Source organism: Nocardia macrotermitis (assembly GCF_009604405.1).
GTDB lineage: Bacteria > Actinomycetota > Actinomycetes > Mycobacteriales > Mycobacteriaceae > Nocardia > Nocardia macrotermitis.
This window is the reverse complement of sequence record NZ_WEGK01000005.1, coordinates 172,333-230,003: the sequence shown is the minus strand read 5'-3', so window position 1 is coordinate 230,003 and position 57,671 is coordinate 172,333. Positions and strand designations below refer to the sequence as shown.

Here is a 57,671-nt window from a genome sequence, read left to right as displayed (position 1 = left end):
GGCACCGTGAATCCGCCGATCGAACCACCCTCGGTCACTGACGCATCGCCAGCAGCTGGTTCAGCCGGATACATTGCGCCACAACCGATCAGCAGCCAGGAAACCTCACACTCCAGCGCCAACCGTCGGGCAACGACGATGCCGACAGCCACTTCGAATGGTGCAGCGAATACCCCCGGCGACCAGCGATCGGTCAGCGTCACATCGGCGCGGTCCGCACTTACCGAGAGCACGAACGCATCAGCCGTTGCACCGGCGGCGGCCGAAATGATCACGCCAGGCGCGGGCGTCGCACAGCACCACCGGGCAGACGCGATGAATGCGATCACCTCGCACACAACACCGAACGCCTCCGCCGCGTCGTTCGGGCAACACCACCCGGGCACCGCGATGCAAATGACCAACTCGGCAGGGACGCCGAACACCTCAATGATCGCGCCAGGGGCGGGTGTCGCACAGCACCACCAGGCAGACGCGCCGAATGCGATCACCTTCCACACAACACCGAACGCCTCCGCCGCGTTGATCAGGCAATATCACCCGGTCAGCGCGATGCAGGTGACCAACTCGGCCGGAACGCCGAGCACCTCGAGCATGCTCGTCACGCAGCACCACCCGGTCAGCACGACGAATGCGGTGGCGGCGGCCAGCATGTCGGACTCATTCGGAATGCCGCACTCGGCGAGTCCGGTGACGGCGCTCGGAGCGATGATGGCCGGCGGCTGGATGGGGATGTGTGCGGGGGACTGTTGTGGGATGGGTGGGATGCATGCTTGCGTGTTCATTCTGACCGCGCTCGTGTTGTTGCTCGGGTTGGCGTTGGTGGGGCGGGTCGGTGGGGATGCGGGGGCGGGGACGCGGGCGGTGCGGGGGTGGGTGGTGCGGGATGCGCGGCCGCCGCCTCGGATGACGCTCACACTGGCCGAATTGTCGATTCTGCGGATCTGACGGTCCGCCGTGTCGGCGCGGAATCGCCACGCGGACACGGGTTCTCCGGATCAGAAATTTCCGACACTCGCAATTCTCCAGGAGTACAACCATGTTCACTTCACGTGCACGAATCACCTTGGCCGGTACCGGAATCGCCGTCGCGCTGCTCGTCGCGGGCTGTAGCAGCGATTCGGGAAGTTCGGCCTCCGGAACGACCCACGAGATGGCCGATATGCCGGGCATGAGCCCCAGCAGCACGAGTTCGGCCGCGGCCACGCGCACCGATTTCAACGCCGCCGATGTGACCTTCCTGCAGATGATGTATCCGCATCACGCGCAGGCGGTCGAGATGGCGAAGCTGGTGCCGAGCCGGTCGCAGAATCAGCAGCTCATCGCGCTGGCCTCGAAGATCGAGGCGGCACAGGCACCCGAGATGACGAAATTCGCCGAGCTGCTGCACAGCTTCGGCAAACCGGCTCCGTCGGCCACCATGGATCACCCGATGGGCGGGGTGATGTCGCAGGATCAGATGACCGCGTTGCGGCAGGCGTCGGGCGCGGCCTTCGACAAGATGTGGCTGCAGATGATGATCGAACACCACCAGGGCGCGGTCACCATGTCGAACACCGAACTGTCCGGCGGCAGCAATGCCGAGGTCAAGGCGCTGGCACAGGGCATCGTCACCGCCCAGCAGGCGGAGATCCAGCAGATGCGGGGTATGACGCAGAGCTGATCGGGTACTCGAAGGAAGGTCCCCCGGAACCGGGACCTCCGTTCGGGTTCGCTCGTGCCCGCCTCAACCGGGCACGAGCGGCTCGATCAACTGCCGATGACGGCGTTCATGATGGTTCCGGCGCTGGTGGCCACACCACCGCCGATCATCGCGCCCGCGATCATCTTCGGCGACTCGAGACCGCCGCCACTCCACTTCTCCCAGGCGAACCGGCCACCGCCGTAGGTGATCGCCGTGACGCCGGACAGCAGTACGAACCAGGTGAAATACCGGACCATCTTGAGTAGCTTGTCCGCCGCCGGCGGTGTCTCCGGAGTGGGATTGCCGACCTGGGCAAGCACAGTCGTGTACATCTCGTGTGCGGCGAGAACCATGCTCACGTTCGTTGTCCTCTCGGGATGCTGAGGAGATGCTGGTGTGACCACCCGCCCGAATGTCGCTCAGAAGCGGCGGGAGCATGCAGGTAGAACTCGTCGATCTCCACCATTGAACCGCATTTGCCGGCCTCCGCGCACGCGGACACACCAAATCGCCCGGCAGGCAGGCCGAAACGCTGCCACCGACCCCCGCCGACCGACAGCTGATGTTTCACATCTAACCGTCGCCTCGACGGTTCGCGAGGACCCGGCCCGATTCGCCGATCAGCGTGTCGCCGCCGCGGCACGGAACCTCTCCTCGCACACCACGAATGGGAGAGGCGGCCTCCGGCGTTGTGCCGCCGGAAGCGTATGCAATCGACCGAGCGAATGCGGTACCGATCCCGCGCGAGTGGTCAGCTTCCGGTCAGCCGGGTGGCGTCCGGGTGCTGACCTGCCCTATCCACTTGCGGGACAAGGGGTTCGGATCGGATCGGCCGACCGGTGAGCAGCCGGGCGGAGAGCCGGGCCATGGTGCGGTGCCCCCGGGACGCCCGTCGGCTCGCCGCGACGGACCGCACCGTGCGCGTCCCGCTCGGAGCCGGAATATCCGCGAGACGATCGGCGATCCAGTCGAGCATGGTGGGAATTGCGATGAACTGCAACAGAAAATGCGTACTGAACCGATCACGCAGGTACTCCACCCGCGCGCCCGCGCCGACGTAACGCTCGACCAGCGCGTCGATATCCGCGACGGCGATGATCTCGTCGTTGACCCCCTGCACGATGAGCAGCGGCATCGTCGGCGCCACCACCCCGGGCCGGATGTCCGTGATGATCCGCCGCATCTCCGGCAGCCCCAGCAGCGTGTCGACATCGAGATCGGAATATCTGCCGACATCCCGCCGCGCCAACCGGGCGAGCAACGGAAGTGTCACTCCCACTTCGGCTTTCGCGAGCATATCCAGATATCGCGGGCGAACCCGCAGCTGCGCGATCGGCTCCAGCGTCGGATAGGTGCGCCGCAATCCGGCCAGGAAGACCATCGCGAATCCGGCGAACAGCGTCCCGTTCAATCGCACGAACGCCGAGCCGGGATCACCGACCGGAGATCCGGCCACCGCGCCGACGATCGCCAGCTCCGGTGCGTATCGAGCGGCCACCTCCGCGGCCCAGACCGTCGCCAGCCCACCACCCGAATACCCCCACAGCGCCACGGGCGTATCCGCGTCGAGCCCGAGCGACCCGAAGGCCAGCGCGGCCCGAATCCCGTCCAGCGCACGGTATCCCGGCTCCCGAGGCGCACCGAACCGCCCGCCGGGCCCGCCGTGGTCGGGTACCGACACCGCCCACCCGCGCGCCAGCGCCGCGGCGATCAGCGGCACCTCCAACTGCGGAATCGCCCCGAGCGCCCGCGCGCCCCGGCGCAACGCGTACGACGGAAAGCACTGCGGCGCAAGAGCATCGATCGCACACTGGAACGAAATCAGCGGACGCCGCCCGTCCGGCACGGCCCCGCGCGGCAGCAGCACGGTGGTCACCGACGCCTCCGGCACGCCGTTCAGATCGGAGGTGCGATACAGCAGCTGCCACGCCGAAACCCGCAGCGGCACAACGCCGAACACGGCCAACTCGACCACCCGGCTGCGCAGCAGCTCCCCCGGAGCCCGATGTTCGAATCCGGCCGGCGGCCGGTAGAACGGATCCTGATCGGGCCGCAACGGCCGAAACCCTCGCACAACCGACCTCCATCACCGACGAACCGCCGCTCGAATGTACACATCGACTTCCCGACCGGACCACTGCGGCCCGAAATCCACCCCACACCGAACTTCCCGAATCGGACAGCAATCACACAGCACCCACAGCAGCCGGGCCGCACAACCCCGACAGAACGTCAATACAACCCTAGATCAGGCCTTTAGGCCCTAGACGCCCCGGAAATCAACTCCCCGAACGTATAGGAAAATTGTTAGCCAAAAGGTAGCCTTTCGGACGACAGGGCGGTCCCCGCCCCGTCGAGTGGAAGTGCGCCTGGTACACGGCGGGGAAGCAGGTATTCATGGCTACGAACGGACAGCTCCGCGCGGCACTGGCGATTCTGCACGCCGATACCGACGCCGTCGAGGAGCAGGTGTGGCAACGGACGATGACCGGCGTGGACAGCACCGGGGTCGAACACGCCATGCTGGCGGGGCTGCTGTACCGGGTGGTCGGCGCGGAACTGCGGGATTCCCTGGCTGGTGCGCCCGACGTCGGCAGCCTGGAGGATCGTGCCCGCGCCGCCGGTCCCAGCGCCGTCACCGTGCGGGGCGAGGACCTCTACGGTCAGGCGCACTTCGAGGCGTACTGGCTGACCGACCGCATCGCCGAACTCTACGGCGAACTCGATTCGGCCCCGCCCCCGCTGGCCGCCGCGGCCTACACCGCCGAGGTCACCCGCACCCTGCTGCGCATCCATCGCGATCTGCTGGAGAAGCCGGGAACCGGTGCGGCACACCCGGGTTGGGAGAGCATCCTGGATCAGCTCGAACGCGCCCGCGCCCTGGCCCGCGCGGCGCACGCGGCCGGTGAGACGATTCCCCAGCGCAACCTGGGCCGCCCGCCGGTCTTCCAGGAGTTCCCCGCCGCCCGATAACGCACGGCGGCAGGGACTTTCACTCCAGGGTCATCGATAAACCTTGCGCAACAACGAATGCCGCACACCATAGGTGAAATACAGCCCGAACCCGACGATCATCCAGATCACGAAGCGCAACCAGGTCTCCACCGACAGATTCAACATCAGCCAGATGCAGGCCAGCACAGCCAGAATCGGAATCACCGGAACCAGCGGCACCCGGAATCCGCGCGGCAGTTCCGGCCGGGTGCGACGCAGGATCAGCACGCCGATCGAGACCAGCACGAAGGCGAACAGCGTGCCGATGTTGACCATCTCCTCGAGCGTGCCGAACTGCACGAAACCGGCCAGCACCGCGCAGATCACGCCGACGATCACGGTGATCCGCACCGGCGTGCCCTTGCTGCCGGTGCGCGCCAGGCCGCGCGGCAGCAGCCCGTCCCGCGCCATCGCGTAGAGCACGCGGGTCTGTCCGAGGAACAGCACCATCACCACGGTGGTCAGGCCCGCCAGCGCGCCGATCGAGATGACGTTCTTCGCCCAGGTCACCCCGTGCACCGCGAAGGCCGTGGCCAGGGTCGCGTCCTTCGCGGCCAGATCGGTGTAGGGCACCATGCCGGTGAGCACCAGCGAGACCACCACGTACAGCACGGTCACGATCGCCAGCGAGCCGAGAATGCCGCGCGGCACGTTGCGTTGCGGATCCTTGGTCTCCTCCGCGGTCGTGGCGACCACGTCGAATCCGATGAACGCGAAGAACACCAGACTCGCCGCGGCCAGCAGCCCGTACCAACCGAATTCGCTGTTCCCGGCCCCGGTCAGCCAGGAGAACAGCGTCTGGTGGATACCCGATCCGGCGCTGCCCGGCTTGGCGGGCGGAATGAACGGGGTCAGATTCGACGCCTTGAAATACCGCAGCCCCACCACGACCACCACCGCGATGACGGCGAGTTTGATCGCCACCGCCACGGCCGACACCCGCGATGACACCTTCGTGCCGATCGCCAGCAGCACCGTGAGCACCGCGATCAACAGCACCGCGCCCCAGTCGAAGGACACCGACCCGAAATGCGCGATCGGGCTGTGCGACCCCATCACCTGCCCCAGATACTGCGACCAGCCCTTGGCCACCACGGAGACGGCGAGCGCGAATTCCAGGATCAGATCCCAGCCGATGATCCACGCGGCCAGCTCGCCGAACGTCGCATAGGAGAACGTGTAGGCGCTACCCGCGACCGGGACCGTCGAGGCGAATTCCGCGTAGCACAGCGCGGTCAGCCCGCAGGCGATCGCGGCGAAGACGAAGGCCAGCGATACCGACGGCCCGGCGACGCCGCCCGCGGTCTGCGCGGTGAGGGTGAAGATGCCCGCGCCGACCACCACGGCCACGCCGAAGATGGTCAGATCCCAGGCCGTGAGGTCCTTGCGCAGCTTGGAGTCCGGTTCGTCGGTGTCGCGGATCGATTGTTCGACCGATTTGGTGCGGATCAACGCCGCCCAGCGCCCGGCCGGTGTGCTCGAGGTCGCCCGCTGTCCCGGCGCCGGCCGGTCCTGCTCACCGCGGATACCCAACGTCACTCCTCCCTCGGCGCCGCCGACGCGACGCGCTCACTCCCGGCTCGAACTCAGTTGAGCATATGTGACCTGGGTCTCCATACTGCCGCCATGATGGGGAATCAGCATGAAACCTCGCCCGCCAACTCGCGCAATGCCCGGCCCGGTGCGGATGCCGCCCATTGCAGATGCCCCAGAAAATAGCTGCGATAAGCGATTTCGGCGTTTTCGCGATTCGGGCGGGGCAGGACCGAGCGGAAATAATCGATCTCGGAGAGTTCGTAATGGATGTGGACGAGCGGAAGGATTTCGGGCAGCGCCGCGCGTTCGCGGGCGGTGAGCGGGCGAATTTCACGATAGGCCCGCAGGAATGCGGCGAGTTGCGCGGTGTGCACGCGGACCGGTTCGCCGCGCCCGGGGGCCAGCCAGTCGATCGCGAAACGTTCGATCGCGGTGGCGATGTCGAAGACCGCCGTGGTGCGGTCGGCGAGGCCGAAGTCGAGTACCGCGGTGATCTCGTCGCCGTGCCACAGCAGGTTGGTGCCGTGCCAATCATTGTGTGTCCACAGCGGTTTCAGGCCCGAGAGGTCGATCGCGCCGGGGGCGTGGGCAGCGCGCAGATCCGCGCGCCAGTCTCGTTCGGCCAGGAATTCCGCGAGTGCGGGGCGGGCGGCGAGATGACGTTCGACCGCCGCTACCGGATCCGCGCAGAGCGTCGAACACAACGGCCGCAGCGGGCGGGCGGGCGCATCGTAACCCTCGGCGGCACAATGTATTCGGGCCAGCATCGCACCGGACGCGGCGGCGTGCGCATCCGAGAGATACGGCGACCAGGAGAACGCGTCCCGGTACCGATCTTCTCCCGCGCCCGGGAGCTGGAATTCATAGCTGAACTCCGCACCCGAGTACGACCACACCTCGGGAACCGGGATCTCCTGCGCCCGAAGATGATCCATGAACGCATGTTCCTCGGCGAGCGCGCCGGCATCCCGCAGCCCCACCGGAACGCGCTTGACCACCTGCTCCGAACCATCGGCGCATCGGACCAGCGCGGTCGTGGACAACGGACGCGGACTACGCCATTCGATATCTACGGCCGGGAAACAACGCGAATCATGTTCCCGCAGAACATCATTGATCTCCCCGATGGTCAGCGGCGGCCAGTCGGGCTCGGCGGTCGGGGAGGTCCCCATCCCGAAGACCCGATGATCGTCACCCTCACGCACGGGTCAGGCGGCGTTCGGCGAACACCAGCACACCGGTGGCCAGGCCCGCGACGACGAAGGAGAACAGCGACGCCGAGGACCACCAGCCCGGATGTACGCCCAGCGCGTCCTGCACATGCGTCCACAGCCGGGCCCACCAGACGATCGAACCGGGATTGAGCAGTTGGTACACCGCGAAACCCAGCGCCCACGGCAGCAGCATCAACGGCCGGGCCGGGGCGTCGTCGTCGAGGTTCCAGCCGCGCCGCCCGCGTCCGAAGAAGTAGTCCACCACCAGCACCGCGGACAGCGGCACGAACACCGACCCGATCAGCAGCAGGAAATTCGAGAATCCGGTGAAGTCGTGCACGCCCAACGCCAGCACGGTCGCCAGCGCGCCGACCGCGCCCGCGAGAATCCGGCGGTCCACCCGGGGCAGCAGATTCTGTAGCGACATCGCCGTGGAGTAGACGTTCGCGAAGGACTGATCCAATTCGCGCAACACCAGCACCGCGAAGAAGACCCACCCCGCCGCGACGCCCAGGAAGGTGTCGAAGATCCGATCCGGATTGCCGCCCACCTGGATCAACGCGACCACGCCCAGCAGATAGCACCAGGTCTGCGCCACCGAATATCCCAGCATCGCCGCCCCCGACGCCGCGCGGGCCGACCGCGCGTGCCGGGTGTAGTCCGCGGCCAGCGGGACGAACGACACCGCCACCGCCAACGCGGTGTCCACCCCGGGGAAGAATCCGCTCCACGACGTCCCGTGCACCGTCGGCAGCGGATTGCGCAACAGCTGCACGGTGCAGTACAGCATCGAAATCGCCACTGCCACAGTCACATACCGACGCAGAATATGCAGCACCCGCAACGGCCAGATCGACATCGCGGTACACAGCACACCCGCCGCGACGATGACCGGCGCGTGCGCGACCCGTCCGTGGGTCAGCGCCAGCACGCCACCCGCGATCACCGTCAGTTCGTACACACCCCAGCCGACGCACTGCACGATATTGGCGACGGTCGGCAGATAGGACAGCCGCGTCCCGAACAGTCCGCGGAAATTCGCCATCGCCGGTGCGCCCGTGCGCGCCCCGACCGCCCCGGCCGCGACGACCATCGCGGTGCCCAGCACGGTCCCCAGAATCGTCGCGAGCAGCGCACCCAACAGCGGCAACTGCGGATGCCCGGCGGGCTGCAATACGTACACCGCCCCGGTGAACCCGATGAGGCTCACCCCGAGATTGGCCCAGAAGGCCGTCTGATCGGCGAAGGACAGGCTGCGCGGCGGCTCGGTCGTCAGCACCAACGGCGCTTCATCGGTCCGTCGCCGTGGTCGGATGATCGTCATAGCGTTTTCGATGCTACGGCCGCGCGCCTTCGTCCGGGGACCCTACGTCGGACGGTCGGGGTCGGGCCATCGATCCGACCGGGGTTCGGTGGGGGCGGTGGGCAGCAGGTAACCTCTTACCGGATGGTTAGTGTCACGGCCTCCGCGCGTCCGCAGCCCGCCACCCGCCGCATGAGGCGTGTCGCCTGGCTGGCTCCGCCGACCCTGCTCACCGTTTCGGTGCTGTGGCTGGCCCATCCCTCGTGGCCGCTGACGCCGATCAGTCGCGGATTCATCGATCTGCAGGTGTACCGGCTCGGGGTGCAGGCCGCGATGCACGGCGTCGACATGTACGGGTCGCTGCCCAAGACCACGCTGGACATCAGCCTGCCGTTCATCTATCCGCCGTTCGCGGCGATCGCGCTGGGCCCGTTCGCGCTGCTGCCGTGGGATGCCGCGCACATCAGTTTCTTCGTCGTCTCGACGCTCGCGATGACGATCACGATCTATCTGGCCGCGCGCCGCCTGTGGGGTTATCGCGGCACCGAGACGGTGCTGTGGGCGGCGGCCTGCGCGGCCCCGCTGGGCATGCTGCTCGAACCGATCCACTCGACGCTGGACTTCGGTCAGGTCAACCTGATCCTGATGGTGCTGGTCGCCGCGGACTGCCTGACCGAGAATCCGAAGTGGAAGCGCGGCATCGGCGTCGGTCTCGCGGCCGCGATCAAACTCACCCCCGCCGCGTTCGTGCTGTACTTCCTGGTCCGCCGCGACTACAAGGCCGCCATCACCGCCGCGGTCACCGGTGCGGTGGCCAGTGCGCTGGCCTTCGCGGCGATGCCGCAGGAGTCGATGCGGTACTGGTTCGGCGGTATGGGCAACGTGTCCGGGCTGAGCGGTTCGGCGTTCCACACCAATCAGTCGATCCAGGGTGTGCTGGCGCGGCTCCAGGTTCCCGAACCCGCCTTCACCGGTCTGTGGCTGGCGCTGAGTCTGGTGCTGTTGGTCCTGGTCGTCGCCGCCATGCGCCGCGCGATCGACAATCCGCCGCTGGCGATGTCGTTCAACGCCGTGTTCACGCTGCTGGTCTCCCCCATCTCCTGGTCCCACCACTGGGTCTGGATCGCGCCCGCGCTGCTCGCCGCCGTCGGCGCGGCCACCAAGCTTCCGCTCCGCACCGCGCTGATCTGGTACGCGGTGACGCTGGCCACCGCCACCATCTTCGTCATCGGCCCGCAGAACCAACTCCCCGGCGACAACAACCGCGAATTCGCCTGGACCGCTTGGCAACACATCTACGGCGACACCTACGTCTGGCTGAGCGTGCTGCTCGTCGCGTGGTACGTCCTGGTCACACCCCGTAACCCCGAACCGCTGCTGCCCCCGTCGATCCGCAACCTGCGTTCCCGCGCCGCCGCGGAGGCCTGAGCCGAATACCGTCCTGCGACACGGCCTTCGGATCGGCCGAGCCGAACATGTCACACCCTTTCGGTATGGTCCCGGTCAACCGAGAGATGAGGACGGTATGAGTACGCCGGGGTTTGCGCCGAATACGCTTGACGACGAAGGCTTTCCGCTCTGGATCAGCGGGTTGGAGCACGACGATCCCAATCACTGTGTGCACGTGGTGAAGGGGTTGGAACCGGCCGAGGCGCTGGAGGCGCTCGGCGCGAAGTCGCGGCTGTTCCGGCCGTGCGAGCTACCGGATCACAAGCCGGAGCGGATGTCCCTGCCGCAGGCGGCGCTCGGTGCGGCGATGGGTGACGCGTCGGCGGCGCTGCTGGCGGGGCGGATCGGCGAATGGACCTTCGTCTACGACGATTTCGGCGCCACCGACGAGGTGGCGGCGCTGTCCGCCGACGGGCGGGTCGCGGCCATGAGCTACTTCTCCATCAACGCCGATGCCAGCCTGCTGTACTGCGTCGACGGCGAGGAGGTCCTCTGGGTCAACGTCGACGACCTGGTCCTCGAGACCGACCTCCCCGAGATGCCGCCCGAGTTGCGCGCCGCGTTCGAGGCGGCGGGCACCGTCCCCGCCGATTACCTCGAGCCCGGCGAGGCCGATTTCGCCGTCTGCATGCGCGCGATCAGCGCCCTCGCGGGCGTCTACACCCTCGACGACCTACGCCGAATCCCTTTGCTGGTAACGCCTTTCGGATGATCCGAACATCCCCGCCCCGGCCGACTCACGCCGCCGGACCTCGGTTTCGGCGGTGCTCATGATTCCCACCGAATCGGCGGGTGAGTCGCGATCACCGGCGCAGTTCAAGTTCCGTTCGGAAACTGATCACCCGCCCACAACCTCGCCCTGGCAGCTTGGCGACGTGCACGCTGTGGCGAAGACGGAATCGGGTCGGATGGTCGAGCGGTTTCATCGCGCCTGCGAGCTGGTGGTCGCGCGGCTGCCGTTCGGGCTGAATACCGTTGTGGCACCGACACTTCTGGGGTTCGGGGTGATCAACAGCGCGACGTTCGGGCTCGATCTGCTGCTGTTGACGGTGATGCGCAGCGGGTTCGGCTGGCCGGTGCCGGTCGCGGTGACCGTGGCGTACGCGTGCGCGTTCGGGGTGAGTTACGTCCTGAACCGGACGCTGAACTTCCGCTCGCATTCGGCGGTGGGGCCGCAGCTCGCGGTGTACATCGCCGTCGTCGTGGTGAACTATCTGGCCTTCATCCTCGGCATATCGGCGGGACTGTCGCTGCTCGGCGTCGAATATCATCTGGCCCGCCTCGTCTCGGGGGCCTGCGAGGCGGCGTTCATGTACTGCGCGATGCGGTGGGTGGTGTTCCGGCGGCCGGGGTGACGCCGGTCAGAGCTGTGCGGCCGCCGCGCGCAATATCTCGCGGGAGTGGTCGGGGGTTTCGGCCTGGAGGCTGACCCGCTCCATGACGCGACGGTAGTCCTCCACGTCGTCCGGACGGTCCATGTACAGCGAACTGGCCAGCTGCTCGGTGTAGACCATGTCGGGTAGCTCGGGCTCGGCGAAACGCAGGATGGTGAACGAACCGCCCAGCGCCGCGTGCCCGCCCGCGGAGAACGGCAGCACCTGGATGGTGACGTGTGTGTGGTCGCACATGTACAGCAGATGTTCGAGCTGGGCGCGCAGTACGTTCGCGCCGCCGACCGGTCGGTGCAGCACCGATTCGTCCACGATCGCCCACAGCGTGGGGCCACTCTCGCGCTCGAGCAGCTCCTGACGACGTTTGCGCAGCTCCACCCGACGTCCCGTCTCGGCGTTCGTATGTCCGAGCGCGACCACCGCACGGGCGTACGCCTCGGTCTGCAACAGCCCCGGCACCAGCTGCGCCTCGTAGGTCCGGATCGACAACGCCGCGTGTTCGAGCCCGAGATACGTCTCGAACCAGGCGGGCATCAGATCGCTGTAGCGATGCCACCACCCGGGCTGGTTGGCCCGGCGCACCACCTCGAGGAAGGACTGCACCTCGGCGTCCTCGAACACCCCGTACATGGCCAGCAGATCCCGGACGTCACGTTCCTTGAAACTCGTACGCCCCAGTTCGAGCCTGCTGATCTTGGCGTGCGAACCACGGATGTGCGCGCCGGCCCGCCCCGCGTCGATACCGGCCGCGAGACGGAGCTTGCGTAGTTGTCCCCCGACCATGATCCGCAGTGCGACCGGGCCACGTTCGGCGACGATATGGTCCAAGCCCGAGATCCGGAAGAACTCTGCGGCCATGAATCTGCTCCGATTGGTCGAAGGTCCCGGCGATGGCGTGGCAGCACCCCACCGGTCGTGTAGAGCACCGCGTCGGGTGTCCATGTTATAGCCCGGCGAGGTGGGGAGTCGAATCCCGGTCGAACCCCTCACCGTCCCAAGAGATGTCATGTCGGCGAAACCGGACGAACTCCACGAGGAGAGCATCGTGCGATATTCGGACACCGAATTCGTTGCGGCACTGCATCTTCCGGACTCATATCGGCAATTGCGCTGCGCCTTGCGGGATTTCGATCCGAAACCCCGACCATCGTCCTCGACGATTCCGACCTCGTTCCGAACGACTCGGATCGCGGTCCGCGGACGACCCGATTCGCCCCGGCGGAACCGGGACGCGTGCCCCTCCCGCAACGCGGGAGCGCACCCCCGCAACCGAAAAAATCGAGTGACTCGACCGGCCGACGCTGGAATACTTTCGCGCGACCGATGAGTTGAGGGAATCGACCCCGTCCGTACTCATGTGGCTCCGAGAGCACCCGCCGGATCTCCGGCATCGGGCCACCCGTCGTTCAACGCCCGATAGTCGCTCCGGAGGTAACCCGATGTCCGCCCAACTAGACGTTCGTCCAACGAAACGGCGGACGCCGGTCGTGATCCGGCTCCTGGTCCTGGCGACCTTCGTGGTGATCCTGAACGAGACCATCATGATCAACGCGATCCCGCGCCTGATGACCGATCTGCACGTCACCGAGATCGCCGCGCAGTGGGTGTCCACGGCGTTCATGCTGGCCATGGCCGCGATCATTCCGGTGACCGGCTGGTTCCTGCAGCGGGTCAGCACTCGCCGCGCCTACGCGATCGCGATGAGCGTGTTCCTGGCCGGGACCGCGATCGCGGCGGTCTCGCCGTCCTTCGCATTCCTGCTGGTCGGACGCGTCGTCCAGGCGGGCGGCACGGCGGTGATGATGCCGCTGCTGATGACCACACTGATGACGGTGGTGGACGAACGCGATCGCGGCCGGGTCATGGGCAACGTCACCCTGGCCATCTCGGTAGCGCCGGCCATGGGTCCGGTCATCTCCGGTCTGGTGTTGCAGATCGCTTCCTGGCGTTGGCTTTTCGTGCTGGTGCTGCCGATCGCGGCGGGCGTGGCGTGGTTCGGGCTGCGGAATCTGGAGAACATCGGCGAACCGGAGACCGGCTCGATCGACTGGCTCAGCGTGGTGCTCGCGGCATTGGGATTCGGCGGTCTGGTGTACGGGCTGAGCCTGTTCGGCCAGGGCAGCGTGGTGGAGCCGGTGTCGATCGTGGTCGCCGGAATCGCGTTGATCGGCGCCTTCGTCTGGCGGCAGATCATGTTGCAGCGCAATGGAACTCCGCTGCTGGATCTGCGCACGCTGACGCACGGCGCGTACACCAAGGGCCTGATCCTGATGTCGATCGCATTCCTGGCGATGCTCGGCGCGACCATGCTGCTGCCGCTGTACCTGCAGAACCTGCGGCATCTGAGCCCGCTCGAAACCGGTCTGCTGGTGATGCCCGGCGGCCTGGCGATGGGCCTGCTCGGACCGACCATCGGGCGGGTGTTCGACCGATTCGGCGGGCGCATCCTGGTGATTCCCGGTTCGATCGGCATCACCGCCGCGCTGGCCGGGCTGACGCAGCTGTCGCTGAGCACGCCGTACTGGATCCTGCTGGCGCTGCACATCCTGCTGATGTTGTCGCTGGCCGCGGCCTTCACGCCGGTGTTCACGCTGAGCCTGGGCGCGCTGCCGGAACATCTGTACTCGCACGGCAGTTCCATGCTCGGCACCTTGCAGCAGGTCGCGGCCGCATTCGGTACCGCACTGGTGATCACGGTGATGTCCAGTCGCGCGACCTCGCTGATCGCGCACGGCACCGACCCGATCGCGGCGAATCTGAACGGGTTGCAGTGGGCGTTCGTCGTGTCGGCCGGGTTGTCGGTGCTGGTGATCGTCACGGCCGTGCTGCTGCCGAACCGGTCCGGTAATACTCCACTGGAGGAGTTGGCCGAATCCGATTCCCCCACAACGGAACTGGTCGACGACTGATCCGAGCCACAGAATATCGCCGAGGGGCGCGAGATTGTCTCGCGCCCCTCGGCATTCGCATCCGGGGAATCAGTTCATAGAAATTACATTCTCCAAATAAGAGAATCCTGCTCTATGCTGATCGGGTGTCCGTTTCAGACGTCGAACCGGGTTCGACCATCCCCGAACTACTTCGACGTTGCGTGCGGGCGGTCGGACCCGAACCGTACGTCGTGACCACGGACGATCGCCTCACCTACGCCGAGGCCGATCGACGTTCCGCCGCTATCGCGCGGCGGCTGCTGCACAAGGGCATCGGTAAGGGCGCGCGGATCGGACTGTTCTTCACCAACGGTCCCGAATGGGTGACATGGTGGCTCGCGATCGGCCGCATCGGCGCGGTGGCGGTGCCGCTGAGCACCATGTACGCACCGGCCGAGATCCGGAAGGTGTTGCGGCTGGCGGATATTCAGCTGCTCGTCGCGCCGGGCCGCATCCTGTCCACCGATACCGCCGAGACGTTCGAAAAGGCGCTGCCCGGACTCGCCACCGCGACGGCGGGCGTGCTGCAACTGCCCGACACGCCGTATCTGCGGGAAATCGTCCTGACCGACGACCCGGCCCGCACCTGGGCGACCCGCTGGAGCGACGACCTGCCCGCGGTGTCGCCGGAGATCCTCGCCGCGGTCGAGCACGAGGTCTCACCGGCGGATCCCGCGATCATGATCCACACCTCCGGATCCACCGCCGACCCCAAGGGCGTCCTGCACACGCACGGGACGCTGGTCCGGCAGACGAGTACCTGGCCCGCGGCGATCCGGCACGTCACCGGGGTGGCGGGCACGCCGCGCATCCTGTGCGCGATGCCGATGTTCTGGATCGGCGGTGTGCTGGCCGCGACGGGCGCGCTGCACGAACCGGTCACCCTGCTGGTCCTGCCGCGCCTGGAACCCGGCGCCGGACTGGATCTCATCGAACGCGAACGCGCCGCCGGGGTGATCGGCTGGCCCGCGTTCACCCAGCGCCTGCGCGAGCACCCCACCTTCGCCGACCGCGACCTGTCCAGCGCGCCCATGCTGCGCGACGGACCGCTCGACATCGCGATGGCCGGTGTGCCGGAACAGTTTCCGGTACACCGCAGCCTGACCGAGACCGCGGGCAGCTTCGCGTACACCGAGATCCGCGTCGTCACAGCGGACGGCGCCGAGGCGACCGACGGCAGCGTCGGCGAACTGCTCATCCGCGGCCCCGGCGTCATGAGCGGCTACAACAAACGCGAACGCGCCGAGGTCTTCGACCCCGACGGCTGGTACCACACCGGCGACCTGGTCTACCGCGTCACCGACGACCCGCGCCTGTTCTACGTCGGCCGCACCAGCGAACTGATCAAATCGGCGGGCGCGAACGTCTCCCCGCGCGAAGTGGAAGCCGTCGTCGAATCCTTCGACGACGTCCGCCAATGCATAGTGCTGGGCATCGAGGACCCCACCCGCGGCGAACAGGTCTGCGCCGTCGTCATCCCGGCCACCCCCGACATCGACCCGCACTCCCTACCCACCCGCACCCGCGCACAACTCTCCGCCTACAAGGTCCCGACCCGCTGGTTCGTCACCACGAGCGACCGAATCCCCACCCTGCCATCGGGCAAACTCGACCGTCGCCGGCTACGCACCCTGATCCTCGAGGACGCCCTCACCTGAGTTGTCCGGACCGCGCAACCCTCATCCCCGATTCAGCGATCGTGGTACTTGGGTACCGTGGTTCCCGGAGGTGGAGCATGACCGCATCAGGTACCGACGCATCCAAACGGCCAGCGCCCCTGACGATCGATCCGGCGACCGATGAGATACGCCGCGGCATGGTCGAATCGACGACGGTCCTCGACGGATCGCTCACCGCCAGCGTTGCCATGCTGACCGGTCTATCTCCTGAACGCATCGAGGAACTCGGGGGCGTCGGCGACTGGGCATGAGGCGATGGGTTCCTCCCATGGGAGGAGCCCAGCCTCGTTTTTCCTTCTGCCGGAGGATACGTTGCCGCACAGCACTTTTCGATAATCGATTCGTGAAATACAGACTCGCTCGAAACGGTGATCACAAGAATTCGATGCGACTCCGCGTCCTGGCGGGGGCGGCCGTCACGGTCGCGGTGCTGCCTTCGGCGGGAGTCGCGCAGGCGATGGTGAACGGGACTCCGGTGACCGATCCGAGTACCGCACAATGGGTCGCGACCATCGATCCGATCGGCACGGGCTCGCTGTTCGACACCGCGGGATGTGGTGGGGCGCTGGTGAGTTCGGATCGGGTCGTCACCGCGGGACATTGCGTGGACGAGTTGGATCCGTATCGGATGCGGATCCACATCAACGCTCGGACCCTGTCCCGGGACCCGGGCATCGTGCGCGGGGTGCGAGGCATCGTCGTCGCGCCGGGGTATACGGCCGTGCCCACTCCTGGGGACGCCGATCCGAACGACGCCAGCGGGCGTGACGACCTGGCGGTGATCCTGCTGGACCGCCCCGTCGACGGCGTACCCGTGTTGCCGATCGCGTCGAGCCGCCCCGCCCCGGGTACGCCGATTTCGGTTTTCGCGCACGGCAATACGGGCAAGGCGGTCTCGTTCGAAGATCCCGCCTACCGCGACGACACACTGCATCGCGGCAACCTCACGGTCATATCCCACGCCGATTGCGCCGCGGCCACCCCGGCGACGATCGACGAGCGGTCCGTGCTGTGCGCCCAGGACACCGTGACGCACCGCGTCGGCGGCTGCTGGCGGGACAGTGGCAGTCCCGCGGTGCACTATGTGCGGGGGCGGCCGGAGCTGGTGGGGCTGTTCAGTTTCGGTGGCGAAACCGCGGGTAAGGAGTGCGCTCCGACATTCGAGGGCCTCGCCGATCCGACCGCATTCCGGGACTGGATCCTCGGACCGCTGAGTGCCCACGAACCGTATCCCACCGGCGAGCCCGTCGTCCGAAAGACGAGCGGATCCCTGCATTGCGTTCCACCGCAATGGGATTCGGTGCGCGGACGACCGCCGACGAGCAGTTCGGTCGACTGGTCGACCCTCACCTGGATGGGTTCGCTGCCGGTCCTGACGCCGATCCCGGGCGCCACCAGCGCGGATCTCCCGGACCACGGGAAGGGCGAGGTGGTGTGCGCCGTCACCGCGGCCAACTCCGGCGGAACCATCCGAACCTGGTCCAGCGGTGTGCATCTCGCGGGCTGACGCGATTCGTCATCCGGAGGGGAGATGATGATTGCCATGCACCGCACTGTGCCTCGCACCGATCTCGTTCTGGGGATCGTCGCGTTGCTGTTCACCGGGCTGTCCTGGACGCTCGCGGCGATGTCGATACGCGACCACGCGATCGAATACCTGTGTCTGGCAGTGTTTTCCACCGGTGTCGCGGCGGCGGTCCCCGTGCGACGCACCCGGCCGGTCACGTCGTTCGCGATCACCTGTGTGATGTTCGGCGCGATGGCGGTCACCGCGCAGCTCTCACCGGTTTATCTGAGCGTCGAGCCGATTCTGCTCTTCGCGCCGATCTCGCTGCTGGCGGTCACCGAGTACGCGCGATCCTGGTGGTGGGGGCCGGTCGGGCTGGTGATCGGCATTGTGGTGAGCCTCGGGAGTCCCGCCGTCAGGATGGAGCATTTCGCCTGGTCGGTGACGTATCACGTGGTGGTGCTCGCGGCCGAGTATCTGTGGGGTAGCCGCAGGCGCGCGGTCCGCGCCGCACACGAGCGTGACCTGGCGGCGGCGCGCGGCAACGAACGCGCTCGCATCGCGGCCGAACTGCACGACGTCCTGGGGCATACGTTGGTCGCGGTGCGGGCGCAGGCCGGGGCCGGGCTGGTGATCGCCGAACGTCGCGGTGAGTCGACGGCCGAGGTGTTGCGCACGGTCGCCGAGATCACCAAGGATGCGCTCGGCGACGTCCGTCATCTGGTCGGGCTGCTGCGTGACGGACACGACGGGACCGCGTCCGCCGATTCGTTCGCCGACCTGCGCGACACCGTGCGGCGGGCCCGCGCCGCCGGGGTCACCGTCGAGGAGGAATTGCCCTCCGACGTGGAACTCGTTGTCTGGCAACAGACCTGGCCCGCGCCGATCCGGCTGGCGGTGCTGCGCGTGGTGCGCGAGGCGGTCACCAATGTCATCAAACACGCCGGGCCCGGGGCGAGCATGCGGGTGCGGATCGGCCGGGAATCCGGGAACTGTGTGGTGGTCATCGAAAACACCGGCGTCGTCCCGCGCAACCTCGGCGCGGGCCGCGGCCTGGCCGGACTGCGCGAACGAATGTCGTCGGTCGGCGGCACTCTGGAGGTCGTCCCCACCGAGTCCGGGGTCCGCTTGGCCGCCCGGATTCCGACGCGGACACCGGACGGTTATCCATAAGTCAGATGCTCGGGTTTCCTTGGCGCACTTCACCTGTCAGATGCTCGAGTCTCCCTGGTGCACTTCACCTGTCAGATGCTCGAGTCTCCCTGGTGCACTTCACCTGTCAGATGCTCGAGTCTCCCTGGTGCACTTCACCTGTCAGATGCGCGAGTTTCCTTGGCGCACTTCATATTCAGATTCGAGCAGTACGCAAACGGCAGCAGTTCGATTCAGGCCCGACACAATTCCGCCCGGCCGACAGCGCCGCACTTCCACTGAGCGCAGAACGCGATCAACGCACCAGTCCGGCGGCATGCGCGAGCACCACGAGGGCAACTCGATCACGACAGCCGAGCTTGGTCAGCAGGTTGCGCACATGCGTTTTGACCGTCGTCTCGGCAATACAAAGCCGTTCGGCCACTTCGGAATTCGTATGCCCGATCGCGATCAGCCCGAGCACATCCAGTTCACGAGGACTCAGCCCGGACAAGGTCCGATGCGCCCCGGCGGGCGGCTGGTCAGGAGTGGCGCCGCCGCGTCGATAGGCGTCGAACAGGTGCGTGGTGGCCGTCGGAGAGATCACCGCGCCACCCGCGTGCACCGCGCGAATAGCCGCCGGAAGTTCATGCGGCTCACAGTCTTTGAGCAGAAACCCAGCAGCTCCAGCCGAAACCGCCTCCACCACATAAGAATCCACATTGAAGGTCGTCAGCACGATAACCCGCGGACGCGGGCCCGCCCGAACGATCTCCCGAGTCGCGGCAACCCCGTCCATCTCCGGCATCCGAATGTCCAACAGCAGCACATCCACCGGCTGTTCCCGGCACAGCCGCACCGCATCCCGCCCGGTCCGCCCACCGGTCAGCACCCGAAAATCCGGCTCATCGGCCAACAGCATCTCGAACGCCGAGGCAACCAGCGGCTGATCATCCACCACCGCAACATTGATCGGACCCACGCCGCCCCCTGACACCTCGGCCGAACATCCGCGCCGATCACCAATTGTGCCCGCCAGGATAGCGCCGACATACGGCCCACGGTGACGTCCCCGAACATCCGGAAGCATGACGAGGTACGGCATGGCCAGTGGTTTGCATTGGGGCCGAACGCTTTTCCCAACTCCCGAGCCGAATCACGCCTGGAGTCATCAAGGCCCGAACGGTCGGCAACCACGACGAATCTCCCTTGAACAGTCCGCGCGGAACAACCGTATGCAACACTGACGCGGTGCAGCCCAAACGCAGAATCCACTTCGTGGGCAGCTTGCCCGCACAGTTGGACAGTCCAGGCAAGGCAATGGCGTTCGCAGTCGACACGGCCGGTGAATTCCTGGACGGCGTGGTTCCCGGCGGCGAAGCGGATCCGTATCGCGCCCAGTGGTATATCAGGCCCATCATCGACCGGCTCGACGACATCCCGGCGCTGGAGCCCGTGCGTCGCGGTGACTGGTCGACGCTACGTTCCCGCAACACCTTTCGGCTTCGGAAAGGCCGCTCGCTGGCCGAGGCCGATCTCGACTCCGCGCTCGGCTACGCGGCAGAGACCGAGCACGCCGTCGAGGCGCTGACCGAGATGCGCCTGACCGATCCCGGACTTCGCTTGCAGGTGGGCATTCCGACGCCCTTCGTCATCGGTTTCATCGCCTTCGAGGCACGGATGCTGGTGTGGCGTCGCGGTTCGGCCCGCGGCGGCGAGCGAGCCTTCCCGTATTACCGGCCGATCGTCGACGCCACCGTCAGGGAGATCGTCCGAATCCACGAGGCGTTGGGCGACAACGCCGTATTCCAACTCGAACTGGCCGCGGAGACGCTCCTGTGCGCGCGGACGCCCGCGCCCGTGCGGCAGCGCCTCGCCACCGCGGCGGGCCGGGCGATCGCACGCCTGGTGACCCGCACACCGCACGGGGCCCGTTTCGGGGTGCACCTGTGCTACGGGAGCCTCGACGACAAGCCCGCCGTGGCGCCGCGATCGACGGCCGCGGTCGTCACGCTGGCCAACGCGATAGCGCGATACTGGCCCGCGGGAAGGCATCTCGATTTCGTCCACCTGCCCGTCGGCAACGGCAAGCAGGCGCCGATCCAGCCGCAGTACTACGCACCCCTGGCGCACCTCGAAATGCCTGCCGACACCCGTGTCATCGCCGGGCTCGCGCTTCCGACGCAGCCGCTGGCGCAAGCGAGACAGGCACTGGCAGCGGCGGAATCGGCCTATGGCGACAAATTGGACGTCGCGGCCCCCTGTGGTCTAGGCCGCTATACGACCGTCGATCGGGCGCGATCGGCGGTGGAACACGCGGTCGCCCTGGCCGAAACGGATCTGTGAGACGCACGGTGTCGCCGAACTCCTCGGCGACACCGTGCGGTAATCCGGGTCCGACCGGCGAAAGCAGTGGAGTCGGGTGCGCGCGGCCCCGGCACCACGCACCGGATCTTGTTGTGTCGGTACATGGTTCGCCGATGATTCGAATCGGCGGATATGCGCAGGGCTGTACGCTCGCGGCGGCGATCGGCTACGGTTACATCCGTGGTCGAAGGAACCGAGGGGCCCGCGCCGGAAAGCGACCGAACGCCGCACCCGTTCGAGGGGCAGCTGACCTCCGCCCGGGTGTACGACTATCTGTTGGGCGGAAAAGACAACCGCGCCATAGATCGAGGCATGGCGCACCAAATGCTCTCCTGCGCACCCGAACTCAAGACGCTGGCCTGGTTCACCCGGAATTTCCTGCACACCGCGGTCCGAAAGGCCGCCGAGGCGGGTATTCGTCAATTCGTCGATATCGGCTCGGGTATCCCGAACTCGCCCAACGTGCACGAGGTGGCTCGGGAGATCGAACCGTCGGCGCGGGTGGTGTATGTGGATTACGATCCGGTCGTGGTCACCCATTGCGATGCGCTGCTGGCCAATTCACCCGGTGTCACAGCACTGCTGGGCGACGTCCGTCATCCCGGCGACATCCTCGCTCAGCTGCACGACCGCAGCCTGATCGACCTCGACGAGCCGGTAGCCATCCTGCTCATCAGCGTGCTGCACTACGTGATGGACGACGAGCACCCCGCCGAGATCACCGCCGCCCTGCGCGATCGGCTGGCACCGGGCAGTTATCTGGCGATCGCGCATGGTTCCAGTGATTCCGACCCGGAGATACTCCAGGTACTCACCGGCCTCGACGACACGTCGGCCCAGGTCGCCTATCGGTCCACCGCGCAGACGCAGACCTTCCTCGACGGCTTCGAATTGCTCGACCCCGGTGTAGTGCCGGTGCAACAGTGGCTGGGCCCCGACCTGCCGGAAACCCGAATGGTCATGCTCGGTGCAATCGGACGCAAACCCTGAGTGCGAACCCTGAGTAGGGAAGAAACCATGAAGATCCTCAGAATTGTCGCCGGCGCAGTCTCGACGATCGCAACGGTCGTCCTGGTCACGACAGGCGCCTCGGTCATCGATGCTCCTGTCGCCTCCGCCGCTCCCGGCACGTTCCTCATCACCAAGGCAGTCCCGACCCTGGACGATCTCAACGCCCAGGTCGTGTTCCTGATCGAGACACCCGCCTCCGACGAGGCCAAGGCCGCCAATATGGAAGGCGGCATGAAGGCGGTCGTGGTCGCGAAAACCCTCTACAACCTCGCTCTGTTCCGGCCGCCGCTCGGGTCGAACGATGTCACCGGTCCCGAAACCCAGAACGGCAATGTGCACACCGCCATGTTGCGCAGCAAGACCGCGGGGCGGCCGGATCTGGTGGCGCGGGTGGTGTGGAAGCGCATCGACGGCGTCTGGAAGCTGTCCAACAGTTCCGTGTGCGAGGGTGTCAAGGCCGTGGGGTTGGCGATTGCCTGCGACTTCTGATCGGCTCCGTGTGCTGTGATCGATATTCGTGACCTGACCCTGAGCTACTCGGGCGCGACCGTCCTGGAAGTCCCGGAACTCAGCGTGGCCGACGGTGCGATCACCTACCTGATCGGCCTGAACGGCACCGGCAAAACCACACTGCTGCGGTGTATCTGCGGCGTCATCGCACCCGCCGCCGGGACCGTCCGGGTCGACGACACCCCCATCCGAGCCCACCGCGCCACACCGGCAACGCTCGGAATGCACCTCAACTACCGGGCTTTCGACCCGCGCCACACCGCGCGTCGGCACCTGCGTTGGATCGCGCGAGCCCGCGGACTACCCGCCGGGCGGGTCGGCGACGTCCTCGAGACCGTCGACCTCACCCGGTTCGCCGATCGTCGGCTGGCGCACTATTCGCTCGGCATGCTGCAACGCGTCGGCATCGCCGCCGCACTGCTCTGCGAGCCCCGCACCCTGCTGCTCGACGAACCGCTCAACGGCCTCGACATCGCGGGCATCCGCTGGATACGCGAACTACTGCGCCGCCTCGCCGATGCCGGGACCTGCGTCCTGGTCGCCACGCACCTGCTCGACGAGGTCGAACGCAACGCCGACCACATCGTCATCCTCGGGAACCGGCGCATCCTGACCGATCGACCGTTCGCCGACATCATGAGCGACCTGGGGCCCGGCGAGACCAGCCTCGAAGACGCCTACCTCCGAATCGCCGGTCCCCCAACCCAACTCACGTCGGGCGTGGCCCCATGAACAACCCCGGTCCGATCACCCTGGTCCGCCGCGGCATCGCCGCCGAATGGACCCGCACCTCCGGACGCAGCTTCCTGTGGACCGCCGCGGTCCCCCTCACCTTCGCGCTGCCGCTGGTCATCACCTTCGGAATCGCCGCCGTCGCGGAACGGCTCGCCGCCGTCCCCGGACAGAGTTACGTGGCTACGGTCACCACCACCAACTCCGTGTACTGGGTCATGACCTTCTCCGTGTCGATCATGATGGTCACTGCCGCGTACGCCCACGCCACCCAATGGCACGGGCAGACAAGCGATCTCAATGCCTTCCTGTTTCCCCGGTCGTGGACGGTCGCGCTGGCCCGGTGGATCTACTACGGCGTCATCGCGGCGATATCGACAGTGGTGCTGCTCGTCGTCGTCATGGTCACACTGCCGCACCAATTTCCGCACATCTACGGAGCCGTGCATGTCACCGACTCCGCCGGTATCCGGTTCCTGTGGACCGTGCCGACCTACGCGTTCGCCGCGTGCGGGGTGGGTATCGCGGTCGGGTCGCTGATTCGCACTCCGTCCGCGGCGGTCGCCGTGCTGCTGTTCTGGGTCTACGTCGCGGAGAACGCCGTCAACCTGCTGCCCCATGGATACACCTTGCAGGCATACGCGCCGTTCCTCAACGCCGTCGCCTCGACCGGGCAGGAAGTCGCCTTCGTCCCGCGTTTCGGGCGCACCGGATCGCTGCTCTACTTCATCCTGGTCGCCGTCGCACTCTTCGTCATCACCGCGGTGCTGCCGATCCTCCTGCGCCTGATGCCCGGACGTCGCAGGGCGCTCGCCGAATCGGGCACGACCTGAGCGACGCCGATTTGCGCTCGGCCGCAAAATTACCCGGCGAAGCGAAGCCGATAGCACTCGGCCACAAGGCTATCCGGCGAAGCGACGCCGATTACGCTCGGCCGCAAGGTTATCCGGCGAAGCGACGCCGATTACGCTCGGCCGCAAGGCTATCCGGCGACCGGGCGCACCTCGAGCGGCAGTTTTCCCGGCACCGGGATCGGGCCCAGGGCTCGCGGTAGCTTCTTGTTCGTGGTGGGCAGGAACTCCCACTTCGACAGCAGACTGTAGAGAGTCGTCTGTAGTTCCACCCACGCGAAGTTGTTTCCGATGCACATCTGCTTGCCCATGCTGAACGGGATGAAGCTCCGGCATTTCGACCCGGAGTTCGAGGTCGGCCACCGGTCGGGGTCGAAAACGTCCGGCTCGGCGAAGACGTCGGGATTGCGATGGATGGCCGTGAGGCTGTAGCCGATATCGGTCCCGGCGGGAATGGTGAAGCCGTCGAGTTCGACCGTGGTGACGCTACGTCGGGTCTGTAGCAGCGCCGAATGGGTTCGCACGACCTCGTTCAGGAACCGGTTCAGATAGTCGAGCTCGTCGAGGTCGTTGGGGCCGAGATCGCCCGCGGCCGAAATCTCCTGCCGCAGTTTCGAAGCCACCTCCGGATGCTGCGACAGCTCGTACAGCGCCCAGGTCAGTGCGGCGGTCGAGGCGTCGGTTCCGCCGAACAGGACGGTCATGGCCTGCGCTACCAGGAATTCGTCATCGTGGCCCGCCTCCTCCGACGAATCCAGCAGGATGTCGATCAGGTCGTTCCGGCGCTCACCACCGGCCCGGCGCGCGACGAGCAGTTCCCGGCAGTAGTCCCGCAGCCGCGTTCCGGCGGCGAAGAATTTGCGGTTCACCGGCAACGGCAGATTCGCCAGCCGCTTCGGCAGCACACTGCCCACCATGACGCCCGCGCCGATGTCCTCGATCAGACCCGAGATGAGTTGTATCTCTTCGGAATCGGGCTCGTGCGAGAACATGGACCCCAGCAGGTTGGCGATCACCACCTCGAGCATCGCCGCACGGGCCTCGACGATCTGGCCCGGCTGCCACGAACTCGCCAGCGCATCCGCGTTGCGCCGCATGACGGGCGCGTAGCTCGCCAAGCTGGCCCGATGGAAGGCCGGTTGCAGCAGACGACGAATATCGTTGTGCCGCTGACCATCCGCGACGATCAGCGAATCCCCGAAGATGAGACGGATACGTTCGAACAGCAGCCCGCGCTCGTAGTCGGCGGAGCTCTCCACCAACACTCGGTGCAGCAGTTCGAAATCGGTGATGACATAGACGACGAGACTTCCGACCTCGACCCGCGCAATCTTCCCGGCCTCGGCCAGATCCACCATGAACCGAACCGGATCACGCCACAGCCGCAAACCGTGTCCGACAACGGGCAAACGTCCAGGCCCACACGGAACGTCACGCAGGTCCACTTGTATTCGCCCCTCTTCCGGCAGATCCGTCGCCGATTCACACCTTAGCCCGGACTTTGCGCGCCTGCGCGCCGACAAGCGAAACCACCTGTCCAGCAAGGAATGCCAACACTTGCTGACGATTCGTCCCGGCCCCGGAAACCCGGATCCACCTGCGGCGTCGTAGTGCCCCCGGTCGGGCTCGAACCGACACTGGGCGGATTTTAAGTCCGCTGCCTCTGCCAATTGGGCTACGGGGGCGACCCGGTTAGCGTACCGAAGTCGTACGTCCGTCTCGGAATTCTGCGTAGGTTCGATGGAAAGGAGTTAGTGAACTCCTTCCATCAGGCGGCTGATTCGGGGGGCCAGGACGTGGACGACGAGGCCGACCGCGATGGTGACCAGGCCGATGATGCCGAAGTAGGCGACCTCGTGGTGGGGGCTGTAGTAGTCGGACAGCACACCGGACATGGAGGTGCCGATGCCGACGGAGAAGAAGTACAGAGCCATCATCTGGGCGCGGAACGCCTCGGGGGCGAGCTGGGTGGTCACGGCGAGGCCGATCGGGGAGAGCATCAGCTCCGCGACGGCGAACGCGCCGAGGATGACGAATACCAGGAGCGCGGGCACCGTCTTACCCTCGAATCCGGACAGCAGCACGAACAACATGAATGCCACGCCCATCCCGATCACGCCATAGGCGAATTTGTGCGGGGTGGTCGGCGCGCGGTTGCCCAGCCGCGTCCACATCAGCGCGAACAGCGGCGACAGGGCGATCACCCAGACCGGCTCCTCCGAACCGATCCAGTTCGACGGCGCGGTCCAGCCGAAGACCGACCAGTTCATTCGTTCGTCGGAGTAGACCGCGAGCACGGTGAAGATCTGCTGGAACAGCGACCAGAACACCGCGTTGGCGATGAACAGCGGAATGAACGCGCGCACCCGGACCCGCTCGAGCGGCGTGACCTTCGGGCTGTTCAGCATCAGATAGAAGTAGACGATCGACGCGACGGCAATGACACCGGTGATCCACCACGCGATCGCGGACAACCTCACCAGCCCGCTCACCCCCGCGATCACCACCACCACCACGACCGCGGCGACGAATCCGATCACCTGTGGAATCTGATTGCGCGGCAACGGATTCGGCACGATACGCCCGTGCGTGCCCAGATTGCGCCGGAATACCACGTACTGGATCAGCCCCAGCGCCATCCCGATCGCGGCCGCGCCGAAACCGTAGTGGAAACCCAGATCGGTCTGGAGCACGCCGGTGATCAGCGGGCCGATGAACGCACCGAGATTGACGCCGAGGTAGAACAGCGTGAATCCGCCGTCGCGACGGGGATCGGTCTTCTCGTACAGCGTGCCCAGCAGCGAGGACGCATTGGCCTTCAGCGCGCCACTACCGAGCGCGACCAGCGTCAGACCCGCACCCACCCCGGCCAGACCGGGCAGCACCGCCAGCGCGATATGGCCCGCCATGACGACCACGCCGCCGTAGAAGACGGTGCGTTCCATGCCCAATACCCGGTCGGCCAGCCAACCGCCCAGCACGGTGGACATGTACACCACACCGCCGTAGGCCCCGACGATGCCGGTCGCGGTGGTCTTCTCCAGCGCGAGCCCACCCTCGCTCAGCGAGTAGTACAGGTAGTACCCCAGGATCGTGACCATGCCGTAGAACGAGAACCGTTCCCACAGCTCGACCCCGAACAGATTCACCAAACCGATCGGGTGTCCGAACACGGTGCGTTCGGATGCCCGTCCGGGCGGGTGGCCCACCTCCGTCATGCATTCGACCTTTCCATGACACGCAATTTTCCAGCAATCATTATGAGGGTTGCGGTATGTCCGACGAACCGGTTGCCGGTTCGCTGCTGAAGGCAGAGTAATCAGTTCGTCGAGTCTGTGACGATATTTGCGAGCAGATTGATCAGGTATTGAGCATTCTGCATGCATATGGCGAATATTCGGGATGTACGACTGAACAGTATGCACGCTCCGCCAGCCCTATGTGAGCGCTCACAGATTCCCTGATGCGTTCATATCGAACCATTCAACAGACCTATCACCCCGACCGAAGCGCAGCCGGGGCAAGTACAGCCACATACCTGTTACCGAGCACCGAGCACCGAGCACCGAGCACCGAGCACCGAGCACCGAGCAGTTGGTACTCGCATTCACCCGCCGACCGACAACCCACCGCCGGTAATCACTCGAAAACCGTTACCCCACACCCGGATTCAGAGCAGTGACAGAGCAATCCCATCGAGAATGTCGTGCTCGCTGACGATCAGCTCACCGATATCCGCCCGCCGCGCCAACTCGTCGGCCAGCACCTCGGCGATCACCGCACCCCCGCCGATCACATCGACCCGCCCGGGATGCATCGGGCCCAACGCCGCGCGCTCGTCGTGATTCATCCCGACCAGCCGATGACAGACCGCACGCAGGTCATCGAGCCGCAACCGGGTGAGATGCACCCGCTCCGAATCGTATTCGGGCAGATCGAGCGCGACCGCGGCGATCGTGGTCATGGTCCCCGCGACCCCGACCCAGGTGTGCGCCCGCTCGACGGGCACCACGCCGAACGCCTGCGCCAGGCGCTGTTCGGCGAAGAACCGCGCGGAGGCGACCTCCTCGGGGGTGGGCGGATTGCCGTGCAGATGCCGTTCGGTCAGCCGCACGCAGCCGATGTCGGCCGAGTAGGCGGACTGCACACCCGCGCCGTCGCCGAGTACGACCTCGGTGGATCCGCCACCCAGGTCGACCACCACGAAAGGCCCTTCGGCACTGGACAATTCGCCGACCGCACCGGAGAAGGACAGGCGGGCCTCCTCGTCACCGGTGATCACCTCGGCCTGCGCGTCGGGTACGACGCGACCCAGTTCCGTCGCGGTCATGGCGAAGAAGTCGTCGCGATTGCGGGCGTCGCGGGTGGCGGAGGTGGCGACCATCCGGACCGTGGTGACCCCGGCATCGCGCATCAGATCCACGTAATCGTGCAGGGCGACGCGGGTGCGTTCGATCGCCTCCGGGTTCAGCTCACCGGTGGCGTCCACCCCCTTGCCCAGGCGCACGATCCGCATCTCCCGGTGCAGATCGGTCAACCGCGGCTGCCCCGACGGCCCGGCCGCCACGTCCGCGATCAGTAGTCGGATCGAATTGGTGCCGCAGTCGACCGCGGCCACCCGGTCATTCGTCGCCATCCGAGCCTCCTGTCGAATCCGCCTGGTACTGCTCGTATTTCGGCCAATCGGCCGGGATCGCGGTACCGCGCAGCCCACCCTGTGCGGCCAGCGCGACCGCCTCGTCGCCGAACGGATTCAGCCCCGGCCCCTTGGCCAAGGCGTGCGCGATCAGCACATGCAGGCATTTGACCCGTTCGGGCATGCCGCCGCCGCTGAAATCGGTGTCCAGCGATTCGATCGCGTCACGCTCGGCCAGGTAGCTCTCGTGGGCGCGGCGGTAGGCGGCGGCCAGCGCCGGATCGGTCGCGATCCGCTCGGTCATCCCACGCATCAGGCCCTCGGCCTCCTGCCGACTCGCCTCGGCGGTCAGCCGCGGATCGGTCAGGTAGTACAGAGTCGGGAACGGGGTGCCGTCGGGCAGCCGAGGTGCGGTCTTGACCACCGCGGGCTGCCCGTCCGGGGTGCGGTAGGCGATGGCGAGCACGCCGCGCGGCGAACGGCCCAGCTGCCGGGCGACGATCTCGAGATCGGCGTCGCTGGGTGGGGTGTCGGTCACCGGGGCTGTCCTTCCGGGGTCGTGGGCGGCGGCGTGCCGGGCTGCGGCGCGGCCGCCGGAGCCGGTTGCGGATTGTTCATACTGCGCCACAGCTCGGTGTACCAGGGGTCGGGCTTGCGAGGTGCGGCGGTCGGGGTGGGTACCGCGGGCTGTTCGATACCGGGGACCTGCACGATGTACGCGGTATCGCCCGGCATCACCAGCCGCAGCCGCTCGCGCGCCTCGGATTTGATGTACGCCGGATCCTGTTGCTGGGCACGGCGATCGCGCAGCTTGGCCACGTTCTCCTCGAGGTCGCGACGCTGCTGGGACAGCTGCGTCGCCTCGGCGCGCTGACTCAGGTAGGTGCGCATCGGCACCGCCAACGTCAGGGCAAGGGCGCACAGCACCGCCGCCAGCGCCACCGCCCGCCCGGTCGACAGGCCCAGGATCCGGTGCTCGCGCTTGCCCCGCGACCGCCCGGACGACCGCCGCGGCGACTTCTTCACCGCGAGACCGGATTCGGACCTCGAACTCGTGGCCCGCCGCTGCGCGGCCCGCTTGCCCGCGGCGGTGCGGGCGGGCGGGGTGGAGACGGTGCGTTCCGGACGGGTATGGGCCGACCGCGACGAACGGCGGTCGCCACGTCCGCCCGGACTGGCACCGCGCGTCCGTCGTTCGGTCATCTCACACCTCGGGTCGCACCGCCATGACAACGATTCCGACGGTACTATCCCTCGACGGCGAACCGCGGGAACGCAACGTCCCCGGAGTAGCGGGCCGAATCGCCCAGCGCGTCCTCGATGCGCAGCAGCTGGTTGTACTTGGCGACGCGCTCGCTGCGGGCGGGGGCGCCGGTCTTGATCTGACCGCTGCCGACCGCCACGGCCAGATCCGCGATGGTGGTGTCCTCGGTCTCGCCCGAGCGGTGGCTCATCATGGTCTTGTAACCGTTGCGGTGGGCCAGCTCGACCGCGTCCAGGGTTTCGGTCAGGGTGCCGATCTGATTCACCTTGACCAGCAACGCATTCGCCGCGCCCTTGGCGATACCGTCCTCGAGGCGCTCCGGGTTGGTGACGAACAGGTCGTCGCCGACGATCTGGATCTTGTCGCCGATCTCGTCGGTCAGCGAGACCCAGCCCGCCCAGTCGTCCTCGGACAGCGGGTCCTCGATGGAGACCAGCGGGTACGCCGTGAGCAGCTCGTTGTAGAAGGCCGTCATCTCCTCGGCGGTACGCACCGAACCCTCGAAGCTGTAACCCTTTCCGGCGGTGTAGAACTCGGTGGCCGCGACGTCCAGGGCCAGCGCGACCTCGCTGCCGACCTTGTATCCGGCCTTGCCGATCGCCGCGGCGATCAGGTCCAGCGCCTCGCGGGTGCCGCCGGCCAGATCGGGGGCGAAACCGCCCTCGTCGCCCAGACCGGTGGACAGGCCCTTGGCCTTCAGTTCGGCCTTGAGCGCGTGGTAGACCTCCGCACCCCAGCGCAGCGCCTCCCGGAAGGTGGGCGCGCCGATCGGGGCGATCATGAATTCCTGCACGTCGACACTGGTGTCGGCGTGCGCGCCACCGTTGAGGATGTTCATCATCGGCACCGGCAGCACATGCGCGTTCGGGCCGCCCAGGTAGCGGAACAGCTCCAGGCCCGATGACTCCGCTGCACCGCGGGCCACCGCGAGCGAGACGCCCAGCAGCGCGTTCGCGCCGAGGCGGGACTTGTCCGGGGTGCCGTCCAGATCCAGCAGCACCTGGTCGACGGTGCGCTGTTCGACCGCGTCCAGGCCGATCACGGCCGGGGCGATCTCGTCGAGCACGCCCTCGACGGCCTTGTGCACACCCTTGCCGCCGTACCGATCACCCCCGTCGCGCAGTTCCACGGCCTCGTGCTCGCCGGTGGACGCGCCCGAGGGCACCGCCGCCCGGGTGAGCGTGCCGTCGTCGAGAGCGATCTCGACCTCGACGGTGGGGTTTCCGCGCGAATCCAGGATCTCGCGAGCTCCGACCTGTTCGATGATGGCCACGAAAACGACACTCCTTCGGCAGCAACGACGGCCCTGCTCACCGCCGTTCATGAGCAGGTCGCACGGCGACCCCGTGCGACAGCGAGCCTAGCCCAGCCTGGCCGACCACACCCGAGCCCCGTACCCAGCCGCACCCGTCAGCGGCACACGCACCCGCTACCAGCCGTGCAACGAGTGCGGATTCGGACAAGGAGTGCGATTGCGGACCGAATGCGCACCCGTTGCCGGACATTTCGGTTACGGGTGTCTGCCGATGCCGTACGCGGCGGCGTCCCGACGGACCTCGGCCATGTAGGCGGCGGACTGGTTGTAGGTCAGCAACGCCCGCTGCCAGCCCGCGGCGGTGGTCAGGTTGCCGCCGCTGGCGCACAGGTAGCGCGCGGCGGTGAGGGCGGCGTCATCGATGCTGTCCGGGTCGGCGACGCCGTCACCGTTGGCGTCGACGCCCCAGTGTTGCCAGGTCTCGGGCAGGAACTGGAACGGACCCATCGCCCGGACGTACACCGGACCGCCCGTACGCGCGGTGGCCTCCGCGTCGAGAATCCTTGCCACACCGGGTGATCCGTCCAGCAGGACGCCACGGATGGGCGGGGTGACCAGACCGTCGGCCTGGATGTGCGCGCCGCCGTGACTGCCGTGCCGACTCTCGACGTTCGCGATTCCGGCCAGGGTGGTCCAGCCGATGCCGCAGTCCGGCCGCGAACGCGCCAGCACCGCGGCGGCGTAACCGTATGCCTCCAGGGCGATCACGGGAACGTTCAACGCGTCGGATCGATCGGCGGCCCAGCCGTGCAACTGCGCCGCTGTGCGACCGGGCGCGTCCAGCGCGATCGCCGGAATCACCGCACCGGGACCGGGCGGAGTGCCGTCCGGAATCGGCGGCAGCTGTTCGACCGCACCGCATCCGCACAGCACGAGAAGCGCCGCGACGAGTGCGAATACGCCGACGCGAGTAGCAGGCACACCACCATCATCCAGATGCGCTGATCCGGGTGCGGATCCGCTACGGTGTTCCCTGCTTGTCGCGATGTGGGTTGGCTATCTTAAATCCACGCTTATTAGGTAAGGCTTGCTTAATAAGGTTGAAGCGACTACCTTCGCAAATGAGTGGTCCTCCTGATGCTTCACCATGCCTCGCAGAAGGGAATCCCTGGTGAATCACGTTCTTTGCGAACGTAACCCGCACCACCCCGTCGACACCGCCCCCCATCGCCCACCCGACGAGCAGATCGAGCGCCGCACGCTCCCCGCGGCGGCCGCACACGCCGTGCGCACCGCGGCGACTGAGATCGCCGTCACATTCCGAGCGATGTCCGGGGTGTCCGAACAGGCGTGTCGCACCCTTACCGATCCGAGACTGATCGACCTCGTCGACGCGCGCGCCGCCGCGCTGCCGGAGTCCGTGCGCGAGTCCCTGCGCCCGCCCGCGACCCGCGCCGGAGCCGCCGTACTCACCGGATCACCGCTGCTCACCGACGATCTGGGCCCCACACCGCGGGACTGGCGCGAGGCGGCGGCGTGGAGCGGCGATCCGGATCGCGGCCGGGCGTCGTTCCAGCTGGACGTCACCATGCTGCTGCTGGGCCGCAGCGCGGGCGAGCCGTTCGGCTGGGGCGGGCAGCAGGGCGGACGGCTGGTCAACAACATCCTGCCCTCCCCCGGACACGAGCACGAACAGTCCGGCGCGAGCAGCACCACGCTGCTGTGCCCGCACACCGAGGACGCGTTCCATCCGCGGCGGGCGCATCTGCTCATACTGGGCTGCCTGCGCAATCCCGATCGCGTGGGCACCACGGTGTCCTCGGTGCGGCAGGTGCGGCTGAGCCCCGCGCAACGTCATCGGCTCGGGCGTCCGCGACTACCGATCCTGCCGGATGTGTCCTACGGCACCGACTTCCACAGTTTTCCCGCCGTGCCGATCGCGACGGTCGGCGGCGACCAGGCCCGCCCCACCCTGCGTTACGATCCGGCCTACACCCCCCTCGACGACGCCGACGACGAATTCCGCAGCGCCTACGACCATCTCGGCGCGGAACTCGAAAGGGTGTGTCACACAGCCGTTCTGGACCCGGGCGAGCTGCTGCTGGTGGACAACGACGTGGTGGTGCACGGCCGGGTGCCGTTCACCCCGCGCTACGACGGCACCGATCGCTGGCTCAAACGGGTGAACGTGCGGCTGGCACGTGACCGCCCCGCCGCCGAGTCGGCGGAAAATGGTTACGGACAACATACGGTCACCCCGTTCGACGGGAGGACCGGCACCCGTGGAGCCGAGGTCCACGGGCGGACAGAGGCCGTGGACGACCAGTGAACCGAGGATTGTCGTGAGTACCCGAACCACACCGCTGCGCGTGCTCAGCCGCAGCGATCTAGCAGACGTTCCGATCACCCCCGCCGCCGTGGTGCGCGCGGTCGAAGAGGCGTATCTGGCTCTGGCAGCCGGGGATTCGGACAATCCACGCAAGCTCAGCGTGGCGCATCCGGACGGCTGGTCGGTCGCGTACGCCATGCTGGGCCGCGACGGGCGACGTCGCGTGGTCGCGATGAAGACCTCGTACAAGTTCGATCCCAGTCACGACCGCAGCACCAAGCGCTACTACACCACCATCACCCTGTACGACGACGCGACCGGTATGCCGATCGCGATGATGGACTGTGCGCGGGTGGGTGCGCTGCGCACTCCGGCGGTGTCCTCGCTGCTGGTCCGGGAGACGATCCGGCCGGGCGCGCGCAGCGTGCTGCTGATCGGCACCGGCACGCAGGGCCGTAATGCGTTGCCGCACTTGCTCGCCGCGAATCCGCAACTGGACAGGCTGATGCTCTACGGCACCCATCCGGACGGGCTCAAGGCCGTGCACGAGCAGCTCGCGGTGCACAATCCGCATCTGGAACTGGAGAACGTGGCCGATCCGCGCGAGGCCGCCCGCACCGCCGACGTGGTGCTGGCCACCGCGGGTCCGGGCACCTCGGTCGCGCTCGAATCCGCCGATCTGGCACCGGGTTCCACGGTGGTGCTGGTCGGCTACGGTCTCGCACCCTCGACACTGGTGGACGCGGATCGCGTGGTCGCGACCAGTGCCCAGCAGATGTCGCTGACCGGAACCGATATGGCGGGTCCGGACGGGAAACTGCGCGGGGTGAATGCCGAACTGCCGCAGATCCTGAGCCGCCGCATCGAGGGCCGCACCCGCGACGACGAGCGCATCTTCGTCTACAACAGCGGTCTGGTGCTCACCGATATCGCCGTCGCGCACGCCCTGGCCGAGCGGGCGATCGCCGAGGGGCGCGGCACGGAGGTGGCCCTGTGGGATTGAGCATCGCCGCTCCGGCGATGCCCGCCCACCGCGACGACCGGGAGCTGCGGCTGCTGGCGGATCCGGAACTGCTGCGGGACATCGCATTCGCCGTCGGCGGGCCGTTCCATATGATGTATCCCGAACGGGTCGGCGACAACATCGATGGCTTCCACGCGGCCTTCGAACAAGCCAGTGTGGACGGCGTCGTCTACTACGGCAAGAAGGCGAACAAGGCGTCCTGCGTGACCCGCGCCTGCGCCGAACACGGTGCGGGCGTGGACGTCTCGAGCGTCGGCGAACTGGGTTCCGCACTGACACAGGGCATTCGGGGCGAGGAGTTGATGGTGACTGGTCCGGCGAAATCGCCGGAGCTGCTGTGGCTGGCCGCGCGGCACCACGCGTTGATCGCCGTCGACGCCCCGGACGAGCTGGACGCGCTCGTCCGCGCCGGCCTGCCCGCCCGGGTGTTGCTGCGTGTGTTGCCGCCGGATTCGAGCAGCCGCTTCGGGATGAGCGAGGCCGAACTCGACGCGGCGTTGCGGCGCACCGACCTCGGGCCGATCACGGTGCAGGGCTTCAGCTTCCACCTGTCCGGTTACGATCCGGTCGCCCGCGCGGAACTGGCCGGCACCCTGATCGAACGTTGTCGCGCCGCCCGCGCACTCGGCCACGACGCCGGGATCATCTCCATCGGCGGCGGATTCGCGGTGGACTACCTGAGCGCACAGTCCTGGCAGGATTTCCGCGCCGCCTCGGATCCGCGACAGTTCCACGCGGACAAGCGATTCGACTCCTACTACCCCTATCACAGCGACTCCCCCGGCCCGGCCATGCTCGCGGCGATCCTGCGGCACGGGAATCTGGCGCAGCGCCTGCGCGAGCACGAGATCCGTCTGGCCGTCGAGCCCGGACGCGCCCTGCTCGATCGGGCGGGCAGCACCGTCTTCCGCGTGCAGGGCGTGAAAACCCGTACCGCGCACGGCGATTCGTACCAGCTGCTCACCGTCGACGGGACCAGCCTGAGCCTGTCCGAGCAGTGGTTCGACAGCGAATACCTGCCCGATCCGGCGCTGTGGCCCACCCGGCCCGGCGTCGACACACCGGCGAGCGTCGGCGCGGCCACCTGCCTGGAGTCCGACATGCTCAGCTGGCGGCGCATCCCGCTGCCCCGGGCCGCGGTGGTCGACGATCTGCTCGTCTATCCCAATACCGCCGGTTACCAGATGGATTCGAACGAATCGGCGTTCCACGAGCTGCCCATCCCGCCGAAAGTGGTGTTGCACAACACCTCCGACGGGCGGTTCCGCTGGACGCTCGATGCTCGCTGACCACCCGCACATCCGCACCGCGCTGCTCGATCCGATCTCACCCTGATCCCCCTGAACCACCCTGAACCGAGGAGACCCGCAATGCCGCTCGTCACGCGTGTGACGGACCTGATCGGCAACACACCGCTGTTCGAACTGGCGGCGACCGAATCCGGCACCCGGCTGTTACTCAAGCTCGAGCAGTTCAACCCGACGGGCGCGGCCAAGATCAGGATGGCCCGCGAAATGGTGCTCGATGCGGAGCGTCGGGGTTTGCTGAATGATGGCGGGCATATCATCGAGTCCACATCAGGAAACACCGGACTCGGATTGGCCGTGGTGGCCGCGGAACGCGGATATCGTTTCACCGCCGTCGTCGACCACCACGCCTGCAAGGACAAACTGCGCGCGATGCAAGCCATGGGAACCGAACTCGTCTACGTCGCCGATGACGGCGACGACACCCTCGCGACCTCGGCGCGGGAGGATCTCGCCGAGGAGATGGCCGCGGCCCGACCGGACGCGTATTTCACCGAACAGCACAACAACGACGCCAACGCCCTCGGTTACTACGCGGTCGCTGATGAGTTGCTGGATGACCTGGAGCGGGTCGACATCCTGCTCTCGGCGGTCGGCACCGGCGGCTCGCTGTTCGGCACCGCGCGGCGGCTGCGCGACCTGGGCCGCCCCGCCCGGGTGATCGGCGTGGAGCCGGAGGGTTCGATCGCCTTCGGCGGCGAGGGCGGCCCGTACTGGCAGTCCGGCACCGGCACCCCGCCGGGCGCGACAATCGGTACCGCCGTGGACTATTCGCTGCTGGACGAGGGTCTGAAGGTCTCCGATGTGGACGCCTTCGCCACCACCCGCGCCGTCGCCCGCAAGCTCGGGCTGATGATCGGCGGTTCGGCGGGCGGTTCGGTGCATGCCGCGCTGACCCGGCTCGAGGAGTTCCCGGCGGGCTCGACCATCGTCACCATCGTGTGCGACGGCGGCGAGAAGTACCTGGACACGGTGTTCGACGACGCCTGGATGGCCGCGCGCGAACTGCTCGACGCGTCGGCCGAGGCGCAAGTCCTGGCGCTGCTGGACCGCTACGCACCCGCCACCGCGCCGCAGGCGCCGGCCGCCCCGGAGAGCCTGGTGGGCGTGCGATGACCGCGCCGCCGATCCCGCCGCCGTCTCGGGCGCCGCGCACGGATATCGTGACGAGAAGGAGGTTTCCAAAAACCTCAGTAAGTAAGGTATACCTAAGTGAGAATGTAATTCTCACCGATGGGGCGGCACGATGAGCAACATGACAGTGCGTTCGGACGGGCGGCAACTGACCGCCCTGGCCACGCCGATCGCCATGACACAGCTGGCCCAGGTCGCGGTGTCGACCACCAATATCGCGCTGATGGGCTCGCTCGGCGTCGATCAGGTCGCGGCCGGCGGTCTCGCGCTGGTGCTGTTCAATCAGATCCGCACCATGTGCGTCGGGCTGATCACCGCGACCGGCAATCAGGTCGCGACCGCGCTCAGCCGCGCTGAGAAGCGAAACACCCCGGCCGACACCGAGATTCGCGACGTGGTGCGGGCGAGCCTGCTGATCTCGACGGTCGCGGGCATCCTGGGCGGACTGGTGCTGATCGGCCTGGGCTGGGCGCTGCGCTGGCTCGGCCAGGACGAATCGGTGCTCGCGCAGGCCCGGCCGATGATGGTCGCGCTCGCGCCCGGACTGCTGCCCTGCCTGTGGTTCCAGGTGATCCGGCAGTACACCGTCGGCATGCAGCGGCCGCAGGCGCTGCTGCTGGTGACGCTCGGTTCGGTCGCGCTGAATGCCGTTGCGGCCCTTGCCTTCATGCACGGCTGGGCGGGTATTCCGGCGATGGGCCTGACCGGTGTCGGGGTGGCCACCTCGCTGGTGTTCCTGGTCATGTTCGTGACGTTCTGGCTGATGGTGCACCACGACTCCGTACTCGGCGCGACGCTGCCGCTGCGGCCGTGGCCGGTGCGCCGCGAGACGGTCATGGCCGAACTGCGCCTCGGCACGCCGATCGCGCTGACCTACGGCTCGGAGGCAGGCCTGTTCTCGGTGCTGGCGCTGGTGATGGGCACCCTCGGCCCGGCCGCGCTGGCCGCGCACAACGTGGTCTATCAGCTGGTCTACATCGTGTTCCAGGTGGCGGTCGGGCTCTCGCACGGCGCCTCCATCCTGGTCAGCCGGACCGCGGCGCGCGAGGAATACCGGCGCGCCCGCACCCTGGCCTGGCTGGCGCTGCGGCACGCGGCGGTGGTCGCCGCACTGGTCGGCGTGCTGTATCTGGCCGTGCCGAGCATCGTGCTGCGGCCCTTCCTGAACAGCCACGATCACGCCACCATCCAGCTCGCGCACTCCCTGCTGCTGATCGCGATCGTGCTGCAATTCTTCGACGCGGCACAGAACATCGGCAACGGTCTGCTGCGCGGCGTGAGCGATACCAAAGCCGGATTCCGGCTGTCGCTGGTCGGCTACTGGCTTGTGGGATTGCCCACAGCGCTGCTGCTCGCCTTCCCGCTGGGACTGGGTGCGGCGGGTGTCTGGTGGGGTCTGGCCGCGGGTCTGGCGACGACTGCCGGGCTGATGCTGCGCCGCTACTTCGCGCATCTGGACACCCGTGCGCAGGCCGCACCGCGAGTGCTGGCCGGTAGCGCACCGGGGCACGGCTGAGTCGAAATGCTCATCTGCGCGTAAGCGAGTCGTCATCGACAGCGGGCACTGTGGAGCGAACGGGTTTCGCTATTCTCGGCAACGAGGACGAAGCCACAGTGCCCGTCACGACGACGAGCGAGCGCGGGGAGGAGTCCGGTGCCCAGCAGCAGAGTCGCGGAATATCCGCGACCGGACCACATTCTGTTCCATTTCAGCGATACCCATCTGATCGGTGAGGGTGCGCTCTACGACGCGGTGGACGCGGTCGAGCGGCTGCGCGGGCTGCTGGCCCAGGCCGAGGCCAGCCGGATCACGCCCGATGCGATCGTGTTCACCGGCGATCTGACCGATCAGGGTGAGCCCGACGCCTACGACCGGTTGCGCGCGTTGGTCGAACCGCTCGCCGAGCAGCTCGGCGCGCCCGTGGTGTGGGTGCCCGGTAATCACGACGACCGGGCCGCGCTGCGGGAGCGGCTGCTCGACGAATCCGGGTCGGCCGAACCGCTGGACCGGGTGCACGTCGTGGACGGGTTGCGCATCATCGTGCTGGATTCGACCGTGCCGGGTGAGCACTACGGCGAGGTCACCGACGGCCAATTGGCCTGGCTGCGTTCGGTTCTGGCCGAGCCCGCGCCGTTCGGCAGCATTCTGGCCATGCATCATCCGCCGGTGCCGTGCATCCAGGATCTGGCCGTCACCGTCGAGTTGCGCGAGCAGCGTCGCCTCGCCGAGGTGCTACGCGGTACCGATGTGCGGGCGATCCTGGCCGGGCATCTGCACTTCTCGACCACCGCGACGTTCGCCGGGATCCCGGTCTCGGTGGCGTCCTCGGCCTGCTACAGCCAGGATCTGGCCGTCACCTACGGCGGTCAGCGCGGGCGTGACGGTGCGCAGAGTTTCAACTACGTGCACCTGTACCCGGATACGGTCGTGCACTCGGTGGTCCCGCTCGATCACGGCCCGACCGTCGGGCAGCCCACGAGCCCCGCGGAGGCGGCACAGCGGTTGCGCGAGGCGGGGATCGTCATCCCCGATGCCGCGCGCATCCCGCACGTGCTGCCGGGCCGGACCTCGACGCCGGAGTCCGACGACGAGTCCGTGTCGTAGCCACTCCTGCGGCACAGCAGTACGTGATCCGAAACCGACTGCACCGCAACCAGTCATCCCAGCCCTCGGAGATATGCGACGCGGTTTCAGGACCCGCAGCCACCCGAGATCCAGCGCAGCCAGGGTCGATCCGTGGATACCGTGTCTGTCTGCGCCACACCGGATTCCGCCGCGTCGCCCGAGATCAGCTGTTTCACGGCGAATCCGGTTATGCCGCACCGGGTTCGAGGGCGGCGAGCGGATCGTCGTCGGTGATGAGTTCCCACGGGGCCGGATCGGGGAAGTAGCCCTGGAGGAATTCCGAGACCGTGCGGACCCGTTCGGCTTCGGCGACCTCCGGGAAGCTGCCGTCGTTGAGGCAGAAGAAGTCGACGTTGCGGCGGCGGGACAGGCCCGCGAGCATGCCCAGGCCGTGGTGGCTGGTGGTGTCGACGTAGCGCATCTTCGCCGACTCCTGCGGCACCGCGCGGCCGGTGAGCAGGGCGTAGTAGTGGTACAGCGAATTGGTGACCGAGATGTCGGTGGCCGCGCGGAACCGGCTGGCCCGGGTGCGGGCGAAATCCGCCGCGAACTCGTGTTCCATCTCACGCAATACGCTGCGGCGCAACGGAACCGGGGTGTGTTCCAGATGCCGGGTGAGCAGCGGACCGAAGCGGCGGGCGAGCAGCTGGCGGTTCACCCGGGCCGCGTTCTCGAAGCCGCTGCGCCGTTCGTTGTTCTCCCCCGGGCCGATGCGGGTGCCCGCCTCGATGAACCGGCTGATCCCGGCGGGGGTGAAGAACATCGACGGCCGGGTCGGCCGGGCGAAGAACATGTCGTCGTTGGAGTACAGGAAGTGTTCGGACAGGCCGTCGATGTGGTGCAGCTGGCATTCCACGGCGTGCGAATTGAACACCGGCAGCCCGCTGGTGTCCGGGAAGTGATCCACCGCGCGCACGATCGTCACCTTGGGATCCTGTGCCAGCCAGGCGGGTACGGCCGAATCGGTGGCGATGAAGATGCGCCGGATCCAGGGCGCGTTCTTGTGCACCGAGCGCAGCGCGTACCGCAACTCGTCGATCTGGCGGATACGGGCGTCGGCGGCATCACCTTCGCCGACGACGACCTGCGCCATCATTCCCGCACGGCGAGCACGGAATTCGGGATCGGTACCGTCCACCCAGGAGAAGACGATATCGATGTCGAACCCGACGTCGGTAGGGTGCGGGGCGAACATGCCGTCGAGCGTCGGCCAGCTGGTGTCGAACAGCAGGACCGTGCTCCGGGTGACGTCGGCGAGGTCGAATACGGTGCGGGTCAACGCATTCGGGCGCGGGCATTCGACGGTGTCGCCGTGGTGATCCCAGAGTTCGATATCCACGTGATGGGCCGGATCGGCATCCCGGCCCAGCCGGATCACATTGTGGCGCAATTCGTTACAGGAGAATCCGGCGATCATCGAGGCGCCCAGCACCCGGCGCAACGCGGTGCGGTACACCGAATCCACGGCCAGTACCGGACGACTCGCGGCATCTCGCACCAGCAGAATCGGAACCTCCGCAGCGGCGAATTCGGTTCGCAGATAATGCAAATCGTCTACCACCGCGGCCGACACCGACAGATTGCGCACCGCATTGGACCCCTCGGCCCAGCCGGTCACGCCCACCGCATCGAATTCCGTCATCACCGTTCTCCTGTTTTCCACATCGGCCCACACCCGTCGAATCGACGGAATCCGGGCATCCACACCCCTGAATGACAAACCTGCACAACGCCTTCCGCGATCATCGCGGAGGGCTCGAGACGCCTTCGAAAGCGCTAGGGAAGAACCCGGATTCGCGCCACCGTGGTGGGACCGCTCGGGAAGGCTGCCCACAATCTGTAGCGAAGGGATCGCAATTCCATCGGTTCTCACCTCACTCACGGACGGACGCGTCGCAGCGTCGCTGATTGTCGTGACGATCGCCGAACGCGCGTACACCCCACGCACTGCGCCGACCGGCGAACTTCACCGGACGGCCATCGGCCGGTAACTCTCCAGACCTCGACTCGACGAGGAACTGTTACGAATGATGCAACGCGCGAGACCGATTAGTCAATCCATACCTGCGCAGGTCCGCAGCATTTTTCACGCCGGTAACGAAATCGTCGCGAACAAGCGGCAAGTGATCGTGCCGCACAGACCTCTCATCCACAATTGAGGTTAGGCATACCCATCCGCACCCGTACCGCATTGCGAAGAGTGTGCGAAGCCAGCGGGCATGCGGCGCAACGGCTTACACTGCTACGAGTGGCACAGCCCGCCGCACAGCCGACCGCGAGGTGAGCAGAAAATGGTAACCGGAGCCCCCGAACGTCACGAGTCCTCGATCGAACATCCCGAACTGGACTCCCTGCCGGAGTGGCCGACGGATACGATCGCGGTTCTCGTGACGACCGATCCGGCTCCGCACGCCATTCCCGTCTCCTGGCCGGTGCGCGCCGGAGATCGTCGAATTCTGTTGAGCCTCAAGTCCGATCGCGGTTCGCTGGCGCGCCTGCGGGCGCGGCCCGAAGTGGCGCTGTTGATTCTCGGCGGCGGTAATGTCGCGTTGTGCGCGCGCGGGCGGGCGCATGTGCTGGCCGATCCGATGCCGGGTGCGGATGATTACACCGCCGTGGATATCGATGTCGATGTGATCGACGATCATCACCAGTCCGCATTCGCCATCACCACCGGCATCCAGCGCGACGTGCTGGACGAATCGGAGCTGCACTATCTCGAATCGCGGGTGGCGACATTGCGTTCGCTGGCCGAGGCGCGCCAGTGATCGCGGCCTTCTCGATCACGCCCATCGGGGCCGGCGAGGAGGTCGGGCGCGCGGTCGCCGAGGCGGTGCGGGTCGTGCGGGCCAGCGGGCTGCCCAATGAGACCACCGCCATGTACACCACCGTCGAGGGCGAATGGGACGAGGTGATGGCGGTGATCAAACAGGCCACCGATGCGGTCATGGCCGTTTCCTCGCGGTGCAGTCTGGTCATCAAGGCCGATGTGCGGCCCGGGGTGAGCGATGCGATGAGTTCGAAGGTGGCGAGCGTCGAGCGTTATCTCGCCGAGGGCTGAGCACCTGACCACGCCGGGCGACCTCACGAGCGTGGGGTTTCGATCGCTGTCTGCGTGACCCGGCGCACCACTGTCGTGGTGACGGCCGCGGCGAACAGCACGCCGTCCGCGATCCAGAAGGCCGCCAGATGCCAGTGCGCGTACGCGAAGGCCCCGCCCAGCGCCCCGCCCGTCAACGCCACCCACAGCACCATGTGCCGGGCCCACGCCCACCTCGGGCCGCCGGTCAGCGCGTCGACGAGCCGCTGACCCGCCTTCACCAGCGTGCCCGTCATATAGGTGAGTCCGACCGAGACCTCCCCGCCACGCAGGAACGTCGCGTTGAGCAGCCCCATCGCCACCGCGATCAGCAGCACGGCGGGCACCCCCACCCCGAGCGAACGCGCCACCGCCGACACCGTCACCAGCCCGGTCGTGGCCCACAGCACCACCGTCCGCCCGTCCCCGATCCGCGACAGCACCGACCCCGCCAGCACCCCCACGAAGAACAACCCCACCAGCCCCATCGCCCGCCCGGCCCCGTGCCACGCCCCCTGCGCCGCCTCCGCGGCCATCGTCGTGGAATTCCCGCTGATGAACGACACGAAGTACCCGCCGAGCGAGATGTACCCCACCGCATCCAGAAACCCCGACACCCCCGCCAACACCACGGCCAGCGCCAACTCCCGCCGCCGAATCCCGACTACCACCGCCCACTCACCACCGCCACCACCTTCGCCCCTACACCCGCTCCAGTGCGTCGAACGGAATCGTCGCCTCGACCGGCTCATCGAGCAGCAGCACCCGCCGATGCACGGTGTGCACCAGATAGCGCCGCCCCGACCAGTCCAGCCGGTATTCCTCGATCTCCTCGATCCGCTCTTCCTTCTGATCGAGCCGGACGATGAGGTACCGGGGAATTCCCGCTGTCGCGTACTGAATCCGCTTGTCGTTGATATCCACATCGATGGTCGATCCGGATGTCACCTCGACCACCAGCAGGATGTGTTCGCGCACGGAGTTGACGTCGTAGGGCTCGCAATCGCGAATCCACACGTCGGGATAGCGGATGTTCAAGCGCCGGTCCTCGACCGGCGACTCCGAATCCACGAATCGTGCCGCGACGTCGGAGTCGACCACCATGCACGGACCACCGGGCCGACGCGCGTCTTCCAGCATCCCGGCCAGCCGCCGGACGACACGGCTGTGCAGCGGGCTCGGGGCGATCATTCGGATGACCAGCCCCTGCACGATCTCGATGTCGCCGAGACCGTCGGCCTTGCCGTCGGCGAATTCCTCTGAGGTCAACCGGAGTTCGCACCGCTTCTCGGGGGCGCTCATGTCAGGGATCATCGCAGATTCGACCTTCGGCGGGCCACCAGGCACCTCACGTCAACGGGGCCAGTAGGTGCGCCAGTCGTCGGGGGTGAGGGGGAGGCGGTGGCCGCGGGACTGTTCGGCGGTGTTCTCGGTGGTGCGGATGGCGGTGGCGAAGGTGAGGGTGGCTTTGCGGAGGCGTTCCTCGGCGCTTTCGTCCTCGCCGAGGTGGATTACTCGCAGGAGGTCGGGGACGAGGTCTTCGGGGAGGCCCGCCTTGGCGCTGCGGGTGCGGACCTTTTCGGCCAGGGCGAGGGCGGGTTGGGCCAGGGCTATGCCGTCGAGGCAGGAGCGGCGGGACTTCTCCGCGGATTTGCGTTCCTCCCAGGCCTTTTCCTGGGCGGCTATCTTCTCCGCTACCGTCGCGTTCGGATCGATCGGGACGTCGCGGAGGTGCGGGCTGCGGTTCACGAGCTTGGCGACCAGGGCGGCGGCTACGTCGTCGACGGTGAATTCGCCTGCGGCCTCGGCGATTCGGGAATGGAACAGGACCTGTAGCAGCAGATCGCCGAGTTCCTCCCGGATGGTTTCGGTATCGCCCTGCTGGATGGCGTCGAGGAGTTCGTAGGTCTCCTCGAGCAGGTAGGGGCGCAGCGAGTCGTGCGTCTGGGTGATCTCCCAGCCGCCGAAACTCCACAGCCGGTCCATCACCTCGACGGCCTCGGACAATCCGTGCGCGACCTGTTCGGAATCGGCCGCACGGTCCTCACGATCGATGGTCACCCGACCTCCATCTCCACACCCCGGCACATGACCGTCACCGAATCATCGTTCCGCGCACACGAACACCCACGCAGCCCGAGCACACCGGCTCATCGCGCGACCGACACTTCCGTGGCAACGCTCAGATCGACTGTGCCCTGGGGCTTTCCGTCCAACGCGAGCAGCATGTCGGCGATGAACTGGAGCAGTTGCACATCACGCACGCGGGCCGCCCCGACGCTGTCCTGCACCCGAGGCAGCGCCAGTTGCACGATGCCGGTGGTCGGGCGGTAGGTGGCCGTCGGGTAGAGACGCTTGAGGCGCAACTGTTTCGAGTCGGGCAGCTGCATCGGCGAGATCTTGAGGGTGGTCCCGGTGACGCCGACCTCGGTGAGCCCGTACTCCCGGCACAGCAACCGCAGTCGGGCCACCGACACCAGCCGCCCGACCTCCACCGGCAGCGGCCCGTACCGGTCGACGAGCTCCTCCACCACCGTCGCCAACGCCGCATCATCCTGTGCCGCAGCGAGTTTGCGATAACCCTCGAGCCGCAGCCGGTCGCTGGCGATGTAGTCGGGCGGGATGTGCGCGTCCACCGGCAGATCGATGCGCACCTCCTTGACCTCCTCGTCGGTGACGATCGGCCGCCCGTCCGCGGCCGCGCGATACGCCTCCACGGCCTCGCCGACCAGTCGCACATACAGATCGAAACCGACCCCGGCGACATGCCCGGACTGCTCCGCGCCGAGAACGTTTCCGGCGCCGCGGATTTCGAGATCCTTCATCGCCACGGCCATACCCGCGCCCAGATCCGAATTCTGCGAAATGGTGGCCAGCCGGTCGTAGGCGGTCTCGGTGAGCGGCTTCTCCGGCGGATACAGGAAGTACGCGTAGCCGCGCTCGCGACTGCGCCCGACCCGGCCGCGCAACTGGTGCAGCTGCGAAAGACCCAGTGTGTCAGCGCGTTCCACGATCAACGTATTGGCATTGGAGATGTCCAGGCCGGTCTCGATGATGGTGGTGCACACCAGCACATCGGTCTCCCGCTCCCAGAACCCCTGCACGGTCCGCTCCAGCGTGTCCTCATTCATCTGACCGTGCGCGATCGCCACCCGCGCCTCGGGCACCAGATCGCGAATCCGCTTGGCCGCCTTGTCGATCGAGGACACCCGGTTGTGCACGTAGAACACCTGACCGTCGCGCAGCAGTTCGCGGCGGATGGCGGCGGCGACCTGTTTGTCGTTGTAGCCGCCGACGTAGGTCAGGATCGGATGACGCTCCTCGGGCGGGGTCAGAATGGTCGACATCTCGCGGATCCCGGCCAGGCTCATCTCCAGGGTGCGCGGAATCGGCGTCGCGGACATGGTCAGCATGTCCACGTGCGTGCGCAACGCCTTGATGTGCTCCTTGTGCTCGACGCCGAAACGCTGTTCCTCGTCGATGACGACCAGGCCCAGATCCTTCCACCGCACCCCGGTCTGCAACAGCCGGTGCGTGCCGACGACGATGTCGACGTCACCGGTTGTCATGCCCTCCAGCACTTCTCGCGATTCGGCCGGATCGGTGAAGCGGGACAGGCCCTTCACGGTGATCGGGAATCCCGCGACGCGCTCGGCGAAGGTTTGCAGATGTTGTTGCGCCAGTAGCGTTGTCGGCACCAGCACCGCGACCTGCTTACCGTCCTGCACCGCCTTGAACGCCGCCCGCACCGCGATCTCGGTCTTGCCGTAACCGACGTCGCCGCAGATCACCCGGTCCATCGGGACGGCCTTCTCCATATCGGCCTTGACCTCGGCGATGGCGGTGAGCTGATCGTGCGTCTCGGTGAACGCGAACGCGTCCTCCATCTCCTGCTGCCACGGGCTGTCCGGGGCGAAGGCGTGTCCGGGAGCGGCTTGGCGCGCCGCGTACAGCTGCACCAGTTCGGTCGCGATCTCGCGAACGGCCTTGCGCGCCTTGCGTTTCGTATTCGACCAGTCCGAACCGCCGAGTTTGGACAGGCTCGGCAGCTCACCGCCGACGTAGCGCGAGAGCTGATCCAGCGAATCCATCGGCACGAACAGCCGGTCGCCGGGCTGACCACGTTTGCTCGGCGCGTACTCGATGACCAGGTACTCCCGGCGCGCGCCGCCGATGGTGCGTTCGATCATCTCCACGAACCGGCCGATGCCGTGCTGATCGTGCACGACCATGTCGCCGGAGCTCAGCGCGAGCGGATCGACCTGGTTGCGGCGGCGCGCGGGCAGCTTCTTGCCCTCGCCGGGTGCGGTGACGCGGTTGCCGGTCAGATCCGATTCGGCGATGACGACGAGTTTCGCGTCGTCGAAGACCACGCCGTCGTGCAGCGAACCGCACAGCACCCCGACCAGTCCGCGCACCGGTTCGGCACCGGGCTCGAGTGTCGCCGCGGGCACCTCGGCATCGGCGAGACGTTCCAGAATGCGTTGTGCCGTACCGTGTCCCGCGACCACGATGACCGCGCGGCCGCCGGTGCTCACGTGCGCGCGCAGCGAGGCGAAGACGGTCGCGACGAGTTCGTCCGAACCACGCGCGGCCGGTGCGGACAGCACCGGCAGCACGACCTCCGCCGGATCGCCCGAGGCCAGCGGACTCAGTGTCCACCAGGGCAATTCGCGGGCGTCGGCGTCGGCGTGGATGACGTCCAGGCCGCGATAGGCCGAGGCCGCCAGGTCCAGGCCGTGCGCGCCCAGCGGGGCCGTGGCGCCGAACGAGGCCGCGGTCCAGGAGGCTTCCAGGAATTCCTGACCGGTGCGCACCAGATCGGCGGCGCGGGTGCGGATCTTCTCCGGATCACACAGCAGCACATGGGTTCCGGCGGGCAGCACGTCGGTGAGCAACTGCAAACCCTGCGGCCGCAGCACCGGCAGCAGCGCCTCCATACCCTCCACGGCGACGCCCTGGGCCAGTTTGTCCAGCATCTCCACCAGGGCGGCGTCGGCGGCGTTGTCCGCGGCCACCTCGGCCGCGCGGGCGCGCAGCTCCGCAGTCAGCAGCAGCTCGCGACACGGTTGCGCCACAACGACTTCCACCGCGACATCGGTCAGCGAACGCTGATCGGCCACCGAGAACGGCCGCAGCTCGCTGACCTCCTCACCCCAGAACTCCACGCGCACAGGGTGATCCGCGGTCGGCGGGAAGATGTCCAGAATGCCGCCGCGCACCGCGAACTCGCCGCGCTTGCCGACCATGTCGACCCGCTCGTACGCGAATTCGACCAGCCGAGCGGCCAATTCGTCCAATTCGAACTCCGCGCCGACCCGCAGCACGACCGGTTCGATATCCCCCAGCCCCGAGGCCATCGGCTGCATCAGCGACCGCACCGTGGTCACCACGATCCGCAACGGCTCGACATAGGGATCGTCGGGATGCGCCAGCCGCCGCAGCACCTGCAACCGCCGCCCGACGGTGTCGGCGCTGGGCGAGAGCCGCTCGTGCGGCAACGTCTCCCACGACGGGAACAACGCCACGCCCGCCCCCGCGATCTCCGCCAACTCGACGGTCAGATCATCGGCCTCCCGCCCCGTCGCCGTGACCACCACCAGCGACCGCTCCCCCGGCAGCACCGATGTGGCGTCCGCGGGTCCCTCCGTGGCTACGCAAGCTGCCGCCTCCGGGCCTGCCACTCCCGCCAACGTGGCCGCCACGAACGGCCGCACCGCCGAAGGCGCGACCAACTCCACCGGCGACCGCCCGATCAACCCCCTGACCTGGGCAAGCGCGGTATCGGCACCGGCCACCGCGGCCAGTCCCGCAAGAGGTGGGCGTTGGCTGGACATGAACAGACTCCTGGCGCGAATAGGCATAAGACGGCGGCCAACCGAGTCTAAACACCACCCCCGACAACCCCTCGCCCAGTCCCCGCCGACTCAGTCGTTGTAGTGATACCGCGCCTTCATGATCTTGACTTCCTTGTCGTCAGCCCGGTACACGAGGCGATGCTCATCATCGATGCGCCGCGACCAATAGCCCGACAACTCCCCCTTCAACGGTTCAGGCTTGCCGATCCCGCTGAATGGTTCTCGCTGGATCTCACCGATCAGGCGCGTAATGCGTTTGGCCATCTTGCGATCCGCACCGAGCCAGAACAGAAAGTCCTCCCACGCAACGGGATCGAAGTGGATGCTCCTCACACGTCACCCGCCAGTGATTCCAGTTCATCCATCGTCTTGACCACCTCGCTCGTCCCGGCGCGGTCACGAGCGACGGCCTCCATCAGCCGTCGCGCATTGGCCGGAGAACGAAGCAGATAGATGGTCTCCTGCCACGAGTCGTAGTCCTCCGCAGACATGAGTATCGCGTCGCCACCCTTCGAGCTGATTCGAACCGGCACGTGATCATCATTGACCTGTTGAATCAGCGGAAAGAAGCGTGAACGAGCCTCGCTGGCACTGATCGTCATCGCGACAACTCCTTAGCCTGGAACTAGAGATATCGTACCATCCAGGTACAACTTTCCAGTACCACTCAGGCCATCGGCTGATTACTCGTCCTACGGCACGTAGCGGCGCAAGCGCCGGGCGGCGAACTCGCGGAAGTAGGCGAGCTTCTCCTCCGGGACGATCGAGGGCAGCAGGAAGTACCAGAGACGCTCCATGCGGACGGCCATCTGGTCGATCGAGTCGGTGCCGACGGCGGTGATGTGCACGCCCGCGGTCATCTCCTGCAGGAGCATGCCGATCGTGTCGGGGTCCAGGTCGGGCTTCAGATCGCCTTGGGACACAGCGCGTTCGGCGAGCAGGCGGTGGGTTTCGCCCCAGGTCTTGGCGATGTTGTCGCCGCTGGCGCCGCGGTAGTCGCCGATCTGGTGGGTCAGCTTGAGCATCGCGCCGACCATCGGGTCGTTCATGGTGAGATCCGCGACCACGTAGGTGATTCCGATGGATGCCTCGAGGGCGGGCACCCGCGGATCGAAGAAGCCCTGACACGCGCTGACCAACCGCTCGTTGCCCTGGTCGACCACGGCGCGCGCGAGCTCCTCCTTGGAGCCGAAGTGGAAGTACAACGCGCCCTTGGTGACATTGGACTGCGCGATGATCTCGCTCAGGCTCGCGTTCGCGTAGCCCAGGCGCAGAAAGACATCGGCCGCGCCCGCAAGGACGGAATCGCGCGTGATCTCCGCGCGCGCTTGCCTAGCCATCAGATCCGCCTGTCCTCAATCCAGCCATCCCGAAGTAGACCGACATCCCGAAGTTGACCGACATCACAGCTCGAACAGCACTTGAAGGATGGGTGAACCGTACCATCCGACCGGCCCGCGCCAGTGGAATCGAGCATTCAGACCAGCCTCCGTCGCTATTTTTGGGTTAACTGTCCAGTTCCACCCCCAATTACGCCCCATCCCGATGCCCCGGCGCGAATTAGGGTGTTGCGCCACCGGAGGATTCGGGAATCCCGCGCGGCCATTCCGAGGCCAGTTGCGGATCGGCCTCGAGGTGGGTCAGACCGTTCCAGCAGAGATTGACCAGATGCGCCGCGACCACCTCCTTGGAGGGTTCGCGCGCGTCCAGCCACCAGGTCGCGGCCGTGGCGACCATACCCACCAGTGCCTGCGCGTAGAGCGTGGCGAGGCTGGTGTCGAAGCCGCGTCGCCCGAAATCCCCGGCCAGGATGTGCGCCACCTGGTTGACCGCCTCGTTCAGCAGGCTGGAGTAGGTGCCCTCGGCTGCGGCGGCGGGTTGATCGCGCATCAGAATGCGGAATCCGTCGGAGCGTTCCTCGATATAGGTGAGCAACGCCAGTGCCACCTGCTCGAGTCGCACCCGGGAGCGGTTGCGGGTCAGCGAGGAGGTGACCATGTTCAGCAGTGAGGACATCTCCCGGTCCACCACCACCGCGTACAGGCCCTCTTTACCGCCGAAATGTTCGTAGACAACGGGTTTGGAGACCTGCGCGCGCTGCGCGATCTCCTCGATCGAGGTCGCGTCGTACCCCCGTTCGGCGAACAGCGACCGCCCGATTTCGATCAACTGTTGCCGCCGTTGGGTTCCGGTCATGCGTGCGCGTCCCACCCGGTTCGAATCACCCGAGGTCATCCCCGACCACCTCCCTGCGCATCCGTCCAACTTGCCGAGAACTCTTCCAGACCGCCCCGCCGCACTTTCGCGTACCCTGTCGCGCGCACTGTTCCGGACCACATCCGCGGCCCCGTTTTCCGGTGTGATTTCCCCATTCCCGCCCCTCCCGCAACGCTCCGGCCACCGCAGAACCACCGGTAACTCAGCGACGATTCCCGGCACCGATCACCGCCCGGCACCGACCGTCGGACTCCCCGGCCGCTCCCCCGCGCGATGCCGGCGCACCAACCGATTTCACACGTACCCGGGCAACTTCCGAAGGACCCCCAAAAGTTTTTCCGCACCCCGCCGACGACCCGAAACGCAGGTTTCGTGGCTCCCGACGGCACGCTGAAATTCCGGAGAGGCGGTACTGACTGGCAGTGGACACCCCCCTCGTGCGAGGATCTACGCGCATGCCGTGGCGCAGCGGCGGGTTCGCGAGATCCGCCGGTGTGACAATCCGCCGTAGTGTAATGGCAGCACCACTGATTTTGGTTCAGTTAGTTCAGGTTCGAGTCCTGGCGGCGGAGCTCGGGAGCGCGGTGACTATGGTGGGCCGCGCCCGACTCACCACAGTGCGATACCGATGAGACATCCGATACTGACGACGACACCTGACGCCGCCAGCCGAGGGAGATCCATGCCACAGCAGACCGCCGTCGTTGTTCTCGCCGCCGGAGCCGGAACTCGAATGCGGTCCAAGACTCCCAAGGTGCTGCACTCGATGGCCGGCCGCAGCATGCTCGCGCACGCGCTGCACGCCGCCGACGAGATCGACCCGACCTACCTCGTCGCCGTCATCGGCCACGATCGCGAACAGGTCGGCGCGGCGGTGAATGCCGTTGCGGCGGAACTGGATCGGGAGATCGTCCCGGCCGTTCAAGAACAGCAGCTGGGCACCGGGCACGCCGTGCAGTGCGCCCTGGGTTCGCTGCCCGCGGACTTCACCGGCGATCTGCTGGTCACCTCCGCGGACGTGCCGCTGCTGGACGGGCACACCCTCTCCGCGCTGCTGGACGAACATCGCAGCTACCCCGAACGTTCCGCGGTCACCGTGCTGACCTTCGAACCCGACGACCCGAACGGCTACGGCCGCATCGTGCGCGACGAGCGGGGCCGGGTGCTGGAGATCGTCGAACACGCCGACGCCACCCCCGAACAGGCCGCGCTCACCGAGGTCAACTCGGGCGTGTACGTCTTCGACGCGACCGTGCTGCGGGTCATGATCGGCCGGTTGACCACCGCCAACGCACAGCACGAGCTGTACCTGACCGATGTGCTGAAACTCGCGCGCGAGGCCGGGCATCCGGTGCACGGCGCGCGGCTGATCGACGCGAACAAGGTCACCGGCGTCAACGACCGGGTGCAGATGGCCGCGGCGGCGCGCACGCTGAACCGCTACATCCTGGAGCGGCACATGCGCGCCGGGGTCACCGTCATCGATCCGGCCAGTACCTGGGTGGACGCGAGCGTGCGGATCGGCCGCGACGCGGTGCTGCGGCCCGGGGTGCAGCTGATGGGCAACACCGTCATCGGCGAGGACGCCGAGGTCGGTCCGGACAGCACGCTCACCGACGTGATCGTCGGCGACGGCGCGCGCGTGGTGCGCACCCACGGCGAGGGCGCGACCATCGGGGCCACGGCCACCATCGGCCCCTTCGCCTACCTGCGGCCCGGCACCATCGTCGGCGGCTCCGGCAAGCTCGGAGCATTCGTGGAGACCAAGAACGCCTCGATCGGCGCGCACACCAAGGTGCCGCATCTGACCTACGTCGGCGACGCCACGATCGGCGAATACAGCAACATCGGCGCGTCCAGCGTGTTCGTCAACTACGACGGCGTGCACAAGCACCACACCACGATCGGCTCGCACGTCCGGACCGGCAGCGACACCATGTTCATCGCGCCGGTCACGGTGGGTGACGGGGCGTATACGGCGGCGGGTACTGTGCTGCGTAGCAACGTTCCGCCCGGCGCGCTGGCCGTCTCGGGCGGTGCGCAGCGCAATATCGAGGGTTGGGTGCAGCGGAAACGTCCAGGGACCGCGTCAGCACAGGCCGCGGCCGAGGCACTCGAGGCCGCAGACACAGCGAGTCAAGCAACCGAGCAAAAGGATGGCAACACAGAGTGACCGCGTTCTCGACCGATAACCAGAAGAACCTGATGCTGTTCTCGGGGCGCGCTCACCCCGAGTTGGCCGAGCAGGTCGCGAAGGAGCTGGACGTCTCCATCACTCCGCAAACGGCGCGCGACTTCGCCAACGGCGAGATCTTCGTCCGGTACGAGGAATCCGTGCGTGGCTCGGATGCCTTTGTGCTGCAAAGCTTTCCGGCTCCGTTGAACGAGTGGTTGATGGAGCACCTAATCATGATCGACGCGCTCAAGCGCGGGTCGGCCAAGCGGATCACCTCGGTGCTGCCCTTCTACCCGTACGCCCGGCAGGACAAGAAGCACCGCGGCCGCGAGCCCATCTCCGCGCGCCTGGTCGCCGACATGCTCAAGACCGCGGGCGCGGACCGGATCATCACCGTCGACCTGCACACCGACCAGATCCAGGGCTTCTTCGACGGGCCGGTGGACCACATGCACGCGCTGGTGCAGCTCTCGGAGTACGTGCGGACGCACTACTCGACCGATAACGTCACCGTGGTCTCCCCCGACGCGGGCCGCGTGAAGGTCGCCGAGAAGTGGGCCGATTCGCTCAGCGGCGCGCCGGTCGCGTTCATCCACAAGACCCGTGATCCGTTGGTGCCCAACCAGGTCAAGTCGCATCGCCCGGTCGGTGACGTCGAGGGCCGCACCTGCATCCTGATCGACGACATGATCGACACCGGTGGCACCATCGCCGAGGCCGTGCGCGTGCTGCGTGAGGCCGGCGCCGGCGACGTCGTCATCGCGGCCACCCACGGCGTGCTCTCGCACCCGGCCGCCGAGCGGCTGTCGTCCTGTGGTGCGAAGGAAGTGATCGTCACCAACACGCTGCCGATCACCGAGGACAAGAAGTTCCCGTCGCTGACAGTGCTGTCCATCGCGCCGCTGCTGGCCCGCACCATTCGTGAGGTTTTCGAGAACGGGTCGGTGACCGGCCTGTTCAACGGCAACGCTTGAGGCTGTATTTTTGGCCTCCGCTTCGCTCCGGCGGGTTTTCGGCGCCCGTGTGGCTCGTCGTTCACCCCTCGAGACTCGGCCTCCGGCCATGCGCTTCGAGGGCTGAACGACGAGCCGCGCCGAAAACCCTTGGAGTGCGCTTACTGAGCCTTTCGCTTCGCGGGCGATTTCCAGCGGGACGGAGACGATTCGCCGCTGGGCACGTCACGAGGGGGTTGGTGGAGCGTTGCATCTCACGGTTCGTGGGGGGCTCGCCTGCGGCATCGGGGGATAGGGGAATAGTTGTCTTCTGGGCGGTCTTGGTGTCCGCACTTCGGTAACGCTGGTGGTTTGTGCATTCTCTCTTCGCTGGATCGGCGGTAGGTTGGGGCTGATCGGCAACGGCGCGGTTGTGGTGGAGAGGTGGTGATGTTGTGACCACGGCATCGGGATCGGACGAAGAGCGGGATCCGCTGGTGGACGAGGTGCTGGACATCGACGAGGCCGAACCGGATCTCGATTACGACCTCGGGGATGACGAGCAGGCCGACGAGGTTCGGGAGTATGAGCGGTATATCAGTGATCCGCCGGGGGATCTGGTGATCGGGTATCACGAGGATGGGGGGCGGTTGGGGATTTCCCGGGATCTGGAGCAGTCGTGGACTCGGCGGCGGCATCGGGACGAGGAGCGGGCCGAGGATGATCGGCCGGCGGAGCTCGCCGCGATGGAGGTCGTGGACGAACCGGGCGACTGAGCCGATCGCCGCGCGCGGAACGCGTCGGCGTGGTACCCCTACGGTGCAGGCTTTTCACCGATAGCGAGGGGATGCGGCGTGGGACCGGAATCCGACAATCCCGACGCCAGTTGGCAGTATCCGGGGGGCCATCGACCCGAGCGGCCGGGCTCGCCCGCGGACGACGCCGCCGGAAGCTGGCGGTGTCCGGGGCCGGATCCCGTTCCGCCGCAGGATGATCCGCCCTCCTCGCCGCTGCATCCGGTGGCGGGGTTGTTTTCCGCGATCGCGTTCGTCTGCGCGGGGCTCGCGCTGCTGTCGTGTCTGTGGCTGCTCGGGCCGATCGGGGTGATCCTGGGCGTGGTGGGGCATGTGCGGGGCGAACGGCTCGGTAGGTGGGCCGCGGTGACCTCGGTGGCGGCGACGGTGTTGAGTCTGGCCGTCTACCATTTCGCCCCGCGGGATCTGACCCTGGACGGGCCGCGCTAGGTTGGGACGATGAGCCGTTTCATCGGGTTCCCGCTGGCTGGACTCGACTTCTACGAGGATCTGGAAGCCGACAATTCGAAGGCGTTCTGGACCGCACACAAAGACGTCTACGATTCCGCTATCCGCGAGCCGATGACGGCGCTGGTGGCCCAGTTGGAAGACGATTTCGGCCCGGCCAAGATCTTCCGCCCCTACCGCGATGTGCGATTCTCGAAGGACAAGACGCCGTACAAGAATCACCAGGGCGCGGTGGCGCACGTGGCGCCGGGCGCGGGTTGGTACGTACAGATCGGGGCCGCAGGGCTTTTCGTCGCGGGCGGACTGTATTCGGCCTCCCCCGAACAACTTTCGCGACTGCGCGCCACCATCGACGACGAGGTCCGCGGGAGCGAACTGGAAACGATCCTGGCCGCCGCGACCGCCGCCGGATTCACCGTCGGCGGCGACCGGCTCAAGACCCGGCCCAAGGGTTATCCGGCCGACCACCCGCGCATCGACCTGCTGCGGCATCGGTCGCTGGTGGTCAGCCGGGAGTTCGGCGCACCCAACTGGCTGGAAACGCCACGTGCCGCAAAACATATCCGCGGATCCTGGGAGACGATGCGCCCGGTCGTGGAATGGCTTGCGGCCGTGGTCGGTTGAGTGCTGCGGGAGTTTCCGCTCAGCTACGTTGCGCGGGACGCCGCACACCCAGGCCGAGACGTCTGAGCGCGTACGCGTCGAGTTGACCGAGGAATCCGTTCAGGATCAAGGTCATCACCACCAGGATGATCAGCCCGGCGAATTCCCCGGCGGCATCCAGCGCCATCGCGGAATTGAACAATTCGTGCCCGACCCCCTTCGACGAGGCGATGAATTCCCCGCCGATGACACCCAGAATGGCCAGCGGGCCACCCGCCTTGAGCGCCGCGAAGAACGGTGACGCCAACGTCGGAATGGTCACGTAGAACAGCGTGTGACGACCGCGCCCGCCCATCATCTGAATTCCCTGCACGAGTTCACGATCGATCTGCCGCAGGCCCAGATAGATGTTGTAGAACATCACGAACGCCACCCCCATGGCCGCGATCGTGATCTTGGACCAGGCCCCGATGCCGAAGAACAGCATGAACAGCGGGGCGAGCGCGATCTTGGGAATTCCGTTGATCGCGGCCATCAGCGGTTCCAGCACCCGGCCCGCGGTGGTGAAGGTGCCCAGCAGCAACCCGAGCACGGCGCCCAGGGCGATACCCAGCCCGAAACCGACCACCACCTCGAAAGTCGTTGCCCAGATATCGATCCAGCCCGCCGCGGAGCCCAGCACCTTCCACAGTGACGTCGCCACCTCGGTCGGTTTGCTGATCGCGTAATCCGGGATCAGCGGCCCGCTCACCAGCTGCCAGACGGCCAGGAAGGCGACGATCACGAGAATGCGCAGGGCGATGATCGCGGCATTGCTCAGCCCGGTGCTCTTCACCTTCTTCCGCGCCGGGGCCGCGGTCGCGACCTTTCCGGTCTGCTGTTCGATATTCTCCGCGGTTACCATTTCGGTTCCTTCCGGGTCCACCCTGAACGTCAGTGCGGCAGATATTCGTTGGTCCAGTGGGCGTGGGTGAGCTTGGTGCCCTTGGGCAGCGCACCCTCGGCATTGAGGAATGCCATGGTGGTCTTCCAGCCGGAATCGTTCATGGACGTGCTCTGGGGCCAATCCACCTGCCGCAGACTGCGCAGCAACACCGCGTCCGGGATGCCCGTCAATGTCTGCTTCGCGATATTCAGCGATTCGTCCTCGTGGCCGCGCATGTATTTCGTGGCCTGCTCGATCGCACCGACGAATTTCCGGGTGATATCGGTGTGCGACTGCACGTAACTCTGCCGGGCCACCACGATCTGGCCGTATCCGGTCTGCGGAATCGACCATGCCGGAACGGTTTCCGGCGTCGCGACGACCACACCGTCACCGGCCGCCTGCACCGCCAGCGGAATCGGCTCCGAGGTGACGAACCAGTCGATCTGATTGTTGTTGAGTGCGGCCTTGTCCGCGGCCGGGCTCGGCAGCATCACCCAGCGCGGGCTGGTGGGCGAAACACCGTAGGCGCGCAGGAAGATTCCGGCCTGGCCCTTGGTGGTGGACGAACTCGCGCCGCCGGTGGAACCGATCAGCGCCTTGGCCACCGTCGCGGGCGGGGTCTGCTCGGTGAGGTGGTGCGCCTGGGCGAATCTCTTGCTGACGATCAGGCCGATCGGATTGCCGACCGCGTTCATCGAGACCCCGATCTCGGGGATCTTGCGGCCGACGGCGGTCAGGAAGCCGGTCGGGCT

The 57,671-nt window shown here is 67.0% G+C and carries 55 protein-coding genes and 2 tRNA genes (2 of these 57 only partly in view); 30 read left to right on the top strand and 27 right to left on the bottom strand.

What is annotated here, in order from left to right; genetic code table 11:
• A protein-coding gene (locus tag NRB20_RS13920; RefSeq protein WP_194289842.1) for a hypothetical protein crosses the window boundary here: on the bottom strand, positions 1–491 show its 5' portion. 238 nt of this gene lie to the left of the window's left edge; only the first 491 of its 729 coding nucleotides appear in the window; it begins with the start codon at positions 489–491; its stop codon lies off the left edge, out of view.
• Between the two features lie 286 nt (positions 492–777).
• Between NRB20_RS13920 and NRB20_RS13910 the strand changes: the two genes are divergently transcribed.
• Positions 778–948, top strand: coding sequence for a hypothetical protein (locus NRB20_RS13910; RefSeq protein ID WP_153410527.1), 171 nt, complete (start codon positions 778–780; stop codon positions 946–948).
• Between the two features lie 91 nt (positions 949–1,039).
• Entirely contained in the window at positions 1,040–1,663 is a 624-nt protein-coding gene (locus NRB20_RS13905) for a DUF305 domain-containing protein (protein ID WP_153410526.1), read from the top strand.
• An 86-nt stretch (positions 1,664–1,749) separates the two neighbouring features.
• Here the strand turns inward: NRB20_RS13905 and NRB20_RS13900 are convergent, their stop codons facing one another.
• Complete coding sequence (locus NRB20_RS13900) at positions 1,750–2,037, bottom strand: hypothetical protein (RefSeq protein ID WP_153410779.1); 288 nt, start codon at positions 2,035–2,037, stop codon at positions 1,750–1,752.
• Positions 2,038–2,435: 398 nt separating this feature from the next.
• A complete protein-coding gene (locus NRB20_RS13895; RefSeq protein ID WP_319944875.1) occupies positions 2,436–3,758 on the bottom strand; it encodes a lipase family protein in 1,323 nt (440 codons plus the stop codon).
• A gap of 323 nt (positions 3,759–4,081) precedes the next feature.
• Between NRB20_RS13895 and NRB20_RS13890 the strand changes: the two genes are divergently transcribed.
• Complete coding sequence (locus tag NRB20_RS13890) at positions 4,082–4,657, top strand: hypothetical protein (protein ID WP_153410525.1); 576 nt, start codon at positions 4,082–4,084, stop codon at positions 4,655–4,657.
• A gap of 30 nt (positions 4,658–4,687) precedes the next feature.
• Here the strand turns inward: NRB20_RS13890 and NRB20_RS13885 are convergent, their stop codons facing one another.
• From NRB20_RS13885 to NRB20_RS13875, 3 genes are all read right to left on the bottom strand, one after another.
• Positions 4,688–6,130, bottom strand: a complete 1,443-nt coding sequence (locus NRB20_RS13885; RefSeq protein ID WP_153410777.1) for an amino acid permease — start codon at positions 6,128–6,130, stop codon at positions 4,688–4,690.
• A 185-nt stretch (positions 6,131–6,315) separates the two neighbouring features.
• Positions 6,316–7,386, bottom strand: a complete 1,071-nt coding sequence (locus tag NRB20_RS13880; protein WP_153410524.1) for a phosphotransferase enzyme family protein — start codon at positions 7,384–7,386, stop codon at positions 6,316–6,318.
• Positions 7,387–7,411: 25 nt separating this feature from the next.
• Complete coding sequence (locus NRB20_RS13875) at positions 7,412–8,752, bottom strand: purine-cytosine permease family protein (protein WP_153410523.1); 1,341 nt, start codon at positions 8,750–8,752, stop codon at positions 7,412–7,414.
• A 123-nt stretch (positions 8,753–8,875) separates the two neighbouring features.
• On the opposite strand from NRB20_RS13875, the gene NRB20_RS13870 reads away from it, so the two are divergent.
• The 3 genes from NRB20_RS13870 to NRB20_RS13860 all read left to right on the top strand — a co-directional run bounded on the left by NRB20_RS13870 (position 8,876) and on the right by NRB20_RS13860 (position 11,535).
• Positions 8,876–10,159 carry a glycosyltransferase 87 family protein gene (locus NRB20_RS13870; protein WP_153410522.1) on the top strand — a complete coding sequence of 428 codons (1,284 nt, stop codon included), beginning with the start codon at positions 8,876–8,878 and terminating at the stop codon, positions 10,157–10,159.
• 97 nt (positions 10,160–10,256) lie between these two features.
• Positions 10,257–10,892, top strand: coding sequence for a DUF6461 domain-containing protein (locus NRB20_RS13865; protein ID WP_153410521.1), 636 nt, complete (start codon positions 10,257–10,259; stop codon positions 10,890–10,892).
• Between the two features lie 196 nt (positions 10,893–11,088).
• Positions 11,089–11,535, top strand: a complete 447-nt coding sequence (locus tag NRB20_RS13860) for a GtrA family protein (RefSeq protein ID WP_153410776.1) — start codon at positions 11,089–11,091, stop codon at positions 11,533–11,535.
• Between the two features lie 6 nt (positions 11,536–11,541).
• Here the strand turns inward: NRB20_RS13860 and NRB20_RS13855 are convergent, their stop codons facing one another.
• Entirely contained in the window at positions 11,542–12,429 is an 888-nt protein-coding gene (locus NRB20_RS13855) for a helix-turn-helix domain-containing protein (protein WP_153410520.1), read from the bottom strand.
• Between the two features lie 629 nt (positions 12,430–13,058).
• On the opposite strand from NRB20_RS13855, the gene NRB20_RS13850 reads away from it, so the two are divergent.
• From NRB20_RS13850 to NRB20_RS13830, 5 genes are all read left to right on the top strand, one after another.
• Complete coding sequence (locus tag NRB20_RS13850; RefSeq protein ID WP_406603823.1) at positions 13,059–14,480, top strand: MDR family MFS transporter; 1,422 nt, start codon at positions 13,059–13,061, stop codon at positions 14,478–14,480.
• Between the two features lie 125 nt (positions 14,481–14,605).
• Positions 14,606–16,159: a class I adenylate-forming enzyme family protein gene (locus tag NRB20_RS13845; protein ID WP_319944874.1), complete on the top strand. Its 1,554-nt coding sequence runs from the start codon at positions 14,606–14,608 to the stop codon at positions 16,157–16,159.
• A gap of 77 nt (positions 16,160–16,236) precedes the next feature.
• Positions 16,237–16,431, top strand: coding sequence for a hypothetical protein (locus NRB20_RS13840; RefSeq protein ID WP_153410517.1), 195 nt, complete (start codon positions 16,237–16,239; stop codon positions 16,429–16,431).
• Positions 16,432–16,523: 92 nt separating this feature from the next.
• Positions 16,524–17,687, top strand: coding sequence for a S1 family peptidase (locus tag NRB20_RS13835; protein WP_194289841.1), 1,164 nt, complete (start codon positions 16,524–16,526; stop codon positions 17,685–17,687).
• 36 nt (positions 17,688–17,723) lie between these two features.
• Positions 17,724–18,860, top strand: a complete 1,137-nt coding sequence (locus NRB20_RS13830) for a sensor histidine kinase (protein WP_194289840.1) — start codon at positions 17,724–17,726, stop codon at positions 18,858–18,860.
• A gap of 274 nt (positions 18,861–19,134) precedes the next feature.
• On the opposite strand, the gene NRB20_RS13825 is transcribed toward NRB20_RS13830, so the two are convergent.
• Positions 19,135–19,908: a response regulator gene (locus tag NRB20_RS13825; protein WP_153410775.1), complete on the bottom strand. Its 774-nt coding sequence runs from the start codon at positions 19,906–19,908 to the stop codon at positions 19,135–19,137.
• 188 nt (positions 19,909–20,096) lie between these two features.
• Here NRB20_RS13825 and NRB20_RS13820 point away from each other — a divergent pair, with 188 nt between their 5' ends.
• From NRB20_RS13820 to NRB20_RS13800, 5 genes are all read left to right on the top strand, one after another.
• The gene (locus NRB20_RS13820; protein WP_153410514.1) at positions 20,097–21,164 is read left to right on the top strand and encodes a hypothetical protein; all 1,068 of its coding nucleotides are present in this window, start codon (positions 20,097–20,099) and stop codon (positions 21,162–21,164) included.
• Between the two features lie 201 nt (positions 21,165–21,365).
• Positions 21,366–22,175 (top strand): SAM-dependent methyltransferase, encoded by an 810-nt coding sequence (locus NRB20_RS13815; RefSeq protein WP_319944873.1) that lies wholly within the window; start codon positions 21,366–21,368, stop codon positions 22,173–22,175.
• A 27-nt stretch (positions 22,176–22,202) separates the two neighbouring features.
• On the top strand, positions 22,203–22,685 hold the full coding sequence (locus NRB20_RS13810) for a hypothetical protein (protein ID WP_153410512.1): 483 nt from the start codon (positions 22,203–22,205) through the stop codon (positions 22,683–22,685).
• A 15-nt stretch (positions 22,686–22,700) separates the two neighbouring features.
• Positions 22,701–23,438, top strand: a complete 738-nt coding sequence (locus NRB20_RS13805; protein WP_319944872.1) for an ABC transporter ATP-binding protein — start codon at positions 22,701–22,703, stop codon at positions 23,436–23,438.
• Complete coding sequence (locus NRB20_RS13800) at positions 23,435–24,271, top strand: ABC transporter permease (protein WP_153410511.1); 837 nt, start codon at positions 23,435–23,437, stop codon at positions 24,269–24,271. The genes NRB20_RS13805 and NRB20_RS13800 overlap by 4 nt, the downstream gene beginning before the upstream one ends.
• Before the next feature lie 149 nt (positions 24,272–24,420).
• Here NRB20_RS13800 and NRB20_RS13795 read toward each other — a convergent pair whose 3' ends face one another.
• From NRB20_RS13795 to NRB20_RS13760, 8 genes are all read right to left on the bottom strand, one after another.
• Positions 24,421–25,734 (bottom strand): cytochrome P450, encoded by a 1,314-nt coding sequence (locus tag NRB20_RS13795; RefSeq protein WP_319944871.1) that lies wholly within the window; start codon positions 25,732–25,734, stop codon positions 24,421–24,423.
• Positions 25,735–25,900: 166 nt separating this feature from the next.
• Positions 25,901–25,974 (bottom strand) — tRNA-Leu (locus NRB20_RS13790).
• 66 nt (positions 25,975–26,040) lie between these two features.
• Positions 26,041–27,507 carry a peptide MFS transporter gene (locus NRB20_RS13785; protein ID WP_153410509.1) on the bottom strand — a complete coding sequence of 489 codons (1,467 nt, stop codon included), beginning with the start codon at positions 27,505–27,507 and terminating at the stop codon, positions 26,041–26,043.
• 452 nt (positions 27,508–27,959) lie between these two features.
• Positions 27,960–28,925 carry a Ppx/GppA phosphatase family protein gene (locus NRB20_RS13780; RefSeq protein ID WP_153410508.1) on the bottom strand — a complete coding sequence of 322 codons (966 nt, stop codon included), beginning with the start codon at positions 28,923–28,925 and terminating at the stop codon, positions 27,960–27,962.
• Positions 28,912–29,463 carry a DUF501 domain-containing protein gene (locus tag NRB20_RS13775; RefSeq protein ID WP_319944870.1) on the bottom strand — a complete coding sequence of 184 codons (552 nt, stop codon included), beginning with the start codon at positions 29,461–29,463 and terminating at the stop codon, positions 28,912–28,914. The genes NRB20_RS13780 and NRB20_RS13775 overlap by 14 nt, the downstream gene beginning before the upstream one ends.
• On the bottom strand, positions 29,460–30,128 hold the full coding sequence (locus NRB20_RS13770; RefSeq protein WP_153410507.1) for an FtsB family cell division protein: 669 nt from the start codon (positions 30,126–30,128) through the stop codon (positions 29,460–29,462). The genes NRB20_RS13775 and NRB20_RS13770 overlap by 4 nt, the downstream gene beginning before the upstream one ends.
• Before the next feature lie 44 nt (positions 30,129–30,172).
• Positions 30,173–31,462: a phosphopyruvate hydratase gene (gene eno, locus NRB20_RS13765; RefSeq protein ID WP_319944869.1), complete on the bottom strand. Its 1,290-nt coding sequence runs from the start codon at positions 31,460–31,462 to the stop codon at positions 30,173–30,175.
• Between the two features lie 237 nt (positions 31,463–31,699).
• Positions 31,700–32,425, bottom strand: coding sequence for a lytic transglycosylase domain-containing protein (locus tag NRB20_RS13760; protein ID WP_319944868.1), 726 nt, complete (start codon positions 32,423–32,425; stop codon positions 31,700–31,702).
• 190 nt (positions 32,426–32,615) lie between these two features.
• On the opposite strand from NRB20_RS13760, the gene NRB20_RS39290 reads away from it, so the two are divergent.
• The 6 genes from NRB20_RS39290 to NRB20_RS13730 all read left to right on the top strand — a co-directional run bounded on the left by NRB20_RS39290 (position 32,616) and on the right by NRB20_RS13730 (position 39,843).
• Positions 32,616–33,773, top strand: a complete 1,158-nt coding sequence (locus tag NRB20_RS39290; protein ID WP_319944867.1) for a TauD/TfdA family dioxygenase — start codon at positions 32,616–32,618, stop codon at positions 33,771–33,773.
• 40 nt (positions 33,774–33,813) lie between these two features.
• Positions 33,814–34,776, top strand: coding sequence for an ornithine cyclodeaminase family protein (locus NRB20_RS13750; RefSeq protein WP_319944960.1), 963 nt, complete (start codon positions 33,814–33,816; stop codon positions 34,774–34,776).
• Positions 34,767–36,086: a type III PLP-dependent enzyme domain-containing protein gene (locus NRB20_RS13745; RefSeq protein WP_319944866.1), complete on the top strand. Its 1,320-nt coding sequence runs from the start codon at positions 34,767–34,769 to the stop codon at positions 36,084–36,086. The genes NRB20_RS13750 and NRB20_RS13745 overlap by 10 nt, the downstream gene beginning before the upstream one ends.
• An 81-nt stretch (positions 36,087–36,167) precedes the next feature.
• Positions 36,168–37,220: a PLP-dependent cysteine synthase family protein gene (locus NRB20_RS13740; protein WP_153410502.1), complete on the top strand. Its 1,053-nt coding sequence runs from the start codon at positions 36,168–36,170 to the stop codon at positions 37,218–37,220.
• Between the two features lie 139 nt (positions 37,221–37,359).
• Entirely contained in the window at positions 37,360–38,754 is a 1,395-nt protein-coding gene (locus NRB20_RS13735) for an MATE family efflux transporter (RefSeq protein ID WP_153410501.1), read from the top strand.
• Positions 38,755–38,892: 138 nt separating this feature from the next.
• Complete coding sequence (locus NRB20_RS13730; RefSeq protein WP_319944865.1) at positions 38,893–39,843, top strand: phosphodiesterase; 951 nt, start codon at positions 38,893–38,895, stop codon at positions 39,841–39,843.
• A 208-nt stretch (positions 39,844–40,051) separates the two neighbouring features.
• Here NRB20_RS13730 and NRB20_RS13725 read toward each other — a convergent pair whose 3' ends face one another.
• Complete coding sequence (locus NRB20_RS13725) at positions 40,052–41,506, bottom strand: stealth family protein (RefSeq protein ID WP_153410499.1); 1,455 nt, start codon at positions 41,504–41,506, stop codon at positions 40,052–40,054.
• A gap of 649 nt (positions 41,507–42,155) precedes the next feature.
• Between NRB20_RS13725 and NRB20_RS13720 the strand changes: the two genes are divergently transcribed.
• Positions 42,156–42,632, top strand: coding sequence for a pyridoxamine 5'-phosphate oxidase family protein (locus NRB20_RS13720; RefSeq protein ID WP_153410498.1), 477 nt, complete (start codon positions 42,156–42,158; stop codon positions 42,630–42,632).
• Positions 42,629–42,925: an MTH1187 family thiamine-binding protein gene (locus tag NRB20_RS13715; protein ID WP_319944864.1), complete on the top strand. Its 297-nt coding sequence runs from the start codon at positions 42,629–42,631 to the stop codon at positions 42,923–42,925. The genes NRB20_RS13720 and NRB20_RS13715 overlap by 4 nt, the downstream gene beginning before the upstream one ends.
• A gap of 23 nt (positions 42,926–42,948) precedes the next feature.
• Here NRB20_RS13715 and NRB20_RS13710 read toward each other — a convergent pair whose 3' ends face one another.
• From NRB20_RS13710 to NRB20_RS13675, 8 genes are all read right to left on the bottom strand, one after another.
• Positions 42,949–43,587 carry a YoaK family protein gene (locus tag NRB20_RS13710; RefSeq protein ID WP_194289861.1) on the bottom strand — a complete coding sequence of 213 codons (639 nt, stop codon included), beginning with the start codon at positions 43,585–43,587 and terminating at the stop codon, positions 42,949–42,951.
• A 58-nt stretch (positions 43,588–43,645) separates the two neighbouring features.
• A complete protein-coding gene (locus NRB20_RS13705) occupies positions 43,646–44,245 on the bottom strand; it encodes a Uma2 family endonuclease (protein WP_153410496.1) in 600 nt (199 codons plus the stop codon).
• A 51-nt stretch (positions 44,246–44,296) separates the two neighbouring features.
• Positions 44,297–44,929, bottom strand: a complete 633-nt coding sequence (locus NRB20_RS13700; protein WP_153410771.1) for a MazG family protein — start codon at positions 44,927–44,929, stop codon at positions 44,297–44,299.
• 164 nt (positions 44,930–45,093) lie between these two features.
• A complete protein-coding gene (gene mfd, locus NRB20_RS13695) occupies positions 45,094–48,780 on the bottom strand; it encodes a transcription-repair coupling factor (protein ID WP_153410495.1) in 3,687 nt (1,228 codons plus the stop codon).
• 90 nt (positions 48,781–48,870) lie between these two features.
• Complete coding sequence (locus tag NRB20_RS13690; RefSeq protein ID WP_319944863.1) at positions 48,871–49,134, bottom strand: Txe/YoeB family addiction module toxin; 264 nt, start codon at positions 49,132–49,134, stop codon at positions 48,871–48,873.
• On the bottom strand, positions 49,131–49,403 hold the full coding sequence (locus NRB20_RS13685; RefSeq protein ID WP_153410494.1) for a type II toxin-antitoxin system Phd/YefM family antitoxin: 273 nt from the start codon (positions 49,401–49,403) through the stop codon (positions 49,131–49,133). Before NRB20_RS13685 ends, NRB20_RS13690 begins: the two co-directional genes overlap by 4 nt.
• 90 nt (positions 49,404–49,493) lie before the next feature.
• Entirely contained in the window at positions 49,494–50,141 is a 648-nt protein-coding gene (locus NRB20_RS13680) for a TetR/AcrR family transcriptional regulator (protein ID WP_153410493.1), read from the bottom strand.
• Positions 50,142–50,361: 220 nt separating this feature from the next.
• Positions 50,362–50,997 (bottom strand): TetR/AcrR family transcriptional regulator, encoded by a 636-nt coding sequence (locus NRB20_RS13675; protein WP_194289838.1) that lies wholly within the window; start codon positions 50,995–50,997, stop codon positions 50,362–50,364.
• A 522-nt stretch (positions 50,998–51,519) separates the two neighbouring features.
• Here NRB20_RS13675 and NRB20_RS13670 point away from each other — a divergent pair.
• The 6 genes from NRB20_RS13670 to NRB20_RS13645 all read left to right on the top strand — a co-directional run bounded on the left by NRB20_RS13670 (position 51,520) and on the right by NRB20_RS13645 (position 56,012).
• Positions 51,520–51,590, top strand: a tRNA-Gln gene (locus NRB20_RS13670).
• A gap of 110 nt (positions 51,591–51,700) precedes the next feature.
• A complete protein-coding gene (glmU, locus tag NRB20_RS13665) occupies positions 51,701–53,191 on the top strand; it encodes a bifunctional UDP-N-acetylglucosamine diphosphorylase/glucosamine-1-phosphate N-acetyltransferase GlmU (protein WP_153410491.1) in 1,491 nt (496 codons plus the stop codon).
• Positions 53,188–54,168, top strand: coding sequence for a ribose-phosphate diphosphokinase (locus tag NRB20_RS13660; RefSeq protein ID WP_319944862.1), 981 nt, complete (start codon positions 53,188–53,190; stop codon positions 54,166–54,168). Before glmU ends, NRB20_RS13660 begins: the two co-directional genes overlap by 4 nt.
• A gap of 413 nt (positions 54,169–54,581) precedes the next feature.
• Positions 54,582–54,902 (top strand): hypothetical protein, encoded by a 321-nt coding sequence (locus NRB20_RS13655; RefSeq protein ID WP_319944861.1) that lies wholly within the window; start codon positions 54,582–54,584, stop codon positions 54,900–54,902.
• A gap of 78 nt (positions 54,903–54,980) precedes the next feature.
• Positions 54,981–55,370 (top strand): hypothetical protein, encoded by a 390-nt coding sequence (locus NRB20_RS13650; protein ID WP_153410490.1) that lies wholly within the window; start codon positions 54,981–54,983, stop codon positions 55,368–55,370.
• Positions 55,371–55,379: 9 nt separating this feature from the next.
• Complete coding sequence (locus NRB20_RS13645; protein ID WP_153410489.1) at positions 55,380–56,012, top strand: DUF2461 domain-containing protein; 633 nt, start codon at positions 55,380–55,382, stop codon at positions 56,010–56,012.
• 19 nt (positions 56,013–56,031) lie between these two features.
• On the opposite strand, the gene NRB20_RS13640 is transcribed toward NRB20_RS13645, so the two are convergent.
• Both NRB20_RS13640 and NRB20_RS13635 read right to left on the bottom strand, forming a co-directional pair.
• Complete coding sequence (locus NRB20_RS13640; RefSeq protein ID WP_153410488.1) at positions 56,032–56,895, bottom strand: ABC transporter permease; 864 nt, start codon at positions 56,893–56,895, stop codon at positions 56,032–56,034.
• Between the two features lie 29 nt (positions 56,896–56,924).
• Positions 56,925–57,671: the 3' portion of an ABC transporter substrate-binding protein gene (locus tag NRB20_RS13635; protein ID WP_153410487.1), read on the bottom strand. Its footprint extends 279 nt past the window's final position; 747 of the gene's 1,026 nt are visible here — the last part of the coding sequence; its start codon lies off the right edge, out of view; its stop codon occupies positions 56,925–56,927.

Bases quoted from the DNA above. Each gene is read 5' to 3' on its own strand.
- NRB20_RS13725 (WP_153410499.1), bottom strand. From the start codon at position 41,506: ATGACGGAATTCGATGCGGTGGGCGTGACCGGCTGGGCCGAGGGGTCC.
- NRB20_RS13685 (WP_153410494.1), bottom strand. From the start codon at position 49,403: ATGACGATCAGTGCCAGCGAGGCTCGTTCACGCTTCTTTCCGCTGATT.
- NRB20_RS13890 (WP_153410525.1), top strand. From the start codon at position 4,082: ATGGCTACGAACGGACAGCTCCGCGCGGCACTGGCGATTCTGCACGCC.
- NRB20_RS13865 (WP_153410521.1), top strand. From the start codon at position 10,257: ATGAGTACGCCGGGGTTTGCGCCGAATACGCTTGACGACGAAGGCTTT.
- NRB20_RS13875 (WP_153410523.1), bottom strand. From the start codon at position 8,752: ATGACGATCATCCGACCACGGCGACGGACCGATGAAGCGCCGTTGGTG.
- NRB20_RS13860 (WP_153410776.1), top strand. From the start codon at position 11,089: ATGGTCGAGCGGTTTCATCGCGCCTGCGAGCTGGTGGTCGCGCGGCTG.
- mfd (WP_153410495.1), bottom strand. From the start codon at position 48,780: ATGTCCAGCCAACGCCCACCTCTTGCGGGACTGGCCGCGGTGGCCGGT.
- NRB20_RS13720 (WP_153410498.1), top strand. From the start codon at position 42,156: ATGGTAACCGGAGCCCCCGAACGTCACGAGTCCTCGATCGAACATCCC.
- NRB20_RS13905 (WP_153410526.1), top strand. From the start codon at position 1,040: ATGTTCACTTCACGTGCACGAATCACCTTGGCCGGTACCGGAATCGCC.
- NRB20_RS13810 (WP_153410512.1), top strand. From the start codon at position 22,203: ATGAAGATCCTCAGAATTGTCGCCGGCGCAGTCTCGACGATCGCAACG.
- NRB20_RS13645 (WP_153410489.1), top strand. From the start codon at position 55,380: ATGAGCCGTTTCATCGGGTTCCCGCTGGCTGGACTCGACTTCTACGAG.
- NRB20_RS13640 (WP_153410488.1), bottom strand. From the start codon at position 56,895: ATGGTAACCGCGGAGAATATCGAACAGCAGACCGGAAAGGTCGCGACC.
- NRB20_RS13740 (WP_153410502.1), top strand. From the start codon at position 36,168: ATGCCGCTCGTCACGCGTGTGACGGACCTGATCGGCAACACACCGCTG.
- NRB20_RS13855 (WP_153410520.1), bottom strand. From the start codon at position 12,429: ATGGCCGCAGAGTTCTTCCGGATCTCGGGCTTGGACCATATCGTCGCC.
- NRB20_RS13825 (WP_153410775.1), bottom strand. From the start codon at position 19,908: ATGCTTCCGGATGTTCGGGGACGTCACCGTGGGCCGTATGTCGGCGCT.
- glmU (WP_153410491.1), top strand. From the start codon at position 51,701: ATGCCACAGCAGACCGCCGTCGTTGTTCTCGCCGCCGGAGCCGGAACT.
- NRB20_RS13800 (WP_153410511.1), top strand. From the start codon at position 23,435: ATGAACAACCCCGGTCCGATCACCCTGGTCCGCCGCGGCATCGCCGCC.
- NRB20_RS13700 (WP_153410771.1), bottom strand. From the start codon at position 44,929: ATGGACCGGCTGTGGAGTTTCGGCGGCTGGGAGATCACCCAGACGCAC.
- NRB20_RS13780 (WP_153410508.1), bottom strand. From the start codon at position 28,925: ATGGCGACGAATGACCGGGTGGCCGCGGTCGACTGCGGCACCAATTCG.
- NRB20_RS13675 (WP_194289838.1), bottom strand. From the start codon at position 50,997: ATGACCGGAACCCAACGGCGGCAACAGTTGATCGAAATCGGGCGGTCG.
- NRB20_RS13785 (WP_153410509.1), bottom strand. From the start codon at position 27,507: ATGACGGAGGTGGGCCACCCGCCCGGACGGGCATCCGAACGCACCGTG.
- NRB20_RS13830 (WP_194289840.1), top strand. From the start codon at position 17,724: ATGCACCGCACTGTGCCTCGCACCGATCTCGTTCTGGGGATCGTCGCG.
- NRB20_RS13840 (WP_153410517.1), top strand. From the start codon at position 16,237: ATGACCGCATCAGGTACCGACGCATCCAAACGGCCAGCGCCCCTGACG.
- NRB20_RS13680 (WP_153410493.1), bottom strand. From the start codon at position 50,141: ATGGCTAGGCAAGCGCGCGCGGAGATCACGCGCGATTCCGTCCTTGCG.
- NRB20_RS13880 (WP_153410524.1), bottom strand. From the start codon at position 7,386: ATGGGGACCTCCCCGACCGCCGAGCCCGACTGGCCGCCGCTGACCATC.
- NRB20_RS13900 (WP_153410779.1), bottom strand. From the start codon at position 2,037: ATGGTTCTCGCCGCACACGAGATGTACACGACTGTGCTTGCCCAGGTC.
- NRB20_RS13735 (WP_153410501.1), top strand. From the start codon at position 37,360: ATGACAGTGCGTTCGGACGGGCGGCAACTGACCGCCCTGGCCACGCCG.
- NRB20_RS13705 (WP_153410496.1), bottom strand. From the start codon at position 44,245: ATGAGCGCCCCCGAGAAGCGGTGCGAACTCCGGTTGACCTCAGAGGAA.
- NRB20_RS13770 (WP_153410507.1), bottom strand. From the start codon at position 30,128: ATGACCGAACGACGGACGCGCGGTGCCAGTCCGGGCGGACGTGGCGAC.
- NRB20_RS13870 (WP_153410522.1), top strand. From the start codon at position 8,876: ATGGTTAGTGTCACGGCCTCCGCGCGTCCGCAGCCCGCCACCCGCCGC.